Origin of the sequence: Variovorax sp. H27-G14, assembly GCF_046156345.1 — a bacterium.
Lineage (GTDB): Bacteria > Pseudomonadota > Gammaproteobacteria > Burkholderiales > Burkholderiaceae_C > Variovorax.
The window spans coordinates 1-57,671 of sequence record NZ_JAYLVN010000017.1 but is presented as its reverse complement, the minus strand read 5'-3'; the positions used below and the strand labels follow the sequence as shown (position 1 = coordinate 57,671).

The window sequence follows — 57,671 nt, the reverse complement described above, 5'->3', positions numbered from 1 at the left end:
GCGGCGGGGCAGGCGGGGTGGGGCTCAGCGTGGGCCTTCCAACCAGCGTCAACAACGACGGGACGATAGCGGGCGGCGGTGGCGGTGGCGGTGGCGGAGGCGCAGGCACTTTGATCACGTCGCAGTGGGGTCGAGGTGGAGGCGGTGGCGGCGGCGCTCCTGGCGGCACGGGCTACCCAGCGCAAGCCGGGACCGGTAGCACGGGACCGGCGGGGGCGGGCGGCAACGCAACTGAAACCACGGGCGGCGCCGGGGGCGGCGGCTCGGTTCAAGGCGGCCAAGGCGGCGCCGGTGGCGGCTTGGGCGTCGCAGGCGGCAACGGCACGACGGGCACCGGGGGCAGCAGCACTGCTGGAGCTGCTGGCGGTGCAGCAGGCGCGGCCGTCGTCGGGAACAGCAATATCAACTGGATTGCCACGGGTACGCGCCTGGGCGCCATCACGTAAGGACACTTCGTGCAAATCAAACTCATCGAGACGGGCGAAGTCATGAACGTCGCTGCTTTCTACGACCTCCACCCCGGCGTCGGGTTCGCCCAGCCGATCACCGACGAGGTGCTGGCCGACTTTGGTGCACACGTCTACACGCCGCCGGTCATCGTGCCGCCCATCGTGGTCCGGCCGCTCACCATGGCCGATGTGCAGAAGGCTGTGCAGGAGCGCTTGGACGAGTTCGCGCGCACGCGGAACTACGACAGCATCTTGAGCGCGTGCACATACGTGACCAGCGCGGTGCCGAAGTTCAAGGCTGAAGGGGAAGCCGCGATCCAGGCGCGTGATGCGGCCTGGCACGCCTGCTACGGGATCCTCACAGAGGTGCAGGGCGGCGCCCGCCCGATGCCGACCCTGGACGAGGTGCTCGCTGAGCTGCCGGCGCTGCTGTGGTCCGAATGATGCTCGCGCACCCATCCCATCAAACCCGCTTCGGCGGGTTTTTCTTTGCCTGAAAGGACGGCATGAAACAAGAACTCAAAGACATTGCAACCGAACTCGTCGTAAGAACCGCGCCCGCCGGCGGCATCGCTTGGTACGCCGACATCAGCTGGACCGGCTTTCTTACCGGCGTGCTGGTCGTGCTGCAAATCGCGTACCTGGTGCGCAAGTGGTGGCGCGAGGAATCTGAGTGGGGGCAGAAGATCAAGGACTGGGCCGCGCGGCAGGGGCTGACCAAGCCGGGGGGGCTGTCGTGAGCGGCCGCGCGCAACTGGTCATGAAGGTGGCCGCGCCGCTGGTGCTGGGCGGCGCCGCGCTGCTCGGCGCAATGCACCGCTGGGAGGATCAGCGCCTGGTGGTCTACGCCGACAAGCTGGCCGGCGGCCTGCCGACTTATTGCAGTGGGCGCACCCAGCCGCCGCGACCGGTGGGCGAGCGGCTGACGCAGTCCCAGTGCGACGCGATCGACAAGCAGACCGCCACCGAGTACGGCCGCGCGGTGCTGGCGTGTATTCCGGCCGACAGGTTCGACCAGAACAGCCTTGACGCCTTCACCCTGTTCGCCATCAACGTGGGCAAGCAGGGCGCTTGCGGCTCGCGCGCGGCGCAACTGCTGCGCGACGGCAACCGCGAGGCCGCGTGCCGGGCGCTCGCGCGCGGGCCGGATGGGCGGCCGGTGTGGAGCTTCGCTGGTGGCGTGTTCGTGCAGGGCTTGCAGAACCGTCGGCAGTACGAGGCGAACTGGTGCTTGACGCTGGCGGAGGCGGAGGCGGGATGATGCTGACCGACCTCAAGGCCATCCTGATCTACATCCTGGCAGCGCTCGTACTGGTGCTGGGCCTGTCGACCTTGGAGTACCGGCGAATGTTCAAGGCCACGGACTTCGCGCTCACCACCCAGAACGGCGCCATCAAGGCGCGCAACGAGGAGGCCGGCCGCCGGATCGAGCAACTCACCAACCAACGCGACGCCCTGCAGGGCCAACTCGACAAGCGCCATGCCGCGCAGGAGAATTCAGATGCTCAAGCTGTCACGCAAATTGCTGCTGATGATCGCCAGCAGCGCAGTGCTCCTGTGCGCGTCCGGGTGCTCGACTGCACCCGTGATGCCGGGCCTGGTGGTGGAGGCGCCGCAGGTAGTGCTGCCCCCGGTGCCGAAGCTGGTGCAACAGACGCCAACTCGGCCAGTGGGCTACTTCCGAAAGAAGGTGCTGGACGCCTTGCAGACGCCCTGACCGAGGTGGAGGGCATGAGCGCTGCCTATGCGTCCTGCCGGGCGGATCTGTTCAGCGTTCGGGGCTCGGCGCCGCCCGATTCTGGCCCCGCAGACTACGCGCTACCAGTGGGCCGGCTGCTCCCTAAGCCTTGATCGAGCGGGCACGAAAAAGCCCGCACGAGGCGGGCAAAGGGACAGCCCCTTGGGTTTGAGGAGAACTTGCAAACTGTCCGCTTCAAGTCTACGCCACTGAGGGCATGGAAAGCCGCTTTACCTGCGCGTTCTGCCGGCCGGAGGTTTCATTGCGAGGAGCTTGCCGCGGCTCAATGCACGGTCTACCGGCTAGGCGCAAAAAAAGGCCCGTCGAAGCGGGCATAAATGACAGCCGTGGGTGGAGGGAGCTGGGATACGTCGGCTGTCCCCAACTTTAATTGTAACGCTCAGAAGCTATCACGCCATGTAGGTTCACCTCGTGCGCGTTTTCGGGAGGTAGCCAAGAAAGACTAATTTTCAAAGGTCAAACGGCTGAATCAGGACATATAACGCATCTTCAAGCCTCTTATAGCCAGAACTGGGTATACGCATACATGTAACTTTGCGCTTAAATCAGTACATTTTGTGAAAAATTTGCAATTAGGGGCAATATGTACAGATCTAGATTTCGGCTTGCGGGGCTCATAGCGGCAACGCTTCTCGCTGGCGTAGTCCATGCGCAAGGAGTTCAACTTGGCAGCGGCGGAAATGGTGCAACTGGAAACGCAATTTTTCCGGGGCAGGCTGGTGCAGGAGGAGCAGCTGGGCAGCCTGGCTCCAGCGGTACAGGCTTATTTGCAGGTGCTGGAGGTGCGCCGGGTATGGGAGGCGAAAGAGGCGTGAATGGAGCAGGTGGCGGTGGTTCTCTCGCGGCTGCTGGAGCAACAGCAATTGGCAGCGGCGCTAGCGGTTCGGCGTTTCAGCCTGATTCGCCGGGGCAGGTCGGAACCGGCGGCAGCGGTGGCGGAGGCGCCCTCGCTTCTGTCGCAGGGGCTACCGCGATTGGCGGCGGCGGCGGCGGTGCAGCGGGTTCGGTCAATTCCCAAGGAGGGGGATACATTGCAGCGCAGGGGGGGGCGGGCGCCGCTGCAACGAACACGGGCGCGGTCGCAATCGGATCGGGCGGAAGTGGTTCATATGTTTCAGGTATTGGTGTCGGGGGCGCCGGCGGCAATGGCGCAGTCGCCAGCGGATTGGCAAGCACTGCGATAGGCAGCGGTGCTGACGCTTCTGCGGGTAGTGGGCTTGCAGGGGCATCCGGCGCAGTCGCCGCCGGCGACTACAGTACAGCAATCGGTGGCTCCAATGCTGCGGGTCAAAGTGCCCAGGCAACTCAGACCAATGCCAGTGCTTTCGGCAACGGTGCGTTAAGCCAAGCGGCAAACGCTACTGCGCTGGGTACGAACAGCCAAGTCCAAGCATCAGCGACGAATTCTGTGGCTCTGGGCCAGGGCTCTGTGGCCTCGGCTGCAAATACCGTCTCTGTTGGTGCTGCAGGCGCTACGCGCACGATTACCAACGTCACCGCCGGCAATGTTGCTGCCGGAAGTACCGATGCGGTCAACGGTGGGCAGCTCAACACCGTGCAGCAAACTGCGAATGCGGCGCAGGCAGCGGCGCTCGGCGCCTCAGCTACCGCCGGCATAGCCCTGACGACTGCGCAGGGTGTTCAATCACTTGCAGCGAGCGCACAGTCAACCGCCGCTTCGGCGCTCGGTGCCGCACAAGGAGCCCAAGCAACCGCCACGGATGCAAAAAGCTCGGCTACCGCGGCTCAAGCTACTGCGAGCACGGCGCTCGGCGTGGCCAATAATTCTGCCCAATACGCTGCAGGCGGCACGAAGTTGGAACTCAATTCCAACGGAGGGGCCGGAACGACGGTGACGAACATTCGAGCAGGCGTCTCGGCGACCGACGCGGCCAACGTCGGCCAGGTGCAGCAAGCCCAGCAGGGTGCCGTCACGACGGCCAACGGTTTCACCCTGCAGCAGGTGACGGCGCTGCAAAACGTCATGAACCAGGCCTTTGCCAGCGGGCTGTGCAACTTCGGGACGGGTGGCAACGTCACCTGCGGAGCAGGATCGACCGCCACCGGCAGCGGCGCCACCGCGCTGGGCACCAACGCCACGGCCAACGGCGACAACACCACGGCAGTGGGCAATGGGGCCCAGGCGCGCTACGCAGGCTCTGTGGCCATCGGCGCAGGCGCAAAGGCGCTGGCCGACCCGACTACAGCCGTGGGCAACAACGCGGTGGCCACGGGCAACAACGCCGTCGCCCTGGGGGCGAACACGCTGGCCGGCGGTTCGAACTCCGTCGCGCTGGGTCAAGGCTCGGTGGCCACGCGCGACAACTCGGTGTCCGTGGGCAACGCCGCTACCGGTCTGACGCGAAGCATCACAAATGTCGCGCCTGGCGTGCTGCCGACGGATGCCGTCAATCTCCAGCAGCTCCAGCAGATGAACGCAGCCTCGGCCTCCGAAGCTCGGACCTTTGCAGCCAAGGGCATTGCCGCGGCAATGGCAATGAGCGACGCACCGATGCCTTCGGCTCCTGGCAAGACTAGCTGGGCAGCGCAAGCAGCCAACTACAAGGGGCAATCGGCGTTGGGTATGAGTGTCATGCACCGCCTACCAACCGAAGTGCCTCTCGCATTCGCGGCCGGGGTGAGCGGCGCAAGTGGTTCGGTGGGCGTGCGGATCGGCCTGAAGGGCGAGTTCTAAGATGGCGCATGACGAGTGGCAGTTCACGCTGACCTCCCACGTCCTACACGCGGGGGCGGCGCAATCTAGCCGCAATCTATGCTGCGCCTTAAACCCGTAAAAATACTTCAGCTCATTGGCGTGGTGCTGACCGCCTGCGGAATCGTTGGCGTCATCGGCGGTGAGCGCTGGGGCCCTTCGATTGCAATGTTGGGGATCTGTGCCTACGGAGCATCGAACGCGCTTGAGTGGCTCAATCGCCCGTGAACGTCAGTCCGACGCTGATCAAGGTGCTGGGGTCCTCGGGGTTCTGGCCATGGTCTCGAACAGTGGTGGCAGTTTTGCCGCGCCGGTGGTGCGCCGTGGGGCCTGGCAGGGCTGTGGGCCACCTGGACAGACAAGGTGACAGGGGAGGTGCCCGAGAGCTTCACCATGCTCACGCTGAACGCTGATGAGCACCCGCTCATGAACCGTATGCACAAGCCAGACCCGAAGCTGGCGGCCGATAAGCAGGACAAGCGCAGCACTGCTCCTCCTACGCCCAGGTCTGACAGATGGCCGACAAGGCAGCGCGAGCGGATCTTCCATTTCCCGCGCCAGCGGGCGGCGCAATACAAATTCCGTATGAGATCCGCTCAGTCCTCGGACGGCCGCAGTTCCGTGCGTAGCGCGTCGCGTTGGAGGATCACATCCACCAGATTCGTATGGAAGCCTTCAGCGTCGGGAAGCCGGAATCCGAGCCAGCCCAGCCCTGGGTGGCGCAGGTTGAGCACCAGGCTGCCGTCTGCCTCCATGGACCATTGCCACGCAGGCGAGTGCACCTGTGGCGGTTGCTTGATGATCAGCGGAAGCGCTTTCGGGACCGTTGGCTCGAGCGACTTCCTGGTTTCGGCCAGGACGCGTATGAGCCGGTCAACGGACTCGGCGGGCGAGATCGCTCCAGTCGTTGTCCAGCTCGCGTAGTCCGTTCCGTTGTCGGCGGTCAGGTCGACGGTCATCAGCTTCATGGTCGGGACCTTTCGCAGACGTTGATCAGTCTCGCGGATGTTCGTGCGATCAGCAAGTGTTCACAAGGGCGCTGAGGGCGCCCAAGAAAAAGCCCGCACGAGGCGGGCAAAGGGACAGCCCCATAAGAGGGAGGGAGGAACTGCGGACTGCCCGCGTCGAGTCTACCGGAACGGCGCCCATGAAAAAGCCGCCTCAAAAGTCCACCCTGAAAAATTCCATATTTCAGCAAAGCGCGGTGTGATGAAGCGTGCCACCCGACGTCAGCGAAGAGAGCAGCGCGCGCAATGCCATCCTAATTTCGAGCGCTAAGAAGCCGCAGCTTCGCCAGGATCATGCGCAGGTTGTGCCTCGGTGCGCGGCAATGAAGGCTGCGGTCCCATCGATATACTCCGTCGAATTTCCAAAGAAGCTAGCATTCTTCAACGCATCAGCTTGCAATTCGTGCTCCAAAAAACAAAATCATCAACAAAATCATAGAGTTGTGGATTTTCAGCGCGGACTAACCAGGCATCAGATCCCCTATGCATTTTGGATTGACCACTTCGCTGCATCACTTTTTTCGTTGCCTAAGCACCGTTCACTCATTTTTGGCAATCGTGGGTTCAACTCATATACGGCGCGTATCAGCTATGCAGACGTTCCCTTCAGTGTTGATGCCCGCTTCGTCGATAATCGTCGCGCGTATGGTTCTTGACTTCGGCCATGAAGAACCTGCACTTCACAGGTTTCGGATCGAGCGAGCATTAAATGCCATTGCCATGAAATTATATGAATACAGTCGAAAAATCCAGACAGAATAATTTTGACTTTGTAAGATTGTCGGCGGCATTCGCCGTACTAATCAGTCATCAATTCGCCTTGAATGCTCGCCCTGAGCCAGTCCTATTTCATAGGAACCTGGGCACGCTTGCCGTCCTCATATTTTTTTCAGTCAGTGGTTTTCTTGTGTCGCAAAGCTGGAGACAGGACCCACATGCGTTACGTTTTCTAGCAAAGAGATTCCTAAGGGTCTGGCCAGGCCTTGCCGCCGTCACTTTGATTGCAGCATTTCTTCTTGGCCCTGCCATTTCGTCCCTCAACGTAAAAGCTTACTTTGCTCATCCAGAGTTTGAATCTTTCTTGCTCAACCTGCAAGTCTGGAAAATTCGATTTTTTCTTCCAGGAGTTTTTAAAGAAAACAGTTATCCGGGGGTCGTTAATGGTTCTTTTTGGACGATTCCGCTGGAAGTAAATTGCTACGTTTTACTGCTGGCCGCCGGTTGTCTCGGCATCATGGCTAAAAAATGGGTGGCGGTATTGGCGATAATCATTTGTGGAATTTACTATTTCGGGTTTGCGGCTGACCCGACGGACTATCAATATCATTACGCACTGTATTTCTTCGCTGGAGTCTCTCTCGATTTGTATCGGCGAGCGTGGGAGAATTCGCCGCTTTACTTGCTTGCTGGAGCGTGCGCTATTTCACTAGCCCTTCTTTATTTTGGCGCGGACCGCGTATCGATGCTATTTCTTATTCCGGTGGTCGCTATATACATAGGAACCCGCTCGACGCCCGTGCTTAGCAACATTGGAAAATATGGCGATATTTCTTATGGCATCTATATTTATGCCTTCCCGGTTCAACAGACAACATTATGGGCTTTGGGAAAAGATTTCCCATTCATCCCCGGCCTCGTGATTGCTGCCATGGCCACAACTTTTTGTGCTTTCCTTTCATGGCATTTTGTCGAAAAAAACGCTTTGCGTCTTAAGTCATACTTAGTCCGACCTGAAAAATCCCCAACTCTTTGATTTCACTAGTGATTTCCGGGTTTTCCGGGCGCGGAATTTGTTAGGTACAGGGGCGTAGAACGCTGGTTCCTTGCAATTTTTGACGAGGTTTTATCGATGGGGCCGAAGCCTGTGAAACCAGAGACTGACGAACTGTTCGTCTCTCGCCTGGATGAGTTGCTCAACTTGTGCCACGCGCTCGTGCGCAACCGACACATTTCGCCCGAGTTGGCGGAAGCCGGGGATTTCTGGCGCATCGATGGTCGGCGCAGCCACAGAACGCTTCTGGGGCCGCTGGGCGATAAGGGGCGAATGGCAGTTTAGAACGGGGTGAAAAGCAGGCCTGGTTTGCCTGACAAACGCGCTGGGCGCCCAATGAGGCTCCTGCTCATTCCCCACGGTTTTGCTCGTTTTGTTTGTCAGGCAAAGGGCGAAAAAACAACCGCATGACAACGACTTGTATCGGATCAGGCGCCCACATGGGGTGCAAGGGGTCGAAGGTTCGAATCCTTTCACACCGACCAAAATCAGTAGATAGATCAACGGGTTACGCTCACAAGGCGTGAGCCGTTTTTCTTTGTCACTTCAGTTTCTTTGGCAAGCCTGAAACGCTGCCATTGCGCCTCGCCTTCGCCTTCGATGGTGGTCGCGTCCCCCCGATGCCGGCTTGCACAAAAGCCCGGCTTCACCCAGCACCCTTGCAGACTTCATGCTGGCTTCACTCCGCCCGACCACACTGCCTCTCGACAGCAGCCGGCGATGGTAGAGGGTGAGGGCGGGCAAGTCTGCCCAGGGAGGCATCCTCGATGCCGGCGGCTGTCACCTTTCGCGTGCTCGCCAGGCGGCCCTGCAACGATCCAAGCCGCGAGCTTTACCTCAGCACTTTTCAAGCGCCCACGAAAAAGCCCGCACTAGGCGGGCTTTGGAATGTGGTCGTGAACTCTTACGCGGTCCACGCTACGGCAAATATTCATCTGCGGAAGTCGCTTGTTATTTTTCTCGTCGTAGCAACTTCGACGCGCCGGTATGAGATTCGGCTTGCCTGGCCAGGCAACGCTCAGTATTTTTGAGCGACCTGCAAGTATAGCAGTGTATTCGGGCTCTTTTGGGGTTTCTACGGGTTGTTTGATCGCGCAGCGGTCCAACTGCATCGCTGCGGCGACACCGGCTGGCGTCTTGCGCTGCGCCGAGACCTGCGCGCGGGGCGCTGGCACTGCCCTGGCGCAAGGCCAGCTTGCGGTGCCCTGATGGCGTGATCGCGATCTGATCGCACGACGGCGAGCATGCTCATCAGGATCGCGCCTGCGGCAAGTCCCATGACAAAAGCGAAAGCGACGAAAGAAGGCTGCGGTATGGCCATGGCGTAGCAACGCCGCAACCCATAAATCGGTTTACGACTTTTTACATTGCCACCTTACGCTGCTGCTCATCTCTGTCGCAACGCGTCCTTGCCGGCCTGCGACGCTCGCGCCTCGTCCACCGTGTCGGCGGAGACCAGATGCTGTTGCTTGCACACAGAGCAGCGGTAGTGCAGGCGCCCCGGAAACAGGCGCATCCACGCGCTTCGCGGCACCCGCTGCAGGTATTCGGAGCCGCATGCACAAAGAGAAAAAAAGTTGGCCATTGAGTCGTTGGGTTGTGCACTCTGACCTTCCCCTGCCGCGCTCTTGTGGCGCTTCGGCATCCTGCGGTGCAATGACGCAATTGTTTCCAATGACTACTAAATTAGCACTCCCCAGTTCACGGTATTCGCAGATGCACGTGACGTAGCGCAACAATCGGCTGTGCTGAATTTCACTTACTTTCGTCTTCTGCCGGTATTTAGGCCGAAAAACCACGCATTTGCAAAAAAGTACCGGATCGAAAGCACTTTAGCTGCTGAACTGAGACGCAGGGTCAAGTCCGTCGGCGGGGGCCTCACAATATTTGTGAATGCGGCGCAAACAGCCGCACAGCTTCACAAATCGCTCCCGTCATGTACCTGCATCCCCTCATCGCCCAATTGCCGCAGAAAGAGCGCGTGGCATTGGTTCAGCGCAGCGAACTTCGCTCGTACCGGCGCAACGAGACCTTGCTGACTGCCAATGAGTGGTCGAACCACGTGTACTGCGTAGCCAGCGGCCCGCTGCGCGTGGTCGCACCCCCTGTGCCGGGCGGCGGCGCCGACGTCACCACCGACTTCATTCATCAGGACGATTTCTTCCTCAGCCCGGCCTTCAACGAAGACAGCTTCCAGGCCACGCAGACGCTCATCGCTGCCTTGCCGTCCTCCGTTTACCTGGTGCCCATTTCAGCAATGCGCAACCTGTGCGCGGCGTACCCCAGCGTGGCGCTCTGCCTGCTCGGCATGGCCTTGAAACGCATGGCGTCGATGCGCGGCCAGTTGCAGCGTATTTCGTCCTTGTCGTCAGAAGACTTGGTGACGCGCGTGCTGCGCCAGCTCACCTACCTGGCGCCCGCGGGCACGGGCAGCAGCGGCTACGACAAGCGCATTACCCAATCGGTGATCGCCTCCTACTCCGGGCTGTCGCGTGAGGTGGTGAACAAGACCATGCGCGACCTTGAAAGCCGCGGCCTCGTGCGGCGCGAAGAAGATGGCGTGCATGTCAGCGCCGAGTTTGCGTCCACCGATTTCACGAGCCTTCAGGCGATGGCGCTGTAAGCCGACGAGCACGCAGCCGCCTCCTAACGCGCCACTCCACGCCACCCCCGCGCCACCCTGCGCTGACACGCAGTTCGCCGACCTGCCGCACGACGTGCGCAGCGCCAGCAGCCCCATCGAGACCTTGCTTGCCGTGCTGGGCGCCGAGCCGGTGCGTGCCAAGGGCATCGCGGCGCTGGTGCAGTTGCATGCCGACTGGATCGAGGTGCGCTCGCCTGCACAGCTCGGCACGTCGGAGATCGAACTCACGCTGTGGACCGCGCAGCCTTTCCCCGACTCGCGCGAAAGCCGGGCGGACGGCGGCTCCCAGCGCTACCGCGCCGACATGGACGTGGCGGTGCGCGTGAGCGAGGCGCTGCGGGCCGAGGCGCTGTCCTTCGCCTGGCAGCCCGTGATGCACGCCAGCACCAACGCCAGCAGCCATGCGAGCACCCATGCGAGCATTTTTTACCGCGCCGGGCGTGCGCGCCTCGCCCCCAGCCGCGGTGCGCCCGCGTCGCTCACGCCCGAGGTGTTCATGCCCTGCCTGCAGCGTCTGGGCCTGGCGCGGGCGTTCGACCGCGTCGCCGTGCGCCAGGCGCTGGCCGCGCTGCGGCTTCAAGGCAGCTCGCACATCGGCGTGAGCATCTCCGCGCAGAGCACCAAGCTCGACCACTGGTGGGCCTCGATGCTCGCGGCGCTCGACGAAGAGCCCGCGCTGGCGTCGCGCCTGGTGATCGAAATCACCGGCAGCGCCGCGCTCCCGGACCTGGAGGCCGCGCGCCACTTCTGCGTGCAGATGCAGCTGCGCGGCTGCCGCATCGCGCTGCGCGACTTCGGCGGCGGCGGCGACAACCTGGCCGCGGTGCAGGCCTGCGGCCCCGACATCGTGAAGCTCGACGCGTCCTTTCTGCGCCGTGCCCGCGACGGCGCCTTCGGCCGCGATTGCCTGCGCGGCATGGTCGCGCTGTGCGCCCACTTTGCTTCGCACGTGGTGGTCGACGGGGTGGAGCGCGAAGACGACGTGCAAGTCGCCGCGCGTGCCGGCGCTCAGTGGCTGCAGGGCTACGGCGTGCGCGGCGCAGAGCGCACCGCCTACACGTACCAAGGCACCGACGTGCATCACTACCCAGACCAACAATGAGCCTTCCGCCCGACATGCAAATGCGCCTGGTGAATCTGACCACCGACCTGCTCCAACTGCAGCGCGCCGTGCAGGAGCTGCTCCAGCATTGCGCCTCGACCCAGAACAACGCGGACCCGGACGACTTCATCGGCACCGCCCAATACCTTGCGCTGGAAGCCGCGCTGCATTCACCCGACCCGGCCCAACCCCGGTCGCGCAGCGGAAGGAAGAGGGCGCCGAATTGCTGAGGTGGCGCATGCCCGTCGAGCACCCACCGTTGGCGGTGCGTTCATGATCACTGCCTGACTGTTGTACGTCGCTGCGAACACTCGTGTACCTGCATCCTCTCATCGCCAATGTGTCGAAGGCCGAACGCTCGGCACTGGTCCAGTGCAGCGAGCTGCGTTCCTACAGGCGCAACGAAACGGTGCTGGCCGCCGACGACTGGACCGACCGCGTCTACTGCGTGGCCAGCGGCCTGCTGCGCGTGGTGGCTCACGGCAAGGGCAGCCCCCAGCCCAGCGACGTCACCACCGACTTCATTCGCCAGGACGACTTCTTTCTGGGCCCCTCCCTTAGCGAGGACAACTACCAGGCCACGCAGACACTGGTCGCGGCCTTGCCCTCGGCGGTGTACCTCGTTCCAGTGGCCGAGATCCGCAGGCTGTGCGCCTCGTACCCGGAGGTGGCCATCGGGCTGCTTGGGCTGGCCATGAAGCGCATGAGCGTCATGCGCGGCCAGTTGCGCCGCATCTCCGCGCTGTCGGCCGAAGACCTGGTGAGCCGCGTGCTGCACCAGCTCACGCTGCTGGCACCTGCGAGCACGGGCGCCTACGACAAGCGCATCACCCAGTCGGTGATCGCCTCTTACTCCGGCCTGTCGCGCGAGGTGGTCAACAAGACCATGCGCGACATGGAGCACCGCGGCCTGGTTCGGCGCGACGACACCGGCGTGCACGTGCCCGCGGACTTTGCCGTCAGCGACTTCGGCGGGCTGCTGCCCATGGACCAGGGCCTGGCACAAGCCGAGCCGCAGCAGCACGACCCCCTGTACCCCGCGAACCTGCTCGAACCGCCGCTGCGCCCGCGCGCCTGAAAGTCGCAGCTGGCCGATAGGCCCGAGTGGACCCGGGTGGGCCCGCACGCTGCGCGCCTTTCAGCCGAAGGTGAACACAAAGGCCTGCGCGCCCGCGTCGAGAAACTCGATTTCGAACAGCCGCTCGGCGGGGCTCGATGCCTGCCGCACCAGCTGGTAGAGCCGCTGCGCGCCGACCGTGCCGTTGCCTTGCGCGTCGGTGTCCGCGCCGTGGTCCGCCAGCGGCGGCTGGCCGTCGACCGTCACCTTGAAGCGCACAGGCGTGCCGTCGGCCGAAGGGCCGAGCACCAGGTGCAGGTCGCGCGCATGAAAGCGGTAGGCGATTCGCCCGCCAGCCCGCGCCAGCACCGCGCCTTCGTTGCCCACCGTCCATTCGCCGTTCAACGCCCACTGGTTGGTGCGCAGTGCGGCGGGCGCCTGGTAAACCCGGGTCCGGTCTTTGGCCAGGCCGCCGGGCGACGCAAAGCCATGCGCGCGCTCGTAGCCCAGGTAGGTTTCACCCGACAAGGCGGGCACCTCCGCCGCGGCGGCCTGCGTTCCCTGGCCTTCGGGTGCCACCGGCTGGCCCGCCATGGTCGGGTGCCCGGCCTCGGCCAGCAACTGCCGAATGACCTGCTCCGACTTCTCGTACTGACCTTCGCCGAACTGATGATGGCGAATGCGCCCCTGCGCGTCGATGAAGTACAGCGCCGGCCAGTACTGGTTGCCGAACGCCCGCCAGATGGCGTAGTTGCTGTCCACCGCCACCGGAAAGTCCACGCTTAAATCTTTTGTGGCGCGGCGCACGTTGGCCGGCTGTTTCTCGAAGGCGAACTCCGGCGTGTGCACGCCCACCACCACCAGGCCCGCGTCCTTGTACTTCTCGGCCCAGGCGCGCACGTAGGGCAGGGCGCGCAGGCAGTTGATGCACGAGTAGGTCCAGAAGTCGATCAGCACCACCTTGCCGCGCAGGGCTGCAGGCGTGAGCGGGGCGGTGTTGATCCACTCGGTGGCGCCGGTGAGCGGCGCGAAGCCGCCTTCGTCGGGCAGCGACAGCGCGGGAGCAGGACCAGGGCCAGGGCCAGGGCCAGGCGTTGCAGCGGTCAGCACCAGCCCCGAGGGGTCGATGCCGGCTTGCGGCCGCTTCGGCTCGACCTTGTCCACCAGCGCCTTTTCCAGCGCGGTCGTGGTGCCGAAGGACACGCGGCTCAGCAGCCCCGTGTCCAGCCCCAGCGCAATGGCGCCGACACCGGCCAGCACCGCCACGCCTGCCGCGCGCCGCACCCATTCGCCGGTGTGCAGCGAGCCCTTCATCAGCCCGAACAGCCGCCCGCCGAACAGCAGCGCCGCCGCCAGCGAGGTGCACGCGCCCGCCGCATAGGCCAGCAGCAGAAGCGACGTGCCGATGCTCGCGCCGTTCAGCGCCGCCCCCGTCAGGATCAGCCCGAGGATCGGCCCCGCGCAGGGCGCCCACAGCAGCCCCGTGCCCACGCCCAGCAGCAGCGGCGACAAAACAGATGTGCCCACCGACTCCCCCGGCGACGCACCCACCGGCGCTGCCTGCCCCGACAACCGCTCGCCCAGCGCCACCAGTGGCCGGCTCAAGCGGTCGGCCACCGACGGAAACAGCAGCGTCACGCCAAACACCGCCAACAGCGCGATGGCGGCGTCGCGCCCGTAGGCGTTCAGCGTCACCACCCAGGCGCCACCCACCGCCGCCAGCGTGGCGATGGCGGCAAACGCCAGCGCCATGCCCGCCAGCATCGGCAGGCCGTGCGAGCGAAAGGGCCGGTCCGCCCGCGCGAATACGAACGGCAGCACGGGCAGGATGCACGGGCTCAGGATGGTGAGCACACCACCCAGGTAGGCAACGAGTAAGAGAAGCATGGTGGGTCTCGGTGAGTGAACAGGCGAAAGAACAAGCGTGCAAAGGCTTCGCGGCCTCGCCGCGAGAACCGCTTCAACCAATCGACAGTGCAAGGGGCGCTGCTCAGCCCGGCGGTGCGGCGCGGATGTCCATCGTCAGCCGCGCCTCCAGACCGCCTTCGTCGCGGTTGCGCAGTGCCAGCTGCGCGCCCATCGCTGTCGAAAGCTGGTGCGCAATGGCCAGTCCCAGGCCCGTGCCGCCGGTACTGCGGTTGCGTGAGCCTTCCACGCGGTAGAAGGGCTTGAGCACGTTGTCCAGCTCGTCGGGCGGAATGCCGGGGCCGTTGTCGCGCACGGCCACCACCAGCTGGTCGGCGTCGGCATGCACCTGCAGGCGCACGTCGTCACCAAACTTCAGCGCGTTGTCGATCAGGTTCATCACGATGCGGCGCAACGCGTTCGGCCGCGTCACGATGGGTGCGCCCGCGCGGCCTTCCAGCCGCACCTGCTGGCCCGCGTCTTCGTAGTCGGCCAGCATGCTTTCGAACAGCGCGTCGGCGTCCACGCGGCAGGGCGGCTCGGTGGTGCCGTGCAGCGTGCGTGCGTAGGTCACGCCTTCGCGCACCAGCGCATGCATCTCGTCCAGGTCCTGGCGGAACTTGTGGCGGTCTTGCGCGCTGTCCATCAGGTCGGTGCGCAGCCGCATGCGGGTGATGGGCGTCTGCAGGTCGTGGGAGATGGCCGCAAGAATTTCGACACGCTCGGCCATGTAGCCCGCAATTCGCTTCTGCATTGCGTTGAAGGCGCGCGCCGCGTGCTTCACCTCGGTGGGGCCTTCCTCGGCCAGCGGCCGGCCCTTCAGGTCGGGCCCCAGCTCGTCGGCCGCGTCGGCCAGCTGCGCCAGCGGGCGCGTCACCAGCCGCACCGCGTACCAGGCGCACACCGCCAGCACCAGCAGCTGCACCCCCAGCAGCCACATCACCCAGCTCGACACCGGCATGTCGACCCGTCGCGCATGCACCAGCAGGCTGGAGCCGTCCGACAGGCGCACCTGAATCTGCAGGTCCTTCGCCACCTGCGCCACCTTCACGGTCTGGAACGGACGCATCGCATCGGTGATGGCCGTGGCGAACTGCTTCAGCGCCGGCGTGTCGGGCGGCGTGCCTTGCGCCGTGCCGCCCAGCGCAAAGCGGTAGTTGCGCCGCTCCAGCCGCGCCAGCCAAGCATCACGCTCGTTGGCTGGCAGGCGGTCGAGGATGGCGACCGAGCTGGCGATGTCGCGCTCGATGCCCGTCATCATCAGCTCGCGCATCGCCAGGCCGCGCTCGTAGCCAATCGCCATGAAGGTCAGCAGCTGCGCGATCGCCAGGCCGATGACGATGATCAGCGTCACCCGCGAGAACAGCGTGCGCGGAATCAGGCGGCGCAGGCCCTGGGGGGCGGCTGCAACGGCAGTCGCGGCTGTGGCTGTGGGCGCGGAGAGGCTGGCGGCGTTGGGCATGGCTGGGTTATAGACCCGGCCCCGGCCCCGCGGCCACTTGTTTGTATTGCAGTGTGTGGAGCTGCGGTGTTCGACATAGAACATTACCCACGTATGTCCACGTATGTCCACGCATGTCCACGTGGGTCCACGTGGGTCCACGCGGCCCCACCCTGCAGGGCTACTTCAGCAGCTCGACCTTCTTCACGAAGTCCAGCGCCTCGTTGGCGCCGGGGCCCGCAATGCGGTCCTTGTTGGGCTCGCGCCGGTAGTCGAGCAGCACCTGCTTTCCCACCAGCTTCTTCTTGAGGCGCGAGCCTTCCGAGGCCGCGTCTTCGTCGAACCAGTCGCCGCAGTGGCCGTCGCAGTAGGCGGTCACGCGCTGGCCTGTGGCGGACTGCACGACGATGTGCAGGTCGTCGATGCCGCCGCCTTCGCGCAGCGTGCCGGCCAGCGAGGCCGCGAGCGCAACGCCCGGCAGCAGGGCCAAAAGCGAAACAAGGGGAGGGATGGCGACGAAGGTGAGGAGAGGGCTGCGGCTTTTCATTCGGCCGCCATGATAGGTGCGCCCCGTGTCGGTGCCGCCGCGCAACGTACTGTGGCCGCGCGGCCTGCCGGATACACAGGCATACAAACCCGCTTGTCCGTTGCGCCAGCGGGGCTACATTGCGGCTTGCGCAGCACTGCACGCCCCACGGCACGGCCATGACGACCCTCAAGAACTCCGACCACATCCTCATCGTTGACGACGACCGGGAAATCCGCGAGCTGCTCAGCACCTACCTGGTCAAGAACGGCCTGCGCGTGGTGGCGGTGCCCACGGGGCGGCACATGCGCGCGGCGCTGGAGTCGTCGGGCCCGTTCGATCTCATCATCCTGGACTTGATGTTGCCTGGCGAAGACGGCCTCACGCTTTGCCGTGACCTGCGCACGGGCAAGTACAAGGCCACGCCCATCCTGATGCTGACGGCGCGCAGCGAAGAGGCGGACCGCATCCTCGGGCTGGAGATGGGCGCTGACGACTACCTGGCCAAACCGTTTTCGGCCCGCGAGCTGTTGGCGCGCATGCGTGCGGTGTTGCGCCGCACGCGCATGTTGCCGCCGAACATGCGTTCGACGGAGTCGGCGACCATGTTGGCCTTCGGTGATTGGCAGGTGGACACCAAGGCGCGCCATTTGTTGGACGACAGTGGTGTGATGGTGGCGCTGAGTGGAGCGGAGTACCGGCTGTTGCGTGTGTTCCTCGACCATCCGCAGAAGGTGTTGAGCCGTGACCAGTTGCTCAGTCTCACGCAGGGGCGCGAGGCTGAGTTGTTCGAGCGTTCTATCGATTTGCTGGTGAGCCGTTTGCGCCAGCGGCTGCGAGACGATGCGCGCGAGCCGCGGTACATCAAGACGGTGCGCAGTGAGGGCTATGTGTTTGCTTCGTCTGTCGAGGCCGTGGATTGACGCTGTCTTGAATTGACGCGGCTTGTGATGCATTGGCAGTTGAGCGGGTTGCGTATTTCTTGCGCGAATCCGCCTGTCAGGAATAGCAGGGCTAGCCATAGGTTCTTCATGGTGTGTGTCCTTGTTCTCTTGTTTCGGTGGGGTGCTTTTCAGGGCGTGTGCACAGGCCGCCGGGTGCTCCCCTCCGCGAATGTCCCCCGGCTTCGCCTCCTCCTTTATTTCGCTGCGGGGAGCACCCGACGCCCTGTGCACCAGGGCACGCTCTGAGTGATCGCACGATCAACCAGTGCTCTGAGAACGCTCACGTCGATGGGGTGCCTTGCGCAGCGAAATAAAGGAGGAGGCCGCAGGCCGGGGGACATTCGCGGAGCAAGGTACCCCGTCGGCGTGGGCGTCGCCCTGAACAGCGAGCGCCCTGAACAGCAAGCGCCCCGAACAGCAAACGCCACCTAAGACCCATCAGACAAAGAAGGCGCAGGCTCCGCAAGCAGCGCCTGAATCTTCTTCTCGGTAGTGCCATAGCTGCCCTCGCCAAAGTGCGAGTAGACGATCTTTCCCTGCTTGTCGATCAGGTACACGGCCGGCCAGTACTGGTTCTTGAACGCCTTCCACGTGCCGTAGCTGTTGTCCTGCGCCACCGCATGCTTGATCTGCAGGCGCTCGATGGCGTCCTTCACGTTCTTGGTCGACTTCTCGTACGCGAACTCCGGCGTGTGCACACCCACCACCACCAGGCCCTTGTCCCCGTACTTCTCGTTCCAGTCCTTCACGTACGGCAAGTGGTTCAGGCAGTTGATGCAGGTGTAGGTCCAGAAGTCGACCAGCACCACCTTGCCGCGCAGTTGATCGAGCTTCAACGGTGGCGAGTTGAGCCAGGTGTCGATGTTCTGAAACTCCGGTGCGGCCTGTGCGTCCGACGTCGGAATGTCGCCACCCCCAGGCGAGGCAGCGAACGACAACGTAAGAGCCGTCGCGCAAGCCGCGATGGTCGCGGCAAAGGCAAGGGCAGGGGAGCGAAAGCGCATGAGAGGTCCTTCACGAGAAGAGGGCGGCATTCGTTCACTCGGGTGTGAACGTGTGGCCCGATTCTTCTTTGCATGACCCCGCCGCAGCACGCATTCCGTATGCCTGTGTATCCGCTGGACGAAGCGCAAACAGTACGTTTCAAGAAACGAAAGTCAGAGCTTTGTTGCCCCGCCTCGCGCGCCTCAAATGAACCGAGCAATTCGAGAATTTCTGGGCATATTTAATTTCCACGCCGCGCCCGTCTTGCCTACAGTGAATGCCCTGTCACTGAAAGACCCGACTACCGGTCAAGGAGGAAGCACCAGAAGAAGACCCCACCGCATGGCCTCACGGCGGGCTGTTCGATGCATGGCGCATCGGCGCGAACGTGAGGCGAAAAAGGCGACAGCCGAGGTGGTGGAACACCTCGACCGTCTGACCAAGTGAAGTGCAACACCTCAAAAAGGAGCACCCCAATGGCTGATCGAATTATGAGCCCGCCCAATCCGCCGGTTCCTCCCCCCACCGCCGCCCCGGCCGCCCCCGCGGTCCCCGCAGACCCCGAGCTGAGCGCGGCCGACATCATCGAGAACAACCTGGAGCAACTGCACTCGCTGCTGTGTTGCTGCCACGGCGACGAAGGCCTCGTGCTGCAAGGCGCAGACCCCCACCACCTGAACAACGTGATGTGGCTGGCGGCCACGCTGCTAAAGCAAACGCAGACGCTGTTTCAAGAGGTCTTGAAACAATGAACGGCTGAGGCATCGGGCTGCTGCATCAGTGGGCTGTTTCAGCGGGCTGCATCGAGGGGCTTGAGGCTTTCAAGTGGTCGCGATGGGCCCGATGGGCCCGATGGGCAGCAGTTCGATCTCACCGGCCTGCATCTATCTCTGCATTTCATTCGACCTTTTGCAGAGGATGCCAAGCGCTTCATTGCGCCCATTCGGCATTCTTCAAAGCGGTCGTTCAGCCGGGCAGCTGGAAACGGAGCCGCTTGCTTCGCTTCGCCGCGTCGAACTCCAGGTCTGAGACCTGCTATTCATGAGTGGGCCTCCTTGGCCCTACGCCGCGCGGTATGTGCCTACCTCGCTATTGCTGGTCATTCACAACGTAAGCTTCTTCCAAGTCGCGTCGCAACATCAGCGTGTGCAAGCTTGCCGAGGCTGACGGGCAAGCGATGAATTGCGATCGCAATGCTCTCGCGTATCGATCATCTGAAAGTAGCCGACCATGCGCTGAATTGTCTCGTCGCAATTCTGCCGTTGTCTCAAACTGCCTGTCGGTGACATGGGAAGCGTTGGCGATGCAATATGCCAGTTTGCCCAAGGACCAGTTCGGATGCTGGTGCATGGATACGTGCCATTCACCCACCACCACAGGTTGTCCGAAGTAGAAATACCACGCGGCCAGCAGCGCGTCATCAAGCGCCCTGAACGCGATGTGGAAATCGCTCTTGCCCGGCCCGGGAGGGGATTCCCAGCATCTGAAGGAAAAGCCTTCGAGACCCTCTTCCAAAATTGAATGGCGCTTGCCCTCAACATGGAGCGAGTATCGGCTCGGCGACATCTCACGCACGGTAATGCCGCGTTCGGAGAGGTATTTCATTGAAGACAATAAAGACATCGGTTTCTCACACAGGTCTTGCGGCATGCGATCACCGCGATGGCGATCTTTGGCGTGCGGCCCGCGAGCATCGTGCTCTGGTCCTGCAACACTGAACGCGCCGCTCTCGTGTCGTGCGAAAAGCACTCAGGGTCACAGTGCACCAGGCCAACCCATCAATTCTGGTTGCTCGCGAGGCGCTCGAAGTAGCGTTGATAGACGTTCGCGTAGTTGGTCCCCACCTGACAACAGGTGATGTCTTCGTAGTGCAGTTCGGTGGTGACATCCGCCCATTCTCCGGTGCCGCTGAAGGTCCGAATCTGGAGCGATTCGCCATTGATCTGACAAATTTTTCCGATGACAAAATCGTTGAACTCGCCGGCTTCGCATTCGAGAATCATCAGTGAATTCGCCGGACTGAGTGAACTGATAAGTTCTCGCCAACTCACCGCGTTGAATTGCTCAGTCAAAGGGCTTTGATGCGCCAAGCCTTCATCGGTGATCAGCTGCTTCTGAAGTCGATCTGTGGCGGTCACCTCGATCTGCGTGATGTCTTCGATTCTGAGAGCCATCAAGCCGTCCAGTCGGAAGTCGTACACATACTGGAGCAAAACCAGGGCCGGCGACGCAGCCAAAACGAAGCCTTGAATTTGGTGGTCGTCGATCCCTGTGCGGTAGATTGAGACCAAATCGCCGTCCAGCAAATGTTGTTCAAGCTGCTGCATTTTGGGAATCATGTAGATCAATCTTCAATGTCTGGCTTCGTCATTTCTTGCCACGGTTTGACGAGGTGCCGCCGGCGCAGATGGCACTGCTTCAATGCGTACGTGGTGCGTGCTTTACGGGCCTCTTTATCCTCAACTGCTCACTCCGCAGCGGCCGATCACGCTTCCCGCTCAACCCACTGCCCGCGCCACGCGGGCGCCTCGAATGAATCGGCAAAGTACTGCGTCTCGCGCATGACCTTGCCATCTCTGAACTCCATGATGCTCACGGTGAAGGCGCTCTTGCCCGCGTAGTCGATCACGTATTCGCTGACCCATACACCGCCCTCACCAACGATGCGCCGCACCGCAAACCCCGAAGGCTTGCCGGGGTGGTGGCTGCGCAGCGCTTGCAGGTTGTGCCGGCCACGAATGACTTCGCCCGACTGCGGGTAGCTGCACACGGCATCGTCGTGATAGATCTCGTGCTCGGTCACCTGGTCGCCCGCCGCGGACGCAGCCCAATGCCGATCGATTGCAGCGCGGATGTTCGGCGTTTCCATCATCGACCTCGTTCAGAGCCGGCCGTGGCAATGGGCTCGGCCAGCTTCAGCTGGTCGCTCATGAGCCGCAGCATGCGCACCGCCTCGTCGGCAATCTCGCAGCCGTGGGCCGCGGACGGCGAGCTTTGCGGGTTCATGCCCGCGCGGTCTTGCAGTGCCCCTTCGGTCATGCCGGCAAGCAGGCCAGGCTGTTGCAGCTCCAGGCGTTGGAGCAATCCGTGCAACAGGTAGACGCATGCACCGATGCGCGGGTCGTTCGAGTGTTCGGGTGTTGCTGAAGCGGCATTCATGGGGCGCGTTGCCTTTCTTTGTCTTCTGCGAATTCAAGTGGCGCGTCGGCGCCAGCGACGTCGCGATAGATTTTTCCGGGCAAGTGCCGCTGCGTGGCCCAGTGCGCTGCAGCAATGACGACGGGAAACACCAGCTCCGAGGCCAGGTAGGCCAGCCACACGCCGTGCGGCTCTGGCAGCCCGACCTTGCTCATCGACAGGAGCCGCCCGACAGCCGCCATCAGCACCGCGAAGGCGAGCAGATACACCAGCGTTCCCTGCTGCCGAACGGTGGCGCCCGCCCACAGGCTGATGACCCCCAGCGACAGGTACACGCCGCCCATGAACCGGTGCACGTTGTCCAGCCGGGGCGTGGTCTCCGGCTGCCCCGTCAGCAGTTGCACGGTGCCGCCGAACAAGGCGATGGCGGCCACCAGAAAAAGGCTGACTTGCACGATGCGCTGGCTTGCGGGCATGGGTGGACCTTGGTGCGGCTGTAGAGAGGCCGCGATTGTGCCCCTGCGGGCGTTGCGGTCCTACAGGGCTTGGACCTACGGCAGCGTCGCGGGCGACGAAAACGGCTGCGTGGCGTCCACCACGAACATCACCAGCGCATGCAGCTCGGTCGTGCCGCTGCTCGACACCTGCATGGCCATGCCGGCGCCATGACCGGCTTCGGGCTGCCCGGGCCCGATCCGCATCATGCCGTGCGCACCGCGAATGCTCTGCTCGCCGGCCAGCACGAAGAACGCCTCCGAGCCGGGGTGCATGTGCACGGGCGTGGCGCTGCCGGGCGGCCCGCTGGCCTCGTTGATGCGCAGCAGGTACTGGGGCGCGTCGATCCGTGGAACGGGGCCTACTTCTGCGACCCTGCGGCCCCCGGCCGATGCACCGCCCGCCGGCCCGAGCGTGAAGAGCCACACCTTGCCCGCCGCCTCGGCGACCAGCGCCCATGGGCCCGCGGCGGCCTGCGCCTGTTCGCGCGCGGCAAAGTTGTCGATGCGCCAGAACAGAGGGCCGGGCGGCAGGTCGGCCACTTTCTTCTCGGCCAAGGTGGTGATGGTCAGCGCTGTTTGCGCGCTCGCCGTGGCCGGCGACAGGCATTGAAGGCCGGCCAGGATGCAACCGGCAAGAAACTGTCTCATGACGACACCTCCTTCGCGCATGCGCCGCGGCGACCTGCCACGGCTCATTTCACAGTAGTACGTTTGCGGCGAAATACCACTGCGGCGAAATACCACTGCGGCGAATGCCCGAGGCACCCTGTTTGCCCACCGCAGTTCGCTGTGAAGCCTTCAGCGCCCGATGGAAGGCATGCCGTCCGACGCGGCAGGGCAGGGCCGCGCGCTAGGGTGCGGTGTCACACATCGGAGCCCACACACCATGCCCAGACTCATGCGAACCCTTCTCTCGAGCCCGCCGCTGCACATGGCGCTGGGCGTTGCCGCCGCACTCCTGATGACCGGCTGCGCGGTGTCGCCGCCGACCATTCCGCCTGTGAAGCAGGTCGACCTGCAGCGCTTCATGGGCGACTGGTATGTCATCGGCAACATTCCCACGCGGCCCGAGCGCAATGCGTTCAACGCGGTGGAGTCGTACAGCCTGAAGCCCGACGGCAGCATCGACACGCGCTTTCGCTACCGCGAAGGCGGCTTCGACGGCCCGCTGAAAACGATGAACCCCACCGGCACCGTGGTGCCGGGCACCAGCAATGCGGTGTGGGGCATGCAGTTTGTCTGGCCAATCAAGGCGGAGTACGTGATCGTGGACATCGACCGCGACTACCAGCTCACCATCGTCGGGCGCAGCGACCGCGACTACGCCTGGATCATGGCGCGCACGCCGACCATCTCCGAGCCGCTCTACCAGGCCGCTGTCACGCAGCTGAAAACGCTGGGCTACTCGGTCGACAACCTGCGCCGCGTGCCGCAGCAGTGGCCGGAAGACGCGGACTCGGTGCCCAAGAAGTAGCAGCCGCCGCGCCCCCTGGCGCGCTTGGCGCCCTTTGCGCCCTTGGGTGACCTTGAGTGAAGGCGCTAGATGTGGAACGCCGCCAGCACGCCGATGGCCAGCCCGGCCACGGCAACGCCGAACATGCCGCGCTCCAGCCACTTCTTCTTGGTGAGCAGCGCCATGGCGGCCAGCGCAATCGACACCTGCAGCACGGTGGTGGCCTGTGCCCAGCGGTGGTGCTGGTGCATTTGCTCTTCAGACTGCGCGTCCCAGCGGTTGGAGTCGTCCTCCAGCTTCTTGGCGGCGGCTTGAATGTCGGTTTTTTCCTGCTCGTAGCGCGCCACCTTCACCTGCCAGCCCTGGCGGCGGGTGTCGTCGGTAGCGGTGTCGCGTGCAAATTCAGCCAGCGCCTGCTTGGTGCTTTTCGACTGAAAGTAATTCCACTGGTTCGACGCCTCGGTCTTCTTGATGGCGGCGTTGTTCTTGTAGAGCCCCGCGTTGGCCTGCGTGGCCCCGCCCATGTACGAAAAGATGGCGCCCACCGTGGCAATGACGGCGGTGCACACGGCAATCTTGCTGGTCATGCTCATGCCGCCGTCCTTGGCGCCGTTTGCATCGTCGGCGCCATGGGCGCCGTGGCCGTCGTGCCCGCCGGAAGCGGCATGTTCGAGCTCGTGATCGTGCGGGCCGTGCACGTGAAAACCGTGTCCTGACATGAGGTCCTTTGGCGTATTTTGAAATTCTGGGGGCGCGCGAGTATGCACGGTTTGCGTGACTGTTCCCCGGAAAGTCGGCCTTCCGCCCGCAGCTCGCGACCGGCGCTCAGCCTGCGCGCCGTGCCCTGCGTTGTTTCAAGCCATCGGCGGCGCGGCGCCTTCCGGCCCTCGGTGGCCGTCCTGCGTGCCACGGGCGCTGAAATGCGCCCGCAGCTTGAACAAGGTCTTGCGCACCCGACCGCGCCAAGTGGGGCCGCGCGGCCGCGGGGGCACCAGGTGGGCCGGCAGCGCCATGTGTTCGGAGTCGGGCATGCCTGCCCGCAGCGGGTCGTGCTGGTGCTTCATGGCGTGGGCGATGCGCATGAGCCGCATGGACGCGCCGGGCTCGTGGCGGCGCAGGCCTTCCACCTCTTGTGCGTAGCGCTCGGTCAGCTGCGACCACTGGGAGAAGTCGTGTCCGAGCAGTGAAGCTTGCCTGTCCATGTCCTGCACCTTTTCTTTTTGATCATTCGCGCCATGACGGCGGGCCTGGGGCATTGACCAACGGGTGTGCGGTTCAGGTGCCTGAATGGTTTATCGGAAGGTGCAGGCGGATGTTTAGTACCAAGCCCTTATTTATTTAAGGGCCGGCGCCCGGGGCGCGCTCAGATCTTCAGTGCGGGGAACGCCTTGACCAGGTCGTCCAGCGCCTTCAGCTGCGTGAGGAAGGGCCCCAGCTTGTCCAGCGGCAGGGCGCTGGGGCCGTCGCACTTGGCTTGCGCCGGGTCGGGGTGCGCCTCCAGAAACAGGCCGGCCAGGCCCACCGCCATGCCGGCGCGTGCCAGGTCGGCCACCTGCTCGCGCCGGCCACCCGAGGCGGCGGCGCCAGACTCGCGCTGCTGCAGCGCATGCGTCACGTCGAAGATGACCGGCAGGTCTTGCGTGATCTTCTTCATCACGCCGAAGCCCAGCATGTCGACCACCAGGTTGTCGTAGCCGAAGCAGGTGCCGCGGTCGCAGAGGATGAGCTTGTCGTTGCCCGCTTCCTTGAACTTCTCGACGATGTTGAGCATCTGCGAGGGGCTCAGAAACTGCGGCTTCTTGATGTTGATGACGCGGCCCGTCTTGGCCAGCGCCACCACCAGGTCGGTCTGGCGCGCCAGGAAGGCGGGCAACTGCAGCACGTCGACCACTTCGGCCACGGGGGCTGCCTGGGCGATCTCGTGCACGTCGGTGAGCACGGGCACGCCGAAGGTGTCTTTCACGGCCTGCAGGATCTTCAAGCCCTCGTCCAGGCCGGGGCCGCGGTACGAGTGAATGGACGAGCGGTTGGCCTTGTCGAAGCTGCCCTTGAACACATAGGGAATGCCCAGCTTCTGCGTAACGCGCACGTACTCTTCGGCACTGCGCAGGGCCAGGTCGCGGGACTCCAGCACGTTGACCCCGCCGAAGAGAACGAAGGGGCTGTCGTTGCCGACGGAAACTTGGGGGCTGATGGTGACGGTGACGGTGGGCAAGGTTTTCTCCAGGCTGTTTGGACGCTATTGTCCGTCCGCTTGAAGAGACCCCAGCCCCCGCCCCAGCCCCCGGCCCCGGCTCAGCTCTTGCGGCGCGGCGGCGCGTCCTTGCCGGCGGGCGGCGCGCCGTCTTCGCGGTAGCGCAGCTCGTTGCCGACGCGGCTGGGGTACTTCAGCGCGTCCATCGAGCCCGCGCGTGCGGTGTTGGGGCGCATCTCGCTGCCGGTGTAGGTTTCGCGGCGCAGCGGAGGGCGCGGGCCCAGCGTGGGGGTGGGTGCGGTGGGGACCACCGGCTGCTCTTCATGCCCTTGCAGCGCCTCGCGCCCCTTGGCCGTGATCGTGTGCAGATGGCTGGGCGTGCCGTCGTGCCGCGGGCTGGAAACTTCGCGAACGTAGCCCTGGAGCCGCAGTGCGGCCAGGTCGTCTGAAACCGGCCGGCCGAGGCTCTGGCCAATGACGATGCCGAGCGACAGGTCCATGCGGGCCACCGCGCGCAGCACGGCGAATTGGTCCGGGGAAAGGGGGGCGGGGGAGGAAGAAGTCATCTGGCATTGTCCCCCGGGTTTGGCCTTCACACGCGGGAATGGCTTCCGGCGGGCATTCAACAGGCCTCCAGCGGGCTTTCAACAGGCCTCGATACAGCCTTACCGGCCCTCTGCAAGCAACCTCAGCCCGCCGAAAGCGAGCGTGCCTCGGCGCCTTCAGCGCGGCGCTCTATCCAAGCCAGGCACTGCTCGCGCAACAGGTCGATCGAGGCCAGCGCGTTGGCCTGCGGCTCGAAGATCGACAGTTCGCAGTGGGGCTCGCCATCGCAGTGGATGTGCGCGCTGCCCGCGAACTTTTCGCGGGCAGGCTCCAGCCGGTAATGAATTTCCCAGCCGCCGTGATGGCGTTCCGAATGGGCGACGGCGTCGGCCGGTGTTCCGGCGCGGGGCATCGGGTGGGTGCGGTGCGACCGTGCAACGAAGGGCCTCAGGAGGGATGCCGAGCGAAAGGAGTTCATGCGCAGGGGTAGCAGGCGAGTGACAGGGGAGGAACGGAGGTGTGAAACCGACCCTGAAAAATATAGTTGCCCACGCGCGCCGCCTCTGTCGGAAGAGATGCCGAGATCCGCTGTTCGAACCCCGGCTCCTCATCTCTTTCACCCGTGCCGCAACTGCACCACTCCTGCTGCAGCCGTCGGCCCATGCTGCAGCGCCACGGGCAGCCGCTCGTCGAGCCAGTCCATGCGCCAGGCCAGCACCGCCATGGCCAGCACCAGCACGGCTGCTGCCGCCATGCCCGTGGCCCCGTGCCGGTCGCGGTACGGGTCGCTCGCAATGCGCCTTGCGCCGACCGGCACATGCGCGGTCTGCGACAGCATGCCGCCCAGGCGCACATTGACCTTCATGCGCCCGTTGATGGCCCAGCCGCTCGCGTCCAATATCGGCCCCAGGCTGCGCTGGCGCAGCTTGAGCCACGCAATCAGCATGCTCGGCCCCGAGATGGCCAGCACGATGCCCAGCAACGCCACCGGTATCCACTGCCCCAGGTCGACGAACTTGCCGAAGATGGCCACCAGCACCGCGCTGATGCTGCCCAGCGCCACGCCAATGGCGGCCACCGTGCCCACGTCCACCCGGCCCGCGGGGCGGGGCACGGCGGTGGGCACCTTGGCGGCAGCAACTGAAGAGGCTGCACCGGCACCGGCCTGGTCCGCCGTGGTCAGCCGGCTCGCAAGGCTGCTCAGCCCGACCTGGCCCACCGCGTCCTGCGCCGCGGCGCGCTTGGCCACCTGCTCCTCGATGACGCGCACAAACTTCTTGTACGGCGCAAAGAAGGCCTGCGCCACGCTGGTCGGGTTCTCGATCAGCTTGGTGATGGTGGCGTCCCAGTCGCGGCCCTGGCGGTCGTAGAACACGCCGTTGCGCCCGACGAACAGAAAGTCGATGTCGCCTGCGGTAAAGGCCGCCACGATGCTCATCTTCGCGCCCTGGCGCGTGCAGTCGCAGTAGGCCAGGCAGGTCTTGGCCAGGCCGGCCAGCACCGCGTGCCGGGCCGTGTCCTGCACCTGCACGGTGAGCTCGCAGCTGCGCCCGTCCAGGTACAGCGTGCCGGCCTGAAAGATGGCGCCCTCGCGCCGGTAGAAGGCCTTGAACGACACGAAGTTGTTCAGCAGCACCACCAGGTCGCGCTGCAGCCGAATGAGCTTTTCCAGGTCGACCAGCAGCGCGTTGTGTTCTTCGGCCGCCTCGTCTTCCTGGATGAGCGCCAGCAGCGGCTCGCGCGTTTGCAGCAGCTCGCTCAGCCTGTCCAGCGGCAACGCGGCGGCCCAGTTGTCGGGGCGCTTGGCCATCAGCGCCTGCAGCGGTACGAGCTTGGCCTTGATGGCCAGCCAGTCGGCCTCGGCCAGTTCGTCGCGCTCGCCCAGCAGCGGCGACACGGTGCGCTCGGTGAAAGTGCCAATGGCCTCGGCCCATGCAGGGTTCAGGCTGGTGCCTTGCAGCGGCAGCACGCAGCGGGGCGTGACCGGGGCCAGCGGCAGGTCGGCAATGGGCTGGGCCTGCAGGTCGAGCCGTGTGGCGCCCAGTTCGTCATACGCCTTGGGCGAAGGGTTGAGCGCCGCCACGGCCTGCACGTCGAAGGCGGCCACGCGGCAGCGCGCAAAGAAGTCGTCGAGCTTGCCCTGCACCTTGTTGGCCGCATCGGCCGCCGCCAGCGTGGGGTCGCCCAGCGGCATCAGCACGGCGTTGCCTGCGTCGGCCTGCACATGCCAGTCGCGCGCGGTCTGCACTTCGGCAAAGAAGGCTTCGGCGCGCGCACGGTCTATACCGGGCGTGGCCTTGTGCCGGTCGGGCACGCTGCCGTGGGTGCGGATCACCTCTTCGATGGTGGCGCGCAGAGCGTCGTCCTGCGCCGTCTCGGGCGTGACGACGCCGTCGCCGTTGAAGCGCATGGCGGCCAGCAGCTCTCCACGGTCTGCAATGTCGGCCAGCGTGAGTGTGCTGGCGTCGGGCTTGCCCTGAATCTGCAGCAGGCGATGCGCCTCTTCGCGCAGGCGTGCGCCTGCGGGGTTGCTGTCGTCCAGCTCATCGAGCGTGAGCACGTCGCTGCCCTGCAGCAGCACGTCGGGGTTGCGCAGCCGCGCGCACACCCACTCGCAAGCTGCCACCACTTCGGGGGGGCGCACCCGCCCGTCGTGGTCGGCGTCGATCAGGTCGAGAGTGCGCGCATCGAAGTCGATGCCGCGCGTGGGACAGGCGAGCGCCACCCACAGCTTCTGGTCGAGCTCGCCGATGCGGGCGATGTCTTCGCCGGAGCGAAACACCACCTGGTCGGTGCCGCCCGCGCGCACGAACTGCCAGCGGTGGCGGGTGGGGGTAGGGGAGTTGCTTTTGTCAGCGGCCTTGGGGGAGGGTGCAGCGTTGTTCGCCTGCGTCATCGTCGACGGCCCTGCACTCAGATCGCGACCTTCTTGTGCTCACCCAAGTCCTTCGGCGTCTCACCGGTGATGGCGGCCTTGGCCATCTTGTAGAGCTGCACCATCTTGCTGTCTTCCACGTCCCAGTACTCGGCGCCGAGCACGGTCACGGCCAGCAGGCCCAGGTTGGGGTCGGTCGGGCCGTTGGGGAACCAGGCCTGTGCCATCTTGGTGAACAGGGCTTCCTTCTTGGCCTGGTCTTCGAGCAGCGCGGCGCGGCCCGACACCGACACGTAGCTGTCAGCATCGGTATTGGCATAGGCGATGTTCACGACGGGGTCGGACACCACATGGCGTGCGATGTCGCCGTTCTTCGGAACGAAGAAATACAGCGTGCCCACGTCGTCACCGTCCTTGTTCTGCGTGGTCAGCGGGTGGCTGTGCAGCTGGCCGTCGTCATGGCGATGGGTGAGCATGCCGAAACGGGTGTCCTTGATCAGCTCCCAGAGCTTGCCTTGGTCGGTGGTGGTGGTCGTCATGTGTGTGTGCTCCAGAGGGTTGAGGTTGGTGTTGATCTGCGGTTGAAGACTTCACCGTAAAGCCATGCACGGCCTGCTCTTGAGGACACACAACCCGCGGGCGTGTCGTCCGGCGCCGACATGCGCGTGTTCAAAGAGTCGTCATCGAGCCTTCGTAGGTCTTGTCTGTCCGGCGGAGTCGGCATTGCCCTTGCCGGTGCGCCCTCACGCCCCGCTAATTTGAATGACGACGGACCCCCGTTCCTCGTAGCTGTTCCTCTTCCTTTTGCGAGGGCCTCGGCGCATGACTGCAACGAGGCTTGAACCCGGCTTGGCGCCGGGTTCTTTTTTGCCTCCGAAAAATGTTCAGCCCTGCCTGGCCTGCAGCCCCAGCACCTTGTCCAGCGTGAGCGGGTAATCGCGAATGCGCACCCCCGTCGCGTTGTAGACCGCGTTGGCCACCGCCGCGCCCGCGCCGCAGATGCCCAGCTCGCCCACGCCTTTGATCTTCAGCGGGTTGGCCTTGTCGTCCACTTCGTCGATGAACACCGCCTCCACTGCCGGAATGTCGGCATGCGAGGGCACGTGGTATTCGCCCAGGTCGTGGTTGGTGAAGCTGCCGAAGCGGGTGTCGACCACCGCGTCTTCGAACAGGGCTGAGCCCACGCCCCAGATCATGGCGCCCGTCGCCTGGCTGGTGGCGGTCTTCATGTTCAGAATGCGGCCCGCGGCAAACACGCCCAGCATGCGGCGCACGCGAATCTCACCGGTGTCGGTGTCGACCGCCACTTCGGCAAAGTGCGCGCCATAGCCCTGCTGCGAAAATTTCTTCGCCATGTCGCCCTTCTTGATCTGCCCCTCCGCGCGAAGGCCCAGCGTGCCGGCCAACGCACCCAGCGTGTCAGACCGGTTGCCCGCGGTGGCGCGCCCGCCGGCAAACACCACGTCGGTCGGCTTGGCGTTCAGGCGCCGCGCCACCTGCTCGCGCAGGTTGGTGCAGGCGTCGAACAATGCAGAGCCCGCGCTGGCAGCGCCCCATGAACCGCCGGAGCCGGGCGTTTCGGGAAAGTCGCTGTCGCCCAGTTCGATGCGCACCTGCTCGATGGGCAGACCCATCGTCTCCGCCGCAATCTGCGTGAACACGGTGTAGCTGCCGGTGCCGATGTCGGTCATCGACATGCGCGCCGTGAGCACGCCCTGGCGGTCGAGCGACACCGCGCACTTGGCGTCCATCAGCAGGTTGTTGCGAATGGCCGCCGCAAAGCCCAGGCCGATCTGCCAGCGCCCCTCGCGCACCGAGCCGGGCGCCGCATTGCGTCGGTTCCAGCCGAAGCGCTCGGCACCTTCGTTCATGCAGCGCAGCAGCTGCCGGGTGGAAAACGGAATGTTCTTCTCCGGGTCCATGGCCGGCTCGTTGCGCCGGCGCAGCTCTATGGGGTCGAGCTTGAGTTTTTCGGCCAGCTCGTCCATCGCCTGCTCGAGCGCCAGCATGCCGACTGCTTCGCCGGGCGCGCGGGTCGAGTCCGAAATCGGCAGGTCGAGCTTCACCACCCGGTGCGTGGTGAGGCGGTTGGGCGCGGCATACAGCGTGCGCGTTTGCGCGCTGGCGGTTTCATAGAAGTTGTCGAAGCGCGCGCTGTGCGACAGCGCGTCATGCCCTATGGCGGTGAGCTTGCCGTCGGCCGTTGCACCCAGCCGCACGCGCTGCACGGTCTGGCTGCGGTGCGTGGTGAAGTGAAACATCTGCTGGCGCGTGAGCGCCGTCTTCACCGGCCGCTTCAACTGCCGTGCGGCCATGGCCGACAGCATCACGTCGCCGTAGATGGGCAGTTTGCCGCCGAAGCCGCCGCCGATATAGCGGCTCACGATGCGCACCTTCGACGGCGCAATCTGCAGCGTGTTGGCCACCGCGTTCTGCGCGCTTTCGAGCAACTGGGCCGCACAGTGCACCGTGAGCTTGTCGCCGCTCCACCAGGCCAGCGTGGCATGCGGCTCCATCTGCGCGTGAATGTGGGTGGGCGTGGTGTAGGTGGCGTCCAGCTGCACCGGCGCCTTGGCAAAGGCGGTGTCGAAGTCGCCGATGCGGCTGTCGGCCTTTTGCTGCTCGTCGTCCTTCGGGGTCTCGGCCTTGGCTTGCGCTGCGGCCATGTCGAATTCACCGGGCTCGGCCTCGTAGCGCACGCGCACCAGCCTGGCGGCGGCGCGTGCCACTTCGAAGCTTTCGGCCACCACAAAGGCCACGGCCTCTCCGTAGTAGCGCACCCGGTCGTTCGCCAGTTGAGGCGATGCGCGCGCAAAGCGGTCCTTCGCCTCCAGCGGGCCCCAGGTGCCTTGGCGGGGCGCGTTGCGGTGCGTCATGACCAGCAGCACGCCGGGCGTCTTCTCTGCCGCCGAGGCGTCGATGTCGGCCACCCGCCCGTGGGCGATGGTGGCCTCCACGATGAAGCCGTAGGCCGGCTTGCCAGGTGCCTCCTGCACCTCGTAGGCATAGGGCGCCTGGCCGGTCACCTTCAGGCGGCCGTCCACGCGGTCGATGGGCTTGCCGATGAGGCCGCCGCGGTTCTCGTCGATCGGGTTGCGGGCCGAGGGAGCGTTCATTTCCATGGTGTCGTTTCCTTTCGGCCGGGGTCAGGCCGGGCGCACTGCACGTACTGCACGCGCGGCTTCGGTGATGGTGGCCTGCAGGGTGCGGCGCACCAGCGGGAGCTTGAAGTCGTTGTGGCCATGGCCGCGCGCGCCTTGCAGCACGGTGTCGGCGGCAGCGTCGATCGCCGCGTCGTCGAGCACGGTGTCGGCCAGGCGTGCTTCGGCCGCCTCCACGCGCCACGGCTTGTGCGCCAGCCCGCCGAAGGCCATGCGCGCGGTGCGAATGCGCCCGCCCACCGCATCCACGATGGCCGCGACGGACACCAGCGCGAACGCATACGACGCACGGTCGCGGACCTTGCGGTACACGTGCTGGCCCGGCACCGGCGCCGGCAGCGTGACCGATGTGATGAGCTCGCCCGGCTGCAGGTCGGTGTCGGTCTGCGGCGTCTGGCCCGGCAGGCGGTGAAAGTCGGCAATGGGAATCACGCGGCGCATGCCGCTGGGCAACACGGTTTCCACCGTGGCGTCGAGCACGCGCATGGCCACCGCCATGTCCGACGGGTGCGTGGCGATGCACTGGTCGCTGGTGCCCACCACCGCATGCATGCGGTTGTAGCCCTGCAGCGCGGAGCAGCCCGTGCCGGGCGCGCGCTTGTTGCAGGCGCGCGCGGTGTCGTAGAAGTAGTAGCAGCGGGTGCGCTGCAGCAGGTTGCCGCCGGTGGTGGCCTTGTTGCGCAACTGGCCGGAGGCACCGGCCAGCAGTGCGCGGCTGAGCACCGCGTAGTCTTTGCGCACGCGCGGGTCCGCCGCCAAGTCGGCATTGCGCACCATGGCTCCGATGCGCAGGCCGCCCTGCGCGGTGGGCTCTATGGTGTCCAGGCCCAGGCGGTTGATGTCCACCAGGTGCACCGGCGTTTCGACCTGCAGCTTCATCAGGTCGAGCAGGTTGGTGCCGCCCGCGATCAGGCGTGCGCCGGGGCGCGCCGCAGCCGCCGCGGCGGCTTCGGGCGAGGCCGCGCGTTCATAGCTGAAGGCCTTCATGAGCGCACCCCCGACACGTCCGACACTTCCGACACTTCCTTGATGGCCGCCACAATGTTGGGGTACGCGCTGCATCGACAGAGGTTGCCGCTCATGCGTTCGCGTATTTCTTCGTCGCTCAGCGACACGGTGGCCGTGAGGTCGCGCGTCACGTGGCTGGGCATGCCCGCGCGGGCCTCCGCCAGCATGCCGGCGGCCGAGCAGATCTGCCCCGGCGTGCAGTAGCCGCACTGAAAACCGTCGTGCGTCACAAAGGCCTGCTGCAGCGGGTGCAGCGTGTCGCCTTGCGCCATGCCTTCGATGGTGGTGACCGACTGGCCGTCGTGCATCACCGCCAGCGTGAGGCACGCATTGGTGCGGCGGCCTTCGATGAGCACGGTGCACGCGCCGCACTGGCCGTGGTCGCAGCCTTTCTTGGTGCCGGTCAGGCGCAGGTTTTCGCGCAGCGCGTCCAGCAGGGTGGTGCGGGTGTCGACTTCCAGGCGCTGGGGCTTGCCGTTGATTTGCAGCTCGATCTGCATGCGGTACGGCGCTGGTTCGGGCTGTGCCGGGGTGGCCGTTTCAGCGGGCGTGGTGTTCTGCGCGTTCTGCGCGATAGGCGCTGCCTGCGCTGCGGCACCCAGCGTGGCATTGGCACCGACGAGCGCAACGCCGGACTGGAACACGGCGCGGCGTGTCACGCGTGCGCGGGCGTCGTCCACGCCTTCAGGGTGGTTTTCGAATTTCATCGTGGGCTCCGGGGGAGGGCGCGGCTCGCGGCCCGGAAGACGGCCTGCACAAGCGCTGCGCTTGCAAAAAATCGTAGGCAGCGGTGCAAGCGCGGCGCCAGCGCCTTCACGCTGTCGTCATGTAGGCAGCCACCGACGACGGGTGGCTGCAGGGCGCGATCAGCGCGCGATCAATGCGCGATCAGTGGCCGATCAATGCGCGGTGGCCGCCGCCTTCGGCCTGGAAGACGCCTCCCACGAATCCGGCGTGGTCGCCACCAGCGACTTGAAGTCCTTCCACGGCCTTGCGCCCGGAATGGTGCGCCCGCCGACGATCAGCGCCTTGGCATACGCCACCATGCGCTCGCGCAGATAGGCCCGGTCGGACGCGGGCCAGGTCTCTATTGCATGCGGCCCGCGCGCCAGCACGATCTCTTTCAGCCCTCGGATGCGGTTGTAGGCCGCCACCGTGCCTTCGAGCGATTCAGCCCGGTCCCACAGCCCCTTGCCGAAGAACGCAGCGGGCCAGCGGTCCATGCCCGCCAGCGTGGACGAGTTGGGATAGAACACGATGTGGTGGTCCGCCGCCATGCCGCCCAGAAAAAGGTTGCGGTCGGCCAGGTCGGGCGCGTCGCCCACATAGCCCGCGCCGCTGGCAAAAGACGACAGCAATATGGCGCCGCGAATGTTGCGCAGCCCCTTGGGCGGCGTGCAGGTGGGCTCCGGCATGTCGAAGCTGCACTGCGCCACGTAGTTGCGCGTCATGGCCCACGCGGTGGACATGGAGCCGCGCGAATAGCCGCCCAGCACCAGCGGAATGTCGCTGGCCGACATGCCCGCCATCAGCCGGCCGCGCGTGGCGTCGCCCGCCAGCAGTTCGCCCTGGGGCGTGAGCAGGCGCAGGCCGCGCCCGGTGTCCAGCGCGGTGAGCGCGCGGAACACGTCCTCGCCTTGCTCCAGCGTGTTGGTGTCGCTGAAGCCGCCCGACAAGCCCTCGCCGCGCCGGTCGTAGGCCAGCACGTCGTAGCCGGCCTGGTTCAGCGCGTACAGGTTCTCGCGCCACCAGCGCTGGCCCATGGTCTCGGTGGTCGCGTTGGGAAAGCTCACCGGCGTGGTCTTGCCGGTTTTTGCGTCGGTGCGGTAGGCCACCTCGTCGGGGTGCTGAATGGCCGTGAGCTGCCCGCCGCCGCCCGGCGCCATGATGGCCAGCGCACGCACCTTCTTGCCCTTGCCGTCGGTCACGCCCGCGCCTTCGATGTACCAGCCGCGCAGCTTGATGTCGCCGGTTTTCTTCAAGTCGATGCGCTCGAAGGCATCGCGCGGCACGGTGAACTCCACGATGGTGGTGCGCGCGTCAGCCTCTGCAATGCCTTCGCGGTACGGCGCCTTGGCAAAGAAGGCGGGGCGGCGAATGGCCTTCAGGTCGACCTGACCGTCGGGGTCGATCTTTCCCGAGGGGTCGACCGCGCCGGTCGAGCGCGTGGCGCGCTCCTTGTTGGGCGGCAGCCAGCGCTGCATTTGCGCATCGATGCGCTTGAAGCAGGCCGCGTCCTCCTTGCAGGCGCGCCAGCGGGCCTTGAGCTTGTCGTCGGTGAACTCGCTCACGTGGTAGTCGCCTCCGCGGTAGCCGGGCGGCGTCGGGTTGGCTGTCATCAGCACCGGCACGCACTCCTTGGCGCCCGAGCCCTTCGGGCCTTGCCCCAGCAGGTAGCCGCCCATCATGGCGTTGCGGTCGGTGCCGACCCACGCCGTGCAGTCGGTGGGCGGAGGGGTGCTGGCGATGGTCTGGCGTTCGGCTTCGGTGGTGGCGGTGGTGCACGCACCAAGCAGGCAGAGCACGCCGATCAGGCTGAGCGTGCGGGCCGCTGTGAGGCCGGGGGCGGCCGCCCGGCAAGGCAGCGTGTGCGGTGCGGGGCGCGGGGTGGGTTCAGTCATCGAGACGGGAGCTCCGGAAAGAACGGAGAGAAAAAACGGGAACGTCGATCTTCGCCGCAATGGCACCGCTCCAACGAAGCGAATGCCCTTAGCCCATGCCAGCGCAGGCGCTGTCGCATGTAGGAGAAGGCCTGCACCCGCATGCGCCAAAGTCCACGCGCCACTGTCGCTGTGTGCGCGCTCAATCTGTCGCGAACCACAAGGAGACAAACAAGATGAATTTCGAAGGCATCTATTGCTTCGACACGGCGAGCGTGCGTTTTGCCGTCTACCCCGAAGGCCCGCGCGGCCCGCGCGTCATTGCGCAGGTCTCCGAGCACACCCTGCGCGACGGTTTTGGCACGCGTGAGACGGGCGAACGTTTGCTCGACGTGTGCCGCAAGCACTTTCAGGTGATCGAGCCCGCCGCCATTGCCAGCTACCGCGCAGCGCAGCGCAGCCCCCTCACGCTGACGCTTGAAGACTTCGCGCTGCACGCCTGAGTTTTTGAACTTTTTTCGCACCTTTTCAAACTCGGCAAGCCCATCAGGCCCACCGTGGGGCCTGGTCACACAACTGACACGGGCAACTCTCCGACAAGGCGAGGCGGTTCAGACCGTAACCACGGCCGGCGCAAGCGTCGCAAATTGATTCGAAGCCAGACGAATAGCGCAGCCGTTCCTTGAGCAGCCGTGTCGCTGGCCTTCAATCAAGGAATGCCGGTGCCTCTGAACCATTCACTCCCAGGCGAGCGAGACGCCTACCTGTTCCACGAAGGAACCCACTCCCGCCTTTACGACCTGCTCGGCTGCCACGTGCAACCCGGGGGCGGCGCCAACTTTGCGGTGTGGGCGCCCAATGCCGAATCGGTGTCGGTGGTGGGCGACTGGAACCACTGGTCCGGCGATGCCGACCCGCTCTCTCCCAGCCCCGACCAAACCGGCATCTGGCAAGGCCATGTGCCGCACGCCGCGCTGGGCCAAACCTACAAGTACCGCATTCGCTCGCAGCAGGGCGGCTACACCGTCGACAAGGCCGACCCGGTGGCTTTCAGCGCCGAGCTGGCACCGGCCACCGGCTCGCGCATCTGCGAGCTCTCCTACGAGTGGAACGACAGCGAGTGGATGGCCCGCCGCGGCGCGCACAACGCGCTGAACGCGCCCCAGTCGGTGTACGAAGTGCACCTGGGCTCGTGGCGCCGCCACGATGGCGAGTTTCTGGGCTACCGCGAACTGGCCCATGCCTTGGCCGCTTACGTGAACAAGATGGGCTTCACGCACGTGGAGTTGATGCCCGTGACCGAGCATCCGTTCTACGGCTCATGGGGCTACCAGACCACCGGCTACTTCGCGCCCACCGCGCGCTACGGCTCACCGCAAGACTTCATGTACATGGTCGATCACCTGCACCAGCAGGGCATCGGCGTGCTGCTCGACTGGGTGCCTTCGCACTTTCCGGTCGACGAGCACGGGCTGGGCTTTTTCGACGGCACGCACCTGTACGAGCATGCCGACCCGCGCCAGGGCTTCCACCCCGAGTGGAGCTCGGCCATCTTCAACTACGGCCGGCCAGAGGTGCGCAGCTTTCTGGTGTCCTCAGGCCTCTTCTGGCTCGAGATGTACCACCTGGACGGCCTGCGCGTGGACGCGGTGGCTTCCATGCTCTACCTGGACTACGCGCGCAAGCACGGCGAGTGGATTCCCAACCGCCACGGCGGGCGCGAGAACCTGGAAGCCATTCAGTTTCTGCAAACGCTCAACCGCGCCGTGTACCGCGAGTTCCCCGACACGCTCACCGTGGCCGAAGAGTCGACCGCCTGGCCGCGCGTGTCCCGCCCCACCGACATGGACGGCCTGGGCTTCGGCGAGAAATGGAACATGGGCTGGATGCACGACACGCTGGCCTACATGAAGGAAGACCCGGTCAATCGCAAGTTCCACCACCACAAGCTGACCTTCTCGCTGGTGTATGCATTTCACGAGAACTTTGTGCTGCCGTTTTCGCATGACGAGGTGGTGCACGGCAAGGGCTCGCTCATCAACAAGATGCCGGGCGACGACTGGCAGCAGTTCGCCAACCTGCGTGCGCTGTTCGGCTTCATGTGGGCGCACCCGGGCAAGAAGCTGCTGTTCATGGGCGGCGAGTTTGGCCAGCGCCGCGAGTGGACGCACGACGGCGAGCTCGAATGGTGGGTGACCGAGCAGCCCAGCCACGCCGGCCTGCAGAAGCTGGTGGCGCAGCTCAACCGCGTGTACCGCGATGCGCCCGCGCTGCACCAGCTCGACTTTTCGGCCGCTGGCTTCGAATGGATCACCGCGGACGACGAAGAAAAAAGCGTGTTCGCCTTTCTGCGCAAGTCCGCCGACGGCAGCCCGCCGCTGCTGGTGGTCTGCAACATGACGCCGGTGCCGCGCACCAACTACGTGCTGGGCGTGCCGAAGGGCGCGGGCAACGGTGGCGGCTTCTGGCGCGAAGTCATCAACACCGACGCGGCCGAGTTCGGTGGCGCCGGCTGGGGCAACCTGGGCGGCGTTGAAGCCGCCCCCGTGCGCTCGCACGGCCGCATGCAGTCGGTGTGCCTCACGCTGCCGCCGCTTTCCACGCTGATCCTGGAGCACCGCCCGACATGATGAAAAACATATTTGCATCCCGCCACGCCAATGACGCGGCCTTGGCATCTTCTTCCGACAGCCTGATCGACAACCCGCTGGGCAATGTGCGCGCGGTGATCGACGCGGTGCTGCCCGCCGTGGACAACGGCCGCTTCGCCGTGAAGTGCGTGGCCGGCGAGCGCATGCGCGTTCGCGCGCACTGCTTCACCGACGGCCACGACGTGCTGCGCGTGCAGCTGTGCTGGCGCGCACAAGACCAGACCGAGTTTCGCGAAGTGCCCATGAAGCTGCTGGGCAACGACGTGTGGGAGGCCGCCTTCTCGCCCCCCGCGCTCGGTCGCTACGTGTACACGGTCGAGGCGTGGGTCGACCCCTTCGAGTCGTGGCGCAGCGAGATGACGCGCCGCGTCGACCCCGACGACGTGCGCATCGCCTCGCAGGTCGGTGCATTGGAAATTGCCGCCGCGGCTGGCCGTGCCGAAGGCGCCGACCGCACCGCGTTGCAACGCTGGGCGAGCGAGCTCGACGCCGTGGCCGCCGCGCCCGGCAGCGACGCGCTCTCGCTGAAGGCGCTGGCGCTCGACGACGAACTGGCCGACACCGCGCGCCGCCATCCCGACCGCCGCCATGCCGCGCGCTACCCGGTCGAGTTCCCGCTGGTGGCCGACCGCGAGCGCGCGCGCTTCAGCACCTGGTACGAGCTGTTCCCGCGCTCCGCCGGCACCGAGCCCGGTGTGCACGGCACCTTCAAGGACGTCGAAGCGCGCCTGCCCGCCATTGCGGACATGGGCTTCGACGTGCTGTACTTTCCGCCGATTCACCCGGTCGGCCGCATGCAGCGCAAGGGCCCGAACAACAAGCTGGTGAGCGGCCCCGAAGACGTGGGCAGCCCCTGGGCCATCGGCGCGGCCGAAGGCGGGCACAAGGACATATTGGCCGCGCTGGGCACGGCCGAAGACTTTCGCCACCTGGTGGCACGCGCCGCGGACCACGGCCTGGAGATTGCGCTGGACATCGCCTTTCAGTGCGCGCCCGACCACCCCTACGTGAAGGCGCACCCCGACTGGTTTCGATGGCGACCCGACGGTACCGTGCAGTACGCCGAGAACCCGCCCAAGAAGTACCAGGACATCTACCCCTTCAACTTCGAGAGCGAAGACTGGCGCGGCCTGTGGGCCGAGCTGAAGAGCGTGCTCGACCACTGGGTGGGCGAGGGCGTGCGCATCTTCCGCGTGGACAACCCGCACACCAAGGCCTTTCCGTTCTGGGAGTGGGCCATCGGCGAGATCAAGCGCGAGCACCCCGACGTGATCTTTCTGGCCGAGGCCTTCACCCGGCCCAAGGTGATGCACCGGCTGGCCAAGCTGGGCTTTTCGCAGAGCTACACCTACTTCACCTGGCGCAACACCAAGGAAGAACTGGTCGAGTACTTCACCGAGCTTTCGACCGCCCCGGGCATCGACTACTTCCGCCCCAACGTGTGGCCCAACACGCCCGACATCCTGCACGAGCAGCTGCAGGGCGGCGAGGCCTCCGTGTACATGTCGCGGCTGGTGCTGGCGGCCACGCTGTCGGCCAGCTACGGCATCTACGGGCCGGCCTACGAGCTGCGCGACCACCTGCCGCGCGACCCCGGCACCGAGGAGTACCTGAACTCCGAAAAGTACCAGCTGCGCCAGTGGAACCACGACGACCCCGAAAGCCTGGCGCCCTTCATCGCGCGGGTGAACCGCATCCGCCGCGAGAACCCCGCGCTGCATTGGGACCGCACGCTGCGCTTTCTGCACGTGGACAACCCGCAGCTGCTGGCCTATGCCAAGAGCTCCGAGGACGGTGCCAACGTGGTGGTGACGGTGGTCAACCTCGACCCGCACACGCCGCAGTCGGGCTGGATCGGCCTGGAGCCGGGCAGCGTGGGCGTGAGCCCGCCGTCGCGCAGCTTTCAGATGCACGACGTGCTCAGTGGCCAGCGCTTCATCTGGCAGGGCGACTGGCATTACGTGCGGCTCGATCCGCAGAGCGCCCCCGCGCACATCTTCGTGGTCCGTCGTCGCCATGGCGACGAGCGCGACTTCGACTACTTTCTTTGAGGTCGCCCGCACATGAATGCACCCGTTTCGCACATCGCCCTTGAAACCGTGGAGATCGACAACCGCGACGATCCGCTCTGGTACCGCGATGCGGTGATCTACCAGCTCAACGTCAAGGCCTTCTTCGACTCCAACAACGACGGCATGGGGGACTTCCAGGGCGTTACCGCCAAGCTTGACTACGTGAAGGAGCTGGGCGTCAACACCATCTGGCTGATGCCCTTCTACCCGTCGCCATTGCGCGACGACGGCTACGACATTTCGGGCTACGACGACGTGCACCCGCAGTACGGCACGCTGGACGACTTCAAGGAAATGATGGCGCAGGCGCACAAGCGCGGCCTGCGCGTCATTACCGAGCTGGTCATCAACCACACCTCCAGCGAGCACCCGTGGTTCAAGGCCGCGCAGCTTGCGCCGCCCGGCTCGCCGGAGCGCGACTTCTACGTGTGGAGCGACACCGACCAGCTCTACCAGGGCACGCGCATCATCTTCACCGACACCGAAAAGTCCAACTGGACCTGGGACCCGGTGGCCAAGCAGTACTACTGGCACCGCTTCTTCAGCCACCAGCCCGACCTGAACTTCGACAACCCGAAGGTGATGGAAGCCATCTTGAAGACGATGCGCTTCTGGCTGGACATGGGCGTGGACGGCTTCCGGCTCGACGCCATTCCCTACCTGGTGGAGCGCGACGGCACCAGCAACGAGAACCTGCCCGAGACGCACGCGGTCATCAAACAACTGCGCGCGGCCATCGACGCGGAATACAAGAACCGCTTTCTGCTGGCCGAGGCCAACATGTGGCCGGAAGACGTGCGCGAGTACTTCGGCGACGGCGACGAGTGCCACATGGCGTATCACTTTCCGCTCATGCCGCGCATGTACATGGCCATTGCGCAGGAAGACCGCCACCCCATCGTGGAAATCATGGCGCAGACGCCCGACATTCCCGAAGGCTGCCAGTGGGCCATCTTCCTGCGCAACCACGACGAGCTCACGCTCGAAATGGTGACCAGCAAGGAGCGCGACTACATGTACACCATGTACGCGGCCGACACGCGTGCGCGCATCAACCTGGGCATTCGCCGCCGGCTTGCGCCGCTGATGGAAAACGACCTCGACCGCGTGAAGCTCATGAACGGCATGCTGCTGTCGATGCCGGGCTCGCCCATCATTTATTACGGCGACGAGATCGGCATGGGCGACAACGTGTTCGTGGGCGACCGCAACGGCGTGCGCACGCCCATGCAGTGGAGCCCCGACCGCAACGCCGGCTTCTCGCGCGCCGACCCTCAGCGCCTGTACCTGCAGCCCATCATGGACCCGATGTACGGCTACGAGGCGCTGAACGTGGAAACGCAGGCGCGCGACGCCAGCTCGCTGCTGAACTGGACCAAGCGCATGCTGGCCGTGCGCAAGACCAGCCATGCCTTCGGGCGCGGCAAACGGCGCTTTCTGAAACCGGGCAACCGCAAGATATTGGCGTACCTGAGCGAGCACGAAGGCGACGTCATTCTGTCGGTGTTCAACCTCTCGCGCGCCGCGCAGCCGGTGGAGCTGGACCTGTCGGAGTTCAAGGGCCGCGTGCCGGTGGAAATGCTGGGGCGCTCGTCGTTTCCGCCCATCGGCGAGCTGCCTTACCTGCTCACGCTGGCCTCTTACGGCTTCTACTGGTTCAAGCTCACGGCCGAGGCCGACGCCCCCAGCTGGCACGACCAGGGCGTGGCCCTGCAGGAGTGGCCCACGCTGGTGCTGTTCGACGGCTGGACCAGCTTTTTCCGCGACCGCGTGATGCCGTGGCGCATCGGCATGGCCGAGCGCATGCGCAACCAGTTCGAGCTGGACACGCTGCCGCGCCACATCGAAATTCAGCGCTGGTATGCCTCCAAGGGCACGCCGATTTCCCGCGCGCGCATGGTCGACCATGCGGTGTGGGAGGCCAACGGCCAGAGCTGGATGCTGCCGCTGCTGGCCCTGGACGGCCCGCCCGGCGGCGCCACCTACTTCATGCCGCTGGCGCTGGCCTGGGAAGAGCGCGACGAAGAGCGCATGGCCGGCGTGGCGCAGGCCGCCCTGGCCAAGGTGCGCCAGCAGGCGCAGGTCGGCCTGATGGGCGACGCCTTCTACGACGAGGCCTTCTGCCGCGAGCTGGTGCGCGCCATTTCGCAGGGGGCCGAGGTGGCCACCGGCGAAGGCAAGCTGGTGTTCAAGCCCACCGCCGCCTTCGGCGCGCTGAACATCGACATCGACGCGCTGGCGGTTGGCCGCCCCAGCGGTGTGAGCAGCAACACGGCGCTGACGCTCGACGAAACCCTGTTCCTCAAGGGCTACCGCCACGTGCGCCAGGGCATCAACCCCGAGCTGGAGATGGGCCGCTTCCTCACCGAGGTGGCGTACCCCAACTGCGTGCCGGTGCTGGGCGCGCTGGAGTACATCGGCAAGGACGGCCGCACCATGACCCTGGCCATGGTGCAGAGCTACGTGGCCAACCAGGGCGACGGCTGGGACTACACGCTGGGCTACCTGGAGCGCTTTCTGCGCGACGCGGCCACCACCGACGGCGCCACCACCGCGCCCGACGTGGCGGCCACGCACGGCGGCTTTCTGGCGCTCATTGCCACGCTGGGCCGCCGCACCGGCGAGCTGCATCGCGCACTGGCCACCCGCACCGGCGCCGCGGCCTTCGACCCCGAGCCGCTGGCGGCCACCGACGTGGCGGGCTACCGCACGCATGCCACCACCGACGCCACCGCCACGCTGTCGCTGCTGCGCGAGCGCATCGACGGCCTGCCGGCCGGCGTGCAGGCGGATGCCAACACCCTGCTGTCCGCGGCCGACGCGCTGCACGCCAACATCACCGAGCGGCGCTTCGCTGCCGAGGCCGGTGGCAGTGGCGCCATCAAGACCCGCTACCACGGCGACTACCACCTGGGCCAGGTGCTGGTGAAGGACAACGACTTCATCATCATCGACTTCGAGGGCGAGCCCGCGCGCAGCTTCGAGGAGCGGCGCGCCAAGAGCTCGCCGCTGCGCGACGTGGCGGGCATGCTGCGCTCGTTCAACTACGCGCGCTGGTCGGCCCTGCGCCGCGTGGCGCAAAGCCCGGAAGAGGCCGAGAAGCTGTCCGCGACCGCCATCGCTTGGGAGCAGGCCACGCGCGAGGCCTTCCTGAGCGGCTACGCCGAAGTTGTGGTGGCGCCTGGCGGTGCGCCGCTGGACGCCGACCTGCTGTCGCTGTTCGAGCTGGAGAAGGCGCTGTACGAACTGCGCTACGAGCTGAACAACCGCACCGACTGGGTGCAGGTGCCGCTGCACGGCGTGCTGGCACTCATCCGCGCCCCTCGGGCCTGAGCCCCCGGCCCGAACTTACTTATTCCGGAAGAGACACACATCATGGAAAACTTCGGCATTCATCTGGAGCCGCTGCGCGCCATCCTCTACCAGGTGGGGGCGTTCATTCCGCGCCTGCTGGTTGCGCTGGTGGTGGTTTTCGTGGGCTGGGTCATCGCCAAGGCGGTGCGCTTTGCGGTCACCAAGGCGCTGCGCGCCATCAACTTCAACGTGCTGACCGAGCGCGCGGGGCTCGACAACTTCCTGCGCCAGGGCGGTTGGCAGGGGGACACCAGCAGCGTGTTCGGGGTGCTGGCGTACTGGCTGGTCATTCTGGCGTCGCTGCTCATTGCCTTCAACGGCATGGGGCTGAGCTACATCGCAGACCTGCTGGGCCGCATCGTGTGGTTCGTGCCGAATGTGGCCGTGGCCCTGCTGGTGCTGGCCTTCGGCTCGTACTTCGCCAAGTTCGTGGGGGACGCGGTGGGCAGCTACTTCAGGGGCGTGAAGATGCAGGACGCCATGCTCTTCGCCAAGATGGCGCAGTACGCGGTGATGGCCTTCGTGATCCTGATTGCGCTGGACCAGATCAAGGTGGGCGGCGACATCGTGCGCGAAAGCTTCCTCGTCATTCTGGCGGGCGTGGTTTTTGCGTTGGCTCTTGCATTCGGCCTGGCCGGCAAGGACTGGGCGAAGGCGCAAATCGAGCGTTGGTGGCCGCGGCAACTGGTGGTGAAGGACGGCAACACCGTCAAAGCCACGCCGCCTTCGGTCACCCCGGTGGGTGCCGTCAACCCGCCGCCCCGCTACGACGACCGACCGCCGCGCTGACCGTGCCCCCTTCGGCTTGCCCTGCAAGCCCGTGATTGCAACCGGCTCTTGAATGAAACGAAAAACCAATCCCACAATCACGGCCGTCTGGCCCGGCAAGCCTTATCCGCGCGGCGCCACCTGGGACGGGGAGGGCGTCAACTTTGCGCTGTTCTCGCAGCACGCCCAGAAGGTGGAGCTGTGCCTGTTCGACGAGCGCGGCCGGCATGAGCTGCAGCGCATCGTGCTGCGCGAGCGCACCGACGGCGTGTGGCACTGCTACCTGCCCGAGGCGCGCCCCGGCCAGGCCTACGGCTACCGGGTGCACGGCCCCTACAAGCCCGAGGAAGGCCACCGCTTCAACGCCCACAAGCTGCTGGTCGACCCGTATGCCAAGGACCTGGTGGGTGACCTGCGCTGGGGCGACGCGCTGTACGGCTACACCGTGGGCAGCAAGCGCGAAGACCTGTCCTTCGACCGCCGCGACAGCGCGCCGTTGATGCCCAAGGGCCGCGTGCTCGAAACCGCCTTCACCTGGGGCGACGACCGCCGCCCGTCGGTGCCATGGCAGGACATGGTCATCTACGAAATGCATGTGCGCGGCTTCACCATGAACCACCCCGACGTGCCGCCCGACCTGCGCGGCACCTACGCCGCGCTGGGCTGCGCGCCCGTGGTCGACTACCTCAAACGCCTGGGCGTGACCACGGTGGAGCTGCTGCCGGTGCACAGCTTCCTTAACGACCGCCACTTGGCCGAAAAGGGCCTGCAGAACTACTGGGGCTACAACACGCTGGCCTACTTCGCCCCCGAAATGCGCTACAGCGCCTCGGGCAAGGTGAAGGAGTTCAAGACCATGGTGAAGACGCTGCACTCCGCGGGCATCGAGGTGATTCTGGACGTGGTCTACAACCACACCTGCGAAGGCAACCAGCTCGGCCCCACGCTGTCGATGCGCGGCCTGGACAACGCCTCCTACTACATCGCCAACGCGGACAACCCGCGCTACTACGACGACTTCACCGGCTGCGGCAACACCGTGAACCTGGCGCACCCGCATGCGCTGCAGCTCGTCATGGATTCGTTGCGCTACTGGGCCGAGGAAATGCACGTCGACGGCTTTCGCTTCGACCTGGCCTCCGCCCTGGCGCGCGAGGCCGGCAAGGTGGAAAACCTGGGCGGCTTCTTCGACGCCATTCGGCAAGACCCCACGCTGAACCGCGTGAAGCTCATCGCCGAGCCGTGGGACCTGGGCCATGGCGGCTACCAGGTGGGCAACTTTCCGCTCGGCTGGGCCGAGTGGAACGACCAGTACCGCGACGGCATGCGCGGCTTCTGGAAGGGCGACGGCGGGCTCATCGGCGAAATGGCCAAGCGCGTCACCGGCTCCGAAGACCTGTACGGCTGGTCGGGCAAGCAGCCCAGCGCCAGCATCAACTTTGTCACCGCGCACGACGGCTTCACGCTGCACGACCTGGTGTCTTACAACGACAAGCACAACGAAGAAAACGGCGAAGACAACCGCGACGGCAACAGCCACAACGTGTCGTGGAACTGCGGCGTGGAAGGCCCCACCGACGACCCCGAGGTGGTGGTGCTGCGCGAGCGCCAGAAGCGCAACCTGCTGGCCACGCTGCTGCTGTCACAAGGCGTGCCCATGCTGCTGGCCGGCGACGAGCGCGGCCACACGCAAAAGGGCAACAACAACGTCTACTGCCAGGACAACGCACTGGGCTGGCTCGACTGGTCGGCCACGCCGGAGCGGCTGGCGCTCACCACCTTTGTCGAACGCATGATCGCGCTGCGCCGCGCGCACCCGTCGTTCCGCCGGCGCACCTTCTTCGCGGGCAAACCGGCCGCCGGAGAAACCGTGACCGACGTGCACTGGCTCAAGCCCGACGGGCAGGAGATGCGCAACGAAGACTGGAGCGACGCCAACGCGCGCTGCATGGCCATGTACATCCCCGGCGGCGGCATTGCCGACCGCGGGCCGCGCGGCGAAACGCAGCACGACGACGACTTCTTGCTGCTGTTCAACGCGCACCACGACGAAATTGCCTTCACGCTGCCACCGATGCCCTATGGCGCGTGGCGGCTGCTGGTGGACACGGCCAGCACCTCGCCGCCGCCCACCACGCAAGACACCGCCGCCCTCGCGCCCGCGTGGGCCGAGCCCACCTATCCCTTGCAATGCCGCTCGCTCGTTGTGCTGAGCCGGCCGGACGTCAGGCCATGACCATCACTTCCACACCCATTCACCATGCTCACTGCATGCCCTTCGGCGCGACCGCGCACGATGCCGGTGTGTCCTTCGCGCTGTGGGCGCCTTCGCAAGACGCCCTGCGGTTGGAGCACCGGCCCGCGGGCCGTGACGATGCCCCGCATGCCTTGCACCCCATGACACGCGACGCCGAAGGCTGGCACCGGCTCGACCTGCCCGGCGCCGCGCACGGCGACGGCTACCGCTTCATGCTGCCCGACGGCTCCTCTGTGCCCGACCCGGCCTCGCGCTTCAACCCCGACGACGTGCACGGCGCCAGCGTGGTGGTCGACCCGCGCCGCCATGCCTGGACCGACGCCGCCTGGCGCGGCCGCCCGTGGGAAGAGGCCGTGGTCTACGAGCTGCACATCGGCGCCTTCACCGCCGAAGGCACCTTCGCCGCCGCGCGCGAGCGGCTCGCCGAGCTGGCCGAACTGGGCGTGACGGCCATCGAGGTGATGCCGGTGGCGGACTTTCCGGGGCGGCGCAACTGGGGCTACGACGGCGTGCTGCAGTTCGCGCCCGATGCCTCCTACGGCACGCCCGAGGAGCTGAAAGCGCTGGTCGATGCCGCGCACGGGCTGGGGCTGATGGTGCTGCTGGACGTGGTCTACAACCACTTCGGCCCCGAAGGCAATTACCTGCACGGCTACTGCCCCGAGTTCTTCAACGACGCCTACCGCACGCCGTGGGGCGCGGCCATCAACTTCGACGGGCAGCAGTCGCGCACCGTGCGCGACTTCTTCGTGCACAACGCGCTCTACTGGATCGAGGAGTTCCGCTTCGACGGCCTGCGCATGGACGCCATTCACGCGATTCGCGACGGCTCGCAGCGGCACATCGTGCAGGAGATCCGCGATGCCGTGCTGGCCGGGCCGGGCCGCGAGCGCCAGGTGCACCTGGTGCTGGAGAACGACACCAACCAGGCCTCCATGCTGGCGCGCGACGCGCAGGGCCTGCCCGTGGCCGGCACCGCGCAATGGAACGACGACCTGCACCACGCGGTGCACGTGCTGACCACCGGCGAGCGCGACGGCTACTACGCCGACTACGCCGACGACCCGGTGCGCAGCCTGGGCCGCGCGCTGGCCGAAGGCTTCATCTACCAGGGCCAGGCCTCGGCCTTTCGCCATGGCGAGCTGCGCGGCGAGCCCAGCACGCAGCTGCCGTCGCAGGCCTTCGTGTCGTTTTTGCAGACGCACGACCAGGTCGGCAACCGCGCCTTCGGCGAGCGCATTCATGCGCTGGGCGACCCGGTGCGCCTGCGCGCGGCCATGGCCTGCCTGCTGCTGTCGCCGCATGTGCCCATGCTGTTCATGGGCGACGAGTTCGCGGCCTCCACGCCCTTTCTGTACTTCTGCGACTTCGGGCCCGAGTTGGCCGAGGCGGTGTCGAACGGCCGGCGCTCGGAGTTTGGCGGCTTTGCTGCGTTCGCGGACAAGGCCGCGCTGGCGCGCATTCCCGACCCGAATGCGGAGTCGACCTTTCTGGCGTCCAAGCTCAACTGGCGCGAGCGCGGTGCCAGAAAGCACTTCGAGCAGTTCAACGAAGTGCAGCAACTGCTGGCGCTGCGGCACCGGCTGATCGTGCCGCGCCTGGCGGGCTCTGCCGGCGCGGGCGTGTACGCGTGCGAGAACGACACGCTGCGCGTGCACTGGAAGCTGGGCACGGGCCGGCTGCACATGCTGGCGCATTTCGCCGAGCAGCCCACGGGGCCGGTGGAGCGCACGCCCGGGGCCGTGGTGTACAGCCACGGTGTGACGCAAGAGGGCAGTGCGCTGCGGCTGGCGCACGGTGCGGTGTGGGTGACGCTGGAGGACGCACAAGGTGAATGAGGGCAATGAGGGCAATGAGGGCAATGAGGTGATGGATGTGAATGACATGAACGACGCGAGCGACCTGAACAACCCGAACGGCGCCTTCCGCCGCGAAGCCGGCGGCGCACTGGCCGCGCTGTGCGCGCACTTTGGCATTGCCCCCGCCTACAACGACGCCTTCGGCACGCGGCGCGAAGCGTCGGTGCGCAGTCTGCTGGCGCTGCTGGCGGAGTTTGGCGTGCGCATCGACAACGCGGCCGACGCGCACCGCGCCCTGGAGGCCGTGCACCGCGCACGCTGGGCCGAGGCGCTGCCGCCGGTGGCCGTGGTGCCTGCGGGCAGCACCGCCTGGCATGTGCCGGTGCGCCTGCCGCTGGCCACGCGCACGCTGCGCTGGCAACTGACCGACCAGGCCGGCCTCACGCAGCAAGGCGAGGCCGATGCCAACACCCTGCACGAAACCGCGCGCACCGAGCGCGAAGGCGCTTGTCTGTGCGAACGCACCCTGCCCATGACCTTGCCGCTGGCCGCCGGCTACCACCGCCTGCACATCGACGGCCTGCCCGGAGAAACGCTGGTGCTGGCCACGCCGGGCCATTGCTACCGCCCGCCGGCCGTGCGCGACGGCGGGCGCGTGTGGGGCCCGGCCGTGCAGCTGTACAGCCTGCGCTCGCCGCGCAACTGGGGCATCGGCGACTTCGGCGACCTGGACGAACTGGTCACGCGCATGTCCGCGCAGGGCGCGGACATCATCGGCCTGAACCCGCTGCATGCGCTGTTCGCGGCCAACCCGGCGCATGCCAGCCCGTACAGCCCGTCGTCGCGCCAGCAGCTCAACGTGCTCTACATCGACGTGGAGGCGGTGGACGGTTTTGCCGACTGCGCGCCGGCCCGCCATCTGGTGCGCTCGCCGGCCTTCCAGGCCCGGCTGGCCGGCCTGCGCGCCGAACCGCTGGTCGACCTGCCCGGCGTGGCGGCGGCCAAGCTGGAAGTGCTGGCGCTGCTGTTCGAACACTTCCGTGCGCAGCACCTGCCCGAGCTGGCTTCGCCCGACGCCGACGGCCTGGCGTTTCTGGCCTTCGTGGAAGAGCGAGGCGAAGGCCTGCGCCAGCACGCGCTTTTCGAAACCCTGCACGCGCACTTTCTGGCCATCGACAGCCAGCTGTGGGGCTGGCCCGTGTGGCCCGCCGCCTACCGCAACCCCGATTCCGCCGAGGTCACGGCCTTTGCCGTGCAGCACGCGCAGCGCCTTCAGTTTCATCAGTACCTGCAGTGGCAGGCCGCGCGTCAGCTCGCCCAGGCCGCTGCGCGCTGCGAGGCGGTGGGCATGGGCATCGGCCTGTATGTGGACCTGGCCGTGTCGGTCGACCGCGCCGGCTCCGACGCCTGGACCGCGCAGCCCGTGCTGGCCGCCGGTGCCAGCATTGGCGCGCCGCCCGACGAGTTCAACCCCGCCGGGCAGAACTGGGGCCTGCCCCCGCTGCGGCCCGACAGCCTGCGCGCCGACGGCTATCGCTTCTTCACGCAAACGCTGCGCGCCGGCATGCGCGGCGCGGGTGCCTTGCGCATCGACCATGTGATGGGCCTCATGCGCCTGTTCTGGATTCCGCCGGGCCGCACCGCGCACGACGGTGCCTACGTGTACTACCCGCTGGACGAGATGCTGGCCATCGTGGCCATCGAAAGCCACCGCCACCGCTGCATGGTGGTGGGCGAAGACCTGGGCACGGTGGAAGACGCGGTGCGCGAGGCGCTGGCCAAGGCCGACGTGCTGTCTTACCGGCTGCTGTACTTCGAGAAGCTCGACGGCCAGCACCATGAGCACCACGGCGGCGGCTTCAAGCAGCCCGCCGCCTACCCGCCCGCCGCGCTGGTGGCGGTGAGCACCCACGACCTGGCCACCTTCGCTGGCTGGTGGGCCGGCCACGACCTGCGCGTGCGGCTGGAACTGGGCCTGTTCCCCGACGAGCGCGTGTTCGACAAGCAACTGCTCGACCGCGCGCAGGAGCGCATTCAACTGATGCTGGCCGCCGAAGGTGCCGGCCTGCTGAGCCGCGAGGAAATGGCCGAGGCCGCGGGCCAGGCCCTGCCGTCCACGCGCATCGTGGAGGCGGTGCATGCCTACCTGGCAGCCGCGCCTTCGGCCTTGATGATGGTTCAGCTCGAAGACGCCGCGGGCGTGGTCGAGCAGGCCAACATGCCCGGCACGGTGAACGAGCAACCCAACTGGCGGCGCAAGCTGCCGCTGACGCTGCGCGCGCTGGCCGAGAGCGAGCGCATGCAGGGCCTGTCTGCGCAGTTGCGCATCGCGCGCCCCGGCATGCGCTCGCGTGTCAGCCCCACCGCGCCGCAAGATTTGCAGGCCCGCGTGCCGCGCGCCACCTACCGGCTGCAGTTCCACAAAGACTTCGGCTTCGACGACGCCATTCGCGTGCTGCCCTACCTGGCCGAACTGGGCGTGAGCCACGTGTACTGCTCGCCGATTCAGCGCGCCCGCGCGGGAAGCATGCACGGCTACGACGTGGTCGCGCACGACGAGATCAACCCCGAGCTGGGCGGCGAGGAAGGCTTCGAGCGCTTCGTGGCCGCACTGGAGGCGCACGGCATGGGCCAGCTGCTGGACATGGTGCCCAACCACATGGGCGTGTTCGGCGCCGACAACGCCTGGTGGATGGACGTGCTCGAAAACGGACCCGCCTCGCTCTACGCGCAGCACTTCGACATCGATTGGCAGCCGCTGAACGTGGAGCTCACCGGCAAGGTGCTGCTGCCTGTGCTGGGCGGCCACTACGGCGAGGTGCTTGGCAGCGGAGAACTGGTGCTGCACTTCGAGCCCGAGGCCGGCGGCTTTGCGCTGATGTATTTCGACCACCGCTTTCCGCTGGCGCCCGAGCGCTACCCGGTAGTGCTTGCGCGCGCGCTGGCGCAGCTGGACGAATCTGCCGACGGCACGCCCAGCCTGGCCAGCGTGTCCACCGCCTTCGGCCACCTGCCCGGCCGCGACGCGCCCGAGCTCGAGCAGCGCGCCGAGCGTGCGCGCGACAAGGAGCTGCTGAAGGCCCGACTGGCGCGGCTCGCGCAGCGCTACCCCGCGGTGGCCCAAGCACTGGCCGCGGCCGTGGCCGAGCTGAACCTGGCCACGCCGGCAGCGCGCGACGCGCTGCATGCGCTCATCGAGGCGCAGGCCTACCGGCTGGCCTACTGGCGCGTGGCGACGGACGAAATCAATTACCGGCGCTTCTTCGACATCAACGAACTGGCCGCAGTGCGCATGGAGCGCGACGACGTGTTCGAGGCCACGCAGTCCTTCGCGCTCGACCTGGCGGCCTCCGGCAAGGTGGACGGCCTGCGCATCGATCACCCCGACGGCCTGTACGACCCCGCACGCTACTTCGAGCAACTGCAGCAAGGCTATGCGCGCCGCGCGGGTCTGGTGCTGCCCGCGCACGATGCGCAAGGCCGGCCCGCGCGCCCGCTCTACGTGGTGGCCGAAAAGATTGCCGCCAACGACGAGGAGGTGCCCGAGGGCTGGCACATCCACGGCACCACCGGCTACCGCTTTGCCAACGTGGCCAACGGCGTGCTGGTCGACACCGCCGCGGCCGAAACGGTGGGGCATGCGTGGCGCCGCTTCACGGGCGAGACGCAGAGCTTTCATGCGCTCTCGCAGACCGGGCGGCGCGAGGTGATGCGCAATGCGTTGTCGTCGGAGCTCAACATGCTGTCGAGCGAGCTGCTGCGCATTGCCCGCGCCAACCGCGCCACGCGCGACTACACGCTCAATGCGCTGCGCCGCGCGCTGGCCGACGTGGCCGCATGCATGCCGGTGTACCGCACGTACATCATCGAGGGACCTTCCGCGCAGGACGAGCGCTTCATCGACGAGGCCATCGCCGGCGCCGAGCGCGAGAGCAGCGACGCCGACCGCTCGGTGTTCGAGTTCCTGCGCCGCACCCTGCGCGGGGTGGCGGTGGAAGGCGCACCGCCCGCGCTGGCCGAACGCGTGCGCCGCTTTGCCGTGCGCTTTCAGCAGTTCAGCGCGCCGGTCACGGCCAAGGGCGTGGAAGACACGGCGTTCTACCGCTACTTTCCGTTGAGTTCGCTCAACGAAGTGGGCGGCGAGCCCGACCGCTTCGGCATCGAGGTGGACGAGTTTCACTCGCTCAGCACCGACCGCGCGCTGCGCTGGCCGCACACCATGCTGGCCACGTCCACGCACGACAACAAGCGCTCCGAAGACGTGCGCAACCGCATCGACGTGCTCTCCGAAATGCCCAACGAATGGGTGCTCGCGCTCACGCGCTGGCACGGCCTGTGCCGCGACCAGCGCCGCAAGCTGGGCAACGACGACACGCCTTCGCGCTCCGACGAATACCTGCTGTACCAGACGCTGCTGGGCACGCTGCCGTTCAGCGGCAAGGGCGGGCAGGGCGCATTGGACTCGGCCAGCATGCCGGCCTTTGCCGATCGCATCTGGCAGTACATGCAGAAGGCCGCGCGCGAGGCCAAGCTGCGCACGCGCTGGACCCACCCCGACGCCGACTACGAAGCCGCGCTCGAAGGCTTTGTGCGCGGCGTGCTGGAGAACGCGCAAGAGGCCGGCTGCCTGCCGGACATTCAGCGCCTGGCCGACCGGCTCTCGTGGTTCGGTGCATGGAACGGGCTCACGCTCACGCTGCTGAAGTACGCATCGCCGGGCGTGCCCGACCTGTACCAGGGCAGCGAGCTGATCGAGCTGAGCCTGGTCGACCCCGACAACCGCCGCCCGGTCGACTACGCGCTGCGCCAGGGCCAGCTGCACGAGTTGCGCGCCATGTCCGAAGGCAAGGCGCTGGCCGCGCAGGTGCAGGCACTGGCCGCCGCGCCGCACGACGGGCGCATCAAGCTGTGGTTCATCTGGCGGCTGCTGGCGCTGCGGCGCGCGCAGCCGGCGCTGTTCCGCGAAGGCAGCTACGAAGGCCTGAAAGCAGAGGGCGCGCTGGCGCGGCATGTGGTGGCCTTTGCGCGACGGCACGAGGCCGAGCTGCTGGTGGTGGTGACGGCGCGGCTGTTCGTGGAGCTGTGCCCGGGGGGCGCGCCTGCTTCGGCTGCATCGACGGGTGCTGCGACCTCATCTCCTTCATCGACCCCAACGCTGTCGCCGCCCTTGCCGCAAGGCGACGTCTGGCGCGGCACCACGGTGCGCCTGCCGGCAGGCCTGCAGGGCGCGGTGCTGGAGAACGTGTTGAACGGCGAGCGCCTCACCGTCGACGGCGACGTGCTGCAACTGTCCGACGCGCTGCGCCACATGCCCTGGGCAGCGTTCAGGGTGGTGAGCGAGCCTGTGACTGCTTGAAGGGCAGGCCGAGGAGACGCCGCAGCGCGATTTGCTCCTACGCGGACGCGCGGCTCTCCTACGCGCGGGCCGGGCGGGGGAAGGGAATCTGCGGGCAGCGAAATTGTTTCGTTCTCGCGTCCCCACCCAGCCCCTTCAGGAGATTCAGATGAAGAAGATTGTTCCCGCGCTGATGATCGCCGGCCTCATGGCAGCCACCGGTGCCTATGCCCAGTCGAACCCGCCCGGCGCCGCCGTGCCGCCCAACACCCCGGGCGTGGCCACGGGCAAGTCGGACATGGCAGGCGAGGCGCGCAAGGACCGCCGCACGCCCGGCCTGGTGAAGGCTCCGGGTGGTGACGAAGCCAAGACGCCCGAAGGCGGCGGTATCGGCACCGACCGCGCTGCCATTGCGGGCGAGCGCCGCGCCGAGACGCGCGACGAGCGCCGCCCCGGCAAGCCAAAGCCGGTGCCGGGCGGCACGCCCAAGTAAGTCGGAGCAGGGCCGAAGCAAGCGGCTCTGCGGATCCAGAGCGCAAGCCCAGGGCGGGCGGCGCTCTACTTGTATTTTCGTGGCTTGAACGCAGCGCCCCCGGGCTCAAGCACCCGGGCGCGTTCGAAGCTCGGCCGATCAGGCCATTGCGCCGGCTCTCCCTGACACAGGCGACAGAGTCACATGCGCCGCCATTCACTGGCGACCTTCCCATCTTCCTCTGCGGGCAACCACTGCCTTTTGAGCACCACGCTCAGGCGTTGTCGAGCCCATGTCGAACTGCGCAATAGAAGAAGTATTGGCTCCCATGCTGGAGTCAATGTGATGCGCGCTTATTTCCAAAGCCAAAAAGAATAAATTGTTAATTAACAATTATATTCATTGAAATTCGCAATTAATTGCGGCATCTTATCTGTGTGAATTAGGCGTCAATTCAGTTGTATTTTGTTAAAAACAACTGCTAGACTTTAAAAGTTCTCACCAAGAACTAAAAACACAAAATAAAGCACATTGGCCGAAGAAATATCTTCAGCCATGACTCGTTGCTTTTGCAGCGCTGGATTGTCACGTCCGCATTTTCAATTCGGTCGCTTTTGTGTATTGCCATCAATTGCCTGAACACGCTGGCCGAATTGCAGGCCAAAGACAGACAAATTTCCAACGAGGTAATCGCCCAGTGACCGCACCTGCAAAACCTTCTGCCCGCACCGTCAGCAGCCCCCGCACCGTTCACCCCGCAGCGGACGCGTTCTCGCGCCGATGGACGCGCGGCTGGCCCGTGGTGGCCGGTGCGGCCGCGTTGCTCGCCAGCGCCACGCCCGCCCGCGCGCAGCAGGTGGAGGCCAACGGCACGACGCAAGCCGCCAGCGGCACCGTCGACACCGGCACCGCCGGCCCGGCCGCGGGCTACGCGTTGTATGCGCATGACGGCGGCATCATCACCAGCGCGGGTCCGCTCACGCTGGTGACCGGTGGCAACGGGGCCGATGCGGCGCATGCGGAAAGCGGCGGCAGCATCACCATCGCGCCGGGTTCCAGGTTGACCGCGGCAGGGCCGAATGCTTATGGTGCGTTCGCCCACGGCGTGGGCGCCAATGGCAGCGCTTCCACCATCACCGCGACCGACACGGCCATTTCCGCGGCGGCGATCCATCGCGCCGTCGTATTCGCGCACGACGGCGGCGTGATCAATCTGACCGGCGGCTCCGTGGTGGGGGTTGAAGGGAGCAAGGATCTCCTTGCGATTGACGGCAACGCGGCCATCCGTGCGTCCGGCGTTGCCATTTCCAGCAGCGGAGACAACGGCACGGGTGCCGAGGTCGGCACGCGCGGCATCGTCGAACTGACCGGCGGCTCGGTCAGCACCACCGGGAGCACAGGGTACGGCCTCTACACGAACGGAGTGGGCGCGACATTGAGAGCCAACGGGACGGACGTGCAAACGTCGGGATTTTCCGCGAAGGGCGCGTATGCCCAGGACGGGTCGATCGCGCTGACAAACGTGGTCATCACCACCCGCGGCGTCAACGGAAACGGGGCGCACGCAGAAGGCGGCGCTTCCCTGACGCTCGACGGCGGCTCGGTCACCACCCACGGCGAGGCGGCCTATGGTCTGCTCGGCTTCGGTCGCGGCACCACGCTGACGGCCACCGGCGTCACGGTCAGGGTGCAGAACAACGGCTACACCGGTGTGGGTGCGGCATTCGGTTCCACGGTCACGATGAACCACGGCTCGGTGACCACCACGGGCGATTTGGTTCAAGGCTTGGTGACGTACGGCCCGGGTGCTTCGATCATCGCCAACGGCGTTACGATCAGAACCGCCGGTTCAGAGGCGCACGGCGCGGACATCTATGGCAGTACGCGTGTGACCCTTGCCCAAGGGAGCACCATCGTCACCACCGGTGCGGGGGCGGCGGCACTGCGTGCAGCGGTTCTGATCCCGGCAGATGCCAACCCCGGCACGGCCACCGTCATCAACAGCACGCTGAGGTCGGTACAAGGCGCCGGCATCAGGACCGACGCCACCACGTTGAACGCGCTGTTCACCCACTCGTGGCTCAGCGGCGGCGCAGCGCTCCTGCAGACCGTCAACGGCGGCGTGCTCAACCTCACCGCCGATTCATCGACCCTCACGGGTGCGGCGCTGACCGACGCGGCCTCGCACTCGGTCACCAACCTCACGCTGCGCGACGGAACGTCCTGGTCGGTCACCGGCAATTCAGAAGTCACGAGCCTGACCAATGGCGGCGAGGTGTCGACCGTGGGCGCGCGCGCGGGCACCACCCTGACCGTGTTCGGCCCGTACGTGGGCAACAACGGCGTGTTGAGGCTGGGCACGACGCTGGGAGACAGCACGAGCATGAGCGACCGCCTCATCCTGAGCGGGCCGCTGGCCACGGCCACTGGCCGCACCCAGGTGCAGGTCGTCAATGTCGGCGGCCTGGGTGCATTGACGACGGGCAACGGCATCGAGTTGATCAGTGCCGTGAATGGCGCCACCACTACCGCGCAGACCACGAGGGACGCTTTCGCGCTGACCGGCGGCCATGTGGACGCCGGTGCCTATGAATACCGCCTGTATGCGGCCGACGCTGCGGGCGAGGGAGAGAACTGGTATTTGCGTTCGACGATGGAGGTGAGGCCTGTTGCGGCAGCGCCGGCAGCAGCAACACCAGCGGCAGCATCGGCAACGCCGGCAGCAGCGCCAGCCGCAGCAGCAACACCTGTAGCAGCAGCAACGGAGACGCCAGCGGCAGCACCGGCAGCGCCAGCCGCAGCAGCAACGCCGGCGGCAACGACAGCGCCAGCAGCAACGGAAACGCCGGCAGCAGCATCGCCAGTGCCGGCGGCAACGCCAGCAGCAACACCAACGCCAGCCGCAGCAGCAACACCAGCAGCAGAAGCAACGCCAGCGCCAGCAGTAGCAACGCCAGCCGCAGCACCTGCGGCAACGCCAGCAGCGCCAGCAGCAACGGAAACGCCGGCAGCAGCATCGCCAGTGCCGGCAGCACCGGCGGCAACGCCAGCAGCAACACCAGCGCCAGCCGCAGCAGCAACACCAGCAGCAGAAGCAACGCCAGCGCCAGCAGTAGCAACGCCAGCCGCAGCACCTGCGGCAACGCCAGCAGCGCCAGCAGCAACGGAAACGCCGGCAGCAGCATCGCC

48 protein-coding genes and 1 pseudogene (1 of these 49 running past the window's edge) are annotated in these 57,671 nt (G+C 66.0%); 27 read left to right on the top strand and 22 right to left on the bottom strand.

All coding sequences use genetic code 11. The annotated features are described in order from the left end of the window. From VLK31_RS28190 to VLK31_RS28155, 8 genes and pseudogenes are all read left to right on the top strand, one after another. Positions 1-446: the 3' portion of a hypothetical protein gene (locus tag VLK31_RS28190; RefSeq protein ID WP_409171786.1), read on the top strand. 319 nt of this gene lie to the left of the window's left edge; the window shows 446 of its 765 coding nt (coding positions 320-765); the start codon falls outside the window, past its left edge; it ends in the stop codon at positions 444-446. 9 nt (positions 447-455) lie between these two features. Beyond that, positions 456-893, top strand: a complete 438-nt coding sequence (locus tag VLK31_RS28185) for a hypothetical protein (RefSeq protein WP_409171785.1) — start codon at positions 456-458, stop codon at positions 891-893. 62 nt (positions 894-955) lie between these two features. Further along, entirely contained in the window at positions 956-1,189 is a 234-nt protein-coding gene (locus VLK31_RS28180; RefSeq protein ID WP_409171784.1) for a hypothetical protein, read from the top strand. Then, positions 1,123-1,710, top strand: a complete 588-nt coding sequence (locus tag VLK31_RS28175) for a lysozyme (RefSeq protein ID WP_409171783.1) — start codon at positions 1,123-1,125, stop codon at positions 1,708-1,710. The genes VLK31_RS28180 and VLK31_RS28175 overlap by 67 nt, the downstream gene beginning before the upstream one ends. Further along, positions 1,707-2,300, top strand: coding sequence for a hypothetical protein (locus tag VLK31_RS28170; RefSeq protein WP_409171782.1), 594 nt, complete (start codon positions 1,707-1,709; stop codon positions 2,298-2,300). The genes VLK31_RS28175 and VLK31_RS28170 overlap by 4 nt, the downstream gene beginning before the upstream one ends. 555 nt (positions 2,301-2,855) lie before the next feature. Then, on the top strand, positions 2,856-3,023 hold the full coding sequence (locus VLK31_RS28165; protein ID WP_409171781.1) for a hypothetical protein: 168 nt from the start codon (positions 2,856-2,858) through the stop codon (positions 3,021-3,023). Positions 3,024-3,373: 350 nt separating this feature from the next. Beyond that, positions 3,374-4,903, top strand: a complete 1,530-nt coding sequence (locus VLK31_RS28160; RefSeq protein ID WP_409171780.1) for a YadA family autotransporter adhesin — start codon at positions 3,374-3,376, stop codon at positions 4,901-4,903. Positions 4,904-5,206: 303 nt separating this feature from the next. Beyond that, a pseudogene (locus tag VLK31_RS28155) lies at positions 5,207-5,416 on the top strand (SOS response-associated peptidase); the annotation flags it as partial. Between the two features lie 101 nt (positions 5,417-5,517). Here VLK31_RS28155 and VLK31_RS28150 read toward each other — a convergent pair. Next, a complete protein-coding gene (locus VLK31_RS28150) occupies positions 5,518-5,889 on the bottom strand; it encodes a hypothetical protein (protein ID WP_409171779.1) in 372 nt (123 codons plus the stop codon). A gap of 248 nt (positions 5,890-6,137) precedes the next feature. Between VLK31_RS28150 and VLK31_RS28145 the strand changes: the two genes are divergently transcribed. The 6 genes from VLK31_RS28145 (at position 6,138) to VLK31_RS28120 (ending at position 12,523) form a co-directional block, all read left to right on the top strand. Then, complete coding sequence (locus tag VLK31_RS28145) at positions 6,138-6,584, top strand: hypothetical protein (RefSeq protein ID WP_409171778.1); 447 nt, start codon at positions 6,138-6,140, stop codon at positions 6,582-6,584. 74 nt (positions 6,585-6,658) lie between these two features. Then, on the top strand, positions 6,659-7,681 hold the full coding sequence (locus VLK31_RS28140; protein WP_409171777.1) for an acyltransferase family protein: 1,023 nt from the start codon (positions 6,659-6,661) through the stop codon (positions 7,679-7,681). A 1,954-nt stretch (positions 7,682-9,635) separates the two neighbouring features. Further along, positions 9,636-10,322, top strand: a complete 687-nt coding sequence (locus VLK31_RS28135) for a Crp/Fnr family transcriptional regulator (RefSeq protein WP_409171776.1) — start codon at positions 9,636-9,638, stop codon at positions 10,320-10,322. A gap of 94 nt (positions 10,323-10,416) precedes the next feature. Next, complete coding sequence (locus VLK31_RS28130) at positions 10,417-11,445, top strand: EAL domain-containing protein (protein ID WP_409171775.1); 1,029 nt, start codon at positions 10,417-10,419, stop codon at positions 11,443-11,445. Beyond that, positions 11,442-11,675: a hypothetical protein gene (locus tag VLK31_RS28125; protein WP_409171774.1), complete on the top strand. Its 234-nt coding sequence runs from the start codon at positions 11,442-11,444 to the stop codon at positions 11,673-11,675. The genes VLK31_RS28130 and VLK31_RS28125 overlap by 4 nt, the downstream gene beginning before the upstream one ends. Positions 11,676-11,758: 83 nt before the next feature. Continuing rightward, complete coding sequence (locus VLK31_RS28120; protein WP_409171773.1) at positions 11,759-12,523, top strand: Crp/Fnr family transcriptional regulator; 765 nt, start codon at positions 11,759-11,761, stop codon at positions 12,521-12,523. 60 nt (positions 12,524-12,583) lie between these two features. On the opposite strand, the gene VLK31_RS28115 is transcribed toward VLK31_RS28120, so the two are convergent. From VLK31_RS28115 to VLK31_RS28105, 3 genes are all read right to left on the bottom strand, one after another. After that, on the bottom strand, positions 12,584-14,389 hold the full coding sequence (locus tag VLK31_RS28115; protein ID WP_409171772.1) for a cytochrome c biogenesis protein DipZ: 1,806 nt from the start codon (positions 14,387-14,389) through the stop codon (positions 12,584-12,586). Between the two features lie 103 nt (positions 14,390-14,492). Continuing rightward, positions 14,493-15,869 carry an ATP-binding protein gene (locus tag VLK31_RS28110; RefSeq protein WP_409171771.1) on the bottom strand — a complete coding sequence of 459 codons (1,377 nt, stop codon included), beginning with the start codon at positions 15,867-15,869 and terminating at the stop codon, positions 14,493-14,495. Positions 15,870-16,029: 160 nt separating this feature from the next. Beyond that, positions 16,030-16,395 (bottom strand): hypothetical protein, encoded by a 366-nt coding sequence (locus VLK31_RS28105; protein WP_409171770.1) that lies wholly within the window; start codon positions 16,393-16,395, stop codon positions 16,030-16,032. 158 nt (positions 16,396-16,553) lie between these two features. On the opposite strand from VLK31_RS28105, the gene VLK31_RS28100 reads away from it, so the two are divergent. After that, positions 16,554-17,297 (top strand): response regulator, encoded by a 744-nt coding sequence (locus VLK31_RS28100; protein WP_409171769.1) that lies wholly within the window; start codon positions 16,554-16,556, stop codon positions 17,295-17,297. Between the two features lie 449 nt (positions 17,298-17,746). Here VLK31_RS28100 and VLK31_RS28095 read toward each other — a convergent pair whose 3' ends face one another. Then, positions 17,747-18,322 carry a thioredoxin family protein gene (locus VLK31_RS28095; protein ID WP_409171768.1) on the bottom strand — a complete coding sequence of 192 codons (576 nt, stop codon included), beginning with the start codon at positions 18,320-18,322 and terminating at the stop codon, positions 17,747-17,749. Positions 18,323-18,778: 456 nt separating this feature from the next. Between VLK31_RS28095 and VLK31_RS28090 the strand changes: the two genes are divergently transcribed. Beyond that, positions 18,779-19,054 carry a hypothetical protein gene (locus VLK31_RS28090; RefSeq protein ID WP_409171767.1) on the top strand — a complete coding sequence of 92 codons (276 nt, stop codon included), beginning with the start codon at positions 18,779-18,781 and terminating at the stop codon, positions 19,052-19,054. Positions 19,055-19,391: 337 nt separating this feature from the next. On the opposite strand, the gene VLK31_RS28085 is transcribed toward VLK31_RS28090, so the two are convergent. From VLK31_RS28085 to VLK31_RS28060, 6 genes are all read right to left on the bottom strand, one after another. Continuing rightward, positions 19,392-19,952, bottom strand: coding sequence for a hypothetical protein (locus VLK31_RS28085; protein ID WP_409171766.1), 561 nt, complete (start codon positions 19,950-19,952; stop codon positions 19,392-19,394). 128 nt (positions 19,953-20,080) lie between these two features. Further along, positions 20,081-20,650 carry a hypothetical protein gene (locus VLK31_RS28080; RefSeq protein ID WP_409171765.1) on the bottom strand — a complete coding sequence of 190 codons (570 nt, stop codon included), beginning with the start codon at positions 20,648-20,650 and terminating at the stop codon, positions 20,081-20,083. Between the two features lie 137 nt (positions 20,651-20,787). After that, positions 20,788-21,171, bottom strand: a complete 384-nt coding sequence (locus tag VLK31_RS28075) for a nuclear transport factor 2 family protein (protein ID WP_409171764.1) — start codon at positions 21,169-21,171, stop codon at positions 20,788-20,790. Beyond that, positions 21,171-21,461, bottom strand: coding sequence for a hypothetical protein (locus tag VLK31_RS28070; RefSeq protein ID WP_409171763.1), 291 nt, complete (start codon positions 21,459-21,461; stop codon positions 21,171-21,173). The genes VLK31_RS28075 and VLK31_RS28070 overlap by 1 nt, the downstream gene beginning before the upstream one ends. Continuing rightward, on the bottom strand, positions 21,458-21,916 hold the full coding sequence (locus tag VLK31_RS28065) for a DUF4345 domain-containing protein (RefSeq protein ID WP_409171762.1): 459 nt from the start codon (positions 21,914-21,916) through the stop codon (positions 21,458-21,460). Before VLK31_RS28065 ends, VLK31_RS28070 begins: the two co-directional genes overlap by 4 nt. A gap of 75 nt (positions 21,917-21,991) precedes the next feature. Further along, positions 21,992-22,585, bottom strand: coding sequence for a hypothetical protein (locus tag VLK31_RS28060; protein WP_409171761.1), 594 nt, complete (start codon positions 22,583-22,585; stop codon positions 21,992-21,994). Positions 22,586-22,835: 250 nt separating this feature from the next. On the opposite strand from VLK31_RS28060, the gene VLK31_RS28055 reads away from it, so the two are divergent. Further along, positions 22,836-23,411: a lipocalin family protein gene (locus tag VLK31_RS28055; protein WP_409171760.1), complete on the top strand. Its 576-nt coding sequence runs from the start codon at positions 22,836-22,838 to the stop codon at positions 23,409-23,411. 65 nt (positions 23,412-23,476) lie between these two features. Here the strand turns inward: VLK31_RS28055 and VLK31_RS28050 are convergent, their stop codons facing one another. From VLK31_RS28050 to VLK31_RS28000, 11 genes are all read right to left on the bottom strand, one after another. Then, on the bottom strand, positions 23,477-24,109 hold the full coding sequence (locus VLK31_RS28050) for a DUF4337 domain-containing protein (RefSeq protein ID WP_409171759.1): 633 nt from the start codon (positions 24,107-24,109) through the stop codon (positions 23,477-23,479). Positions 24,110-24,244: 135 nt separating this feature from the next. Then, on the bottom strand, positions 24,245-24,592 hold the full coding sequence (locus tag VLK31_RS28045; protein WP_409171758.1) for a hypothetical protein: 348 nt from the start codon (positions 24,590-24,592) through the stop codon (positions 24,245-24,247). Between the two features lie 161 nt (positions 24,593-24,753). Further along, positions 24,754-25,605 carry a 3-deoxy-8-phosphooctulonate synthase gene (kdsA, locus tag VLK31_RS28040; protein WP_409171757.1) on the bottom strand — a complete coding sequence of 284 codons (852 nt, stop codon included), beginning with the start codon at positions 25,603-25,605 and terminating at the stop codon, positions 24,754-24,756. 80 nt (positions 25,606-25,685) lie between these two features. Next, positions 25,686-26,150, bottom strand: coding sequence for a hypothetical protein (locus VLK31_RS28035; protein ID WP_409171756.1), 465 nt, complete (start codon positions 26,148-26,150; stop codon positions 25,686-25,688). A 122-nt stretch (positions 26,151-26,272) separates the two neighbouring features. After that, positions 26,273-26,542 (bottom strand): hypothetical protein, encoded by a 270-nt coding sequence (locus VLK31_RS28030; RefSeq protein ID WP_409171755.1) that lies wholly within the window; start codon positions 26,540-26,542, stop codon positions 26,273-26,275. A gap of 204 nt (positions 26,543-26,746) precedes the next feature. Beyond that, positions 26,747-29,026: a hypothetical protein gene (locus VLK31_RS28025; protein ID WP_409171754.1), complete on the bottom strand. Its 2,280-nt coding sequence runs from the start codon at positions 29,024-29,026 to the stop codon at positions 26,747-26,749. A gap of 17 nt (positions 29,027-29,043) precedes the next feature. Further along, positions 29,044-29,544 (bottom strand): pyridoxamine 5'-phosphate oxidase family protein, encoded by a 501-nt coding sequence (locus VLK31_RS28020; protein WP_409171753.1) that lies wholly within the window; start codon positions 29,542-29,544, stop codon positions 29,044-29,046. 345 nt (positions 29,545-29,889) lie between these two features. Continuing rightward, entirely contained in the window at positions 29,890-32,127 is a 2,238-nt protein-coding gene (locus VLK31_RS28015; RefSeq protein WP_409171752.1) for a molybdopterin cofactor-binding domain-containing protein, read from the bottom strand. A 24-nt stretch (positions 32,128-32,151) separates the two neighbouring features. Continuing rightward, positions 32,152-33,153: an FAD binding domain-containing protein gene (locus VLK31_RS28010; protein ID WP_409171751.1), complete on the bottom strand. Its 1,002-nt coding sequence runs from the start codon at positions 33,151-33,153 to the stop codon at positions 32,152-32,154. Beyond that, positions 33,150-33,881 carry a 2Fe-2S iron-sulfur cluster-binding protein gene (locus tag VLK31_RS28005; RefSeq protein ID WP_409171750.1) on the bottom strand — a complete coding sequence of 244 codons (732 nt, stop codon included), beginning with the start codon at positions 33,879-33,881 and terminating at the stop codon, positions 33,150-33,152. The genes VLK31_RS28010 and VLK31_RS28005 overlap by 4 nt, the downstream gene beginning before the upstream one ends. Positions 33,882-34,073: 192 nt before the next feature. After that, on the bottom strand, positions 34,074-35,795 hold the full coding sequence (locus VLK31_RS28000; RefSeq protein WP_409171749.1) for an alpha/beta hydrolase family protein: 1,722 nt from the start codon (positions 35,793-35,795) through the stop codon (positions 34,074-34,076). A gap of 215 nt (positions 35,796-36,010) precedes the next feature. On the opposite strand from VLK31_RS28000, the gene VLK31_RS27995 reads away from it, so the two are divergent. From VLK31_RS27995 to VLK31_RS27950, 10 genes are all read left to right on the top strand, one after another. Continuing rightward, on the top strand, positions 36,011-36,277 hold the full coding sequence (locus VLK31_RS27995) for a hypothetical protein (protein WP_409171748.1): 267 nt from the start codon (positions 36,011-36,013) through the stop codon (positions 36,275-36,277). Positions 36,278-36,490: 213 nt separating this feature from the next. After that, on the top strand, positions 36,491-38,404 hold the full coding sequence (gene glgB / locus VLK31_RS27990) for a 1,4-alpha-glucan branching protein GlgB (RefSeq protein ID WP_409171747.1): 1,914 nt from the start codon (positions 36,491-36,493) through the stop codon (positions 38,402-38,404). Further along, entirely contained in the window at positions 38,404-40,476 is a 2,073-nt protein-coding gene (locus tag VLK31_RS27985) for an alpha-1,4-glucan--maltose-1-phosphate maltosyltransferase (protein ID WP_409171876.1), read from the top strand. The genes glgB and VLK31_RS27985 overlap by 1 nt, the downstream gene beginning before the upstream one ends. A gap of 12 nt (positions 40,477-40,488) precedes the next feature. Further along, on the top strand, positions 40,489-43,830 hold the full coding sequence (treS, locus tag VLK31_RS27980) for a maltose alpha-D-glucosyltransferase (protein ID WP_409171746.1): 3,342 nt from the start codon (positions 40,489-40,491) through the stop codon (positions 43,828-43,830). Positions 43,831-43,872: 42 nt separating this feature from the next. After that, positions 43,873-44,640 carry a mechanosensitive ion channel family protein gene (locus VLK31_RS27975; protein WP_409171745.1) on the top strand — a complete coding sequence of 256 codons (768 nt, stop codon included), beginning with the start codon at positions 43,873-43,875 and terminating at the stop codon, positions 44,638-44,640. A 52-nt stretch (positions 44,641-44,692) separates the two neighbouring features. Then, positions 44,693-46,855, top strand: coding sequence for a glycogen debranching protein GlgX (gene glgX / locus VLK31_RS27970; RefSeq protein ID WP_409171744.1), 2,163 nt, complete (start codon positions 44,693-44,695; stop codon positions 46,853-46,855). Further along, on the top strand, positions 46,852-48,714 hold the full coding sequence (gene treZ / locus VLK31_RS27965) for a malto-oligosyltrehalose trehalohydrolase (RefSeq protein WP_409171743.1): 1,863 nt from the start codon (positions 46,852-46,854) through the stop codon (positions 48,712-48,714). Before glgX ends, treZ begins: the two co-directional genes overlap by 4 nt. 46 nt (positions 48,715-48,760) lie before the next feature. After that, positions 48,761-54,031 (top strand): malto-oligosyltrehalose synthase, encoded by a 5,271-nt coding sequence (locus tag VLK31_RS27960; protein ID WP_409171742.1) that lies wholly within the window; start codon positions 48,761-48,763, stop codon positions 54,029-54,031. A gap of 148 nt (positions 54,032-54,179) precedes the next feature. After that, positions 54,180-54,503, top strand: coding sequence for a cell envelope biogenesis protein TolA (locus tag VLK31_RS27955; RefSeq protein ID WP_409171741.1), 324 nt, complete (start codon positions 54,180-54,182; stop codon positions 54,501-54,503). A 676-nt stretch (positions 54,504-55,179) separates the two neighbouring features. After that, positions 55,180-57,671, top strand: a 2,492-nt coding sequence (locus VLK31_RS27950; protein ID WP_409171740.1) for a pertactin-like passenger domain-containing protein, incomplete at its 3' end; no start/stop codon positions are given.

Bases quoted from the DNA above. Each gene is read 5' to 3' on its own strand.
- glgB (WP_409171747.1), top strand. From the start codon at position 36,491: ATGCCGGTGCCTCTGAACCATTCACTCCCAGGCGAGCGAGACGCCTAC.
- VLK31_RS28015 (WP_409171752.1), bottom strand. From the start codon at position 32,127: ATGGAAATGAACGCTCCCTCGGCCCGCAACCCGATCGACGAGAACCGC.
- VLK31_RS28110 (WP_409171771.1), bottom strand. From the start codon at position 15,869: ATGCCCAACGCCGCCAGCCTCTCCGCGCCCACAGCCACAGCCGCGACT.
- VLK31_RS27975 (WP_409171745.1), top strand. From the start codon at position 43,873: ATGGAAAACTTCGGCATTCATCTGGAGCCGCTGCGCGCCATCCTCTAC.
- VLK31_RS28010 (WP_409171751.1), bottom strand. From the start codon at position 33,153: ATGAAGGCCTTCAGCTATGAACGCGCGGCCTCGCCCGAAGCCGCCGCG.
- VLK31_RS28125 (WP_409171774.1), top strand. From the start codon at position 11,442: ATGAGCCTTCCGCCCGACATGCAAATGCGCCTGGTGAATCTGACCACC.
- VLK31_RS27995 (WP_409171748.1), top strand. From the start codon at position 36,011: ATGAATTTCGAAGGCATCTATTGCTTCGACACGGCGAGCGTGCGTTTT.
- VLK31_RS27985 (WP_409171876.1), top strand. From the start codon at position 38,404: ATGAAAAACATATTTGCATCCCGCCACGCCAATGACGCGGCCTTGGCA.
- VLK31_RS28105 (WP_409171770.1), bottom strand. From the start codon at position 16,395: ATGAAAAGCCGCAGCCCTCTCCTCACCTTCGTCGCCATCCCTCCCCTT.
- VLK31_RS28115 (WP_409171772.1), bottom strand. From the start codon at position 14,389: ATGCTTCTCTTACTCGTTGCCTACCTGGGTGGTGTGCTCACCATCCTG.
- VLK31_RS28090 (WP_409171767.1), top strand. From the start codon at position 18,779: ATGGCTGATCGAATTATGAGCCCGCCCAATCCGCCGGTTCCTCCCCCC.
- treS (WP_409171746.1), top strand. From the start codon at position 40,489: ATGAATGCACCCGTTTCGCACATCGCCCTTGAAACCGTGGAGATCGAC.
- VLK31_RS28065 (WP_409171762.1), bottom strand. From the start codon at position 21,916: ATGCCCGCAAGCCAGCGCATCGTGCAAGTCAGCCTTTTTCTGGTGGCC.
- VLK31_RS28005 (WP_409171750.1), bottom strand. From the start codon at position 33,881: ATGAAATTCGAAAACCACCCTGAAGGCGTGGACGACGCCCGCGCACGC.
- VLK31_RS28045 (WP_409171758.1), bottom strand. From the start codon at position 24,592: ATGGACAGGCAAGCTTCACTGCTCGGACACGACTTCTCCCAGTGGTCG.
- VLK31_RS28020 (WP_409171753.1), bottom strand. From the start codon at position 29,544: ATGACGACCACCACCACCGACCAAGGCAAGCTCTGGGAGCTGATCAAG.
- VLK31_RS28075 (WP_409171764.1), bottom strand. From the start codon at position 21,171: ATGGAAACGCCGAACATCCGCGCTGCAATCGATCGGCATTGGGCTGCG.
- VLK31_RS27960 (WP_409171742.1), top strand. From the start codon at position 48,761: ATGAACGACGCGAGCGACCTGAACAACCCGAACGGCGCCTTCCGCCGC.
- VLK31_RS28060 (WP_409171761.1), bottom strand. From the start codon at position 22,585: ATGAGACAGTTTCTTGCCGGTTGCATCCTGGCCGGCCTTCAATGCCTG.
- VLK31_RS28165 (WP_409171781.1), top strand. From the start codon at position 2,856: ATGCGCAAGGAGTTCAACTTGGCAGCGGCGGAAATGGTGCAACTGGAA.
- glgX (WP_409171744.1), top strand. From the start codon at position 44,693: ATGAAACGAAAAACCAATCCCACAATCACGGCCGTCTGGCCCGGCAAG.
- VLK31_RS28070 (WP_409171763.1), bottom strand. From the start codon at position 21,461: ATGAATGCCGCTTCAGCAACACCCGAACACTCGAACGACCCGCGCATC.
- VLK31_RS28180 (WP_409171784.1), top strand. From the start codon at position 956: ATGAAACAAGAACTCAAAGACATTGCAACCGAACTCGTCGTAAGAACC.
- VLK31_RS28085 (WP_409171766.1), bottom strand. From the start codon at position 19,952: ATGCCGCAAGACCTGTGTGAGAAACCGATGTCTTTATTGTCTTCAATG.
- VLK31_RS28025 (WP_409171754.1), bottom strand. From the start codon at position 29,026: ATGACGCAGGCGAACAACGCTGCACCCTCCCCCAAGGCCGCTGACAAA.
- VLK31_RS28050 (WP_409171759.1), bottom strand. From the start codon at position 24,109: ATGTCAGGACACGGTTTTCACGTGCACGGCCCGCACGATCACGAGCTC.
- VLK31_RS28150 (WP_409171779.1), bottom strand. From the start codon at position 5,889: ATGAAGCTGATGACCGTCGACCTGACCGCCGACAACGGAACGGACTAC.
- VLK31_RS28170 (WP_409171782.1), top strand. From the start codon at position 1,707: ATGATGCTGACCGACCTCAAGGCCATCCTGATCTACATCCTGGCAGCG.
- treZ (WP_409171743.1), top strand. From the start codon at position 46,852: ATGACCATCACTTCCACACCCATTCACCATGCTCACTGCATGCCCTTC.
- VLK31_RS28095 (WP_409171768.1), bottom strand. From the start codon at position 18,322: ATGCGCTTTCGCTCCCCTGCCCTTGCCTTTGCCGCGACCATCGCGGCT.
- VLK31_RS28000 (WP_409171749.1), bottom strand. From the start codon at position 35,795: ATGACTGAACCCACCCCGCGCCCCGCACCGCACACGCTGCCTTGCCGG.
- VLK31_RS28035 (WP_409171756.1), bottom strand. From the start codon at position 26,150: ATGACTTCTTCCTCCCCCGCCCCCCTTTCCCCGGACCAATTCGCCGTG.
- VLK31_RS28140 (WP_409171777.1), top strand. From the start codon at position 6,659: ATGAATACAGTCGAAAAATCCAGACAGAATAATTTTGACTTTGTAAGA.
- VLK31_RS28055 (WP_409171760.1), top strand. From the start codon at position 22,836: ATGCGAACCCTTCTCTCGAGCCCGCCGCTGCACATGGCGCTGGGCGTT.
- VLK31_RS28030 (WP_409171755.1), bottom strand. From the start codon at position 26,542: ATGCCCCGCGCCGGAACACCGGCCGACGCCGTCGCCCATTCGGAACGC.
- VLK31_RS28135 (WP_409171776.1), top strand. From the start codon at position 9,636: ATGTACCTGCATCCCCTCATCGCCCAATTGCCGCAGAAAGAGCGCGTG.
- VLK31_RS28100 (WP_409171769.1), top strand. From the start codon at position 16,554: ATGACGACCCTCAAGAACTCCGACCACATCCTCATCGTTGACGACGAC.
- VLK31_RS27955 (WP_409171741.1), top strand. From the start codon at position 54,180: ATGAAGAAGATTGTTCCCGCGCTGATGATCGCCGGCCTCATGGCAGCC.